General features: G+C 43.8%; 39 protein-coding genes and 1 tRNA gene. 25 read left to right on the forward strand and 15 right to left on the reverse strand.

Going from position 1 to position 46,780, the window contains the following annotated elements:
* Positions 1–830, reverse strand: an 830-nt coding sequence (argF, locus tag Q5866_RS16530; RefSeq protein ID WP_303181379.1) for an ornithine carbamoyltransferase, incomplete at its 3' end; no start/stop codon positions are given.
* Positions 831–948: 118 nt separating this feature from the next.
* Positions 949–1,917 (reverse strand): carbamate kinase, encoded by a 969-nt coding sequence (locus Q5866_RS16535; protein ID WP_186978356.1) that lies wholly within the window; start codon positions 1,915–1,917, stop codon positions 949–951.
* A gap of 251 nt (positions 1,918–2,168) precedes the next feature.
* On the opposite strand from Q5866_RS16535, the gene Q5866_RS16540 reads away from it, so the two are divergent.
* From Q5866_RS16540 to Q5866_RS16565, 6 genes are all read left to right on the forward strand, one after another.
* The gene (locus tag Q5866_RS16540; protein WP_227216794.1) at positions 2,169–2,480 is read left to right on the forward strand and encodes a septum formation initiator family protein; all 312 of its coding nucleotides are present in this window, start codon (positions 2,169–2,171) and stop codon (positions 2,478–2,480) included.
* Between the two features lie 4 nt (positions 2,481–2,484).
* Positions 2,485–2,910 (forward strand): Holliday junction resolvase RuvX, encoded by a 426-nt coding sequence (gene ruvX, locus Q5866_RS16545; RefSeq protein ID WP_099294367.1) that lies wholly within the window; start codon positions 2,485–2,487, stop codon positions 2,908–2,910.
* Position 2,911: 1 nt separating this feature from the next.
* On the forward strand, positions 2,912–3,466 hold the full coding sequence (gene def, locus Q5866_RS16550; RefSeq protein WP_099294369.1) for a peptide deformylase: 555 nt from the start codon (positions 2,912–2,914) through the stop codon (positions 3,464–3,466).
* A 14-nt stretch (positions 3,467–3,480) separates the two neighbouring features.
* Positions 3,481–5,424, forward strand: a complete 1,944-nt coding sequence (locus tag Q5866_RS16555) for a ComEC/Rec2 family competence protein (protein ID WP_186978357.1) — start codon at positions 3,481–3,483, stop codon at positions 5,422–5,424.
* Positions 5,425–5,496: 72 nt separating this feature from the next.
* Positions 5,497–6,840: a Trk system potassium transporter TrkA gene (gene trkA, locus Q5866_RS16560; RefSeq protein WP_099294373.1), complete on the forward strand. Its 1,344-nt coding sequence runs from the start codon at positions 5,497–5,499 to the stop codon at positions 6,838–6,840.
* 62 nt (positions 6,841–6,902) lie between these two features.
* Positions 6,903–8,285, forward strand: coding sequence for a TrkH family potassium uptake protein (locus tag Q5866_RS16565; protein WP_303181383.1), 1,383 nt, complete (start codon positions 6,903–6,905; stop codon positions 8,283–8,285).
* 36 nt (positions 8,286–8,321) lie between these two features.
* On the opposite strand, the gene Q5866_RS16570 is transcribed toward Q5866_RS16565, so the two are convergent.
* From Q5866_RS16570 to Q5866_RS16605, 8 genes are all read right to left on the reverse strand, one after another.
* A complete protein-coding gene (locus Q5866_RS16570; RefSeq protein WP_099294377.1) occupies positions 8,322–8,930 on the reverse strand; it encodes an L-threonylcarbamoyladenylate synthase in 609 nt (202 codons plus the stop codon).
* A gap of 10 nt (positions 8,931–8,940) precedes the next feature.
* Positions 8,941–9,597, reverse strand: coding sequence for a fructose-6-phosphate aldolase (fsa, locus tag Q5866_RS16575; protein ID WP_027201604.1), 657 nt, complete (start codon positions 9,595–9,597; stop codon positions 8,941–8,943).
* A 164-nt stretch (positions 9,598–9,761) separates the two neighbouring features.
* A complete protein-coding gene (locus Q5866_RS16580; RefSeq protein ID WP_099294378.1) occupies positions 9,762–11,009 on the reverse strand; it encodes a YeiH family protein in 1,248 nt (415 codons plus the stop codon).
* 90 nt (positions 11,010–11,099) lie between these two features.
* A complete protein-coding gene (locus Q5866_RS16585) occupies positions 11,100–11,480 on the reverse strand; it encodes an SRPBCC domain-containing protein (protein ID WP_186978359.1) in 381 nt (126 codons plus the stop codon).
* A gap of 64 nt (positions 11,481–11,544) precedes the next feature.
* Complete coding sequence (locus Q5866_RS16590; protein ID WP_186978360.1) at positions 11,545–12,138, reverse strand: OmpH family outer membrane protein; 594 nt, start codon at positions 12,136–12,138, stop codon at positions 11,545–11,547.
* A gap of 90 nt (positions 12,139–12,228) precedes the next feature.
* Positions 12,229–12,903 carry a hypothetical protein gene (locus Q5866_RS16595; protein WP_186978361.1) on the reverse strand — a complete coding sequence of 225 codons (675 nt, stop codon included), beginning with the start codon at positions 12,901–12,903 and terminating at the stop codon, positions 12,229–12,231.
* A complete protein-coding gene (locus Q5866_RS16600) occupies positions 12,890–13,510 on the reverse strand; it encodes an RNA polymerase sigma factor (RefSeq protein ID WP_099294385.1) in 621 nt (206 codons plus the stop codon). The genes Q5866_RS16595 and Q5866_RS16600 overlap by 14 nt, the downstream gene beginning before the upstream one ends.
* The gene (locus tag Q5866_RS16605; protein ID WP_303181386.1) at positions 13,501–14,631 is read right to left on the reverse strand and encodes a glycosyltransferase; all 1,131 of its coding nucleotides are present in this window, start codon (positions 14,629–14,631) and stop codon (positions 13,501–13,503) included. The genes Q5866_RS16600 and Q5866_RS16605 overlap by 10 nt, the downstream gene beginning before the upstream one ends.
* A 130-nt stretch (positions 14,632–14,761) precedes the next feature.
* On the opposite strand from Q5866_RS16605, the gene Q5866_RS16610 reads away from it, so the two are divergent.
* Positions 14,762–15,952: a 6-phosphofructokinase gene (locus Q5866_RS16610; protein WP_099294389.1), complete on the forward strand. Its 1,191-nt coding sequence runs from the start codon at positions 14,762–14,764 to the stop codon at positions 15,950–15,952.
* Positions 15,953–16,099: 147 nt separating this feature from the next.
* On the opposite strand, the gene Q5866_RS16615 is transcribed toward Q5866_RS16610, so the two are convergent.
* Positions 16,100–16,312, reverse strand: a complete 213-nt coding sequence (locus Q5866_RS16615; protein WP_186978663.1) for a hypothetical protein — start codon at positions 16,310–16,312, stop codon at positions 16,100–16,102.
* Positions 16,313–16,876: 564 nt separating this feature from the next.
* Here Q5866_RS16615 and Q5866_RS16620 point away from each other — a divergent pair.
* From Q5866_RS16620 to Q5866_RS16640, 5 genes are all read left to right on the forward strand, one after another.
* Entirely contained in the window at positions 16,877–18,238 is a 1,362-nt protein-coding gene (locus Q5866_RS16620) for a TrpB-like pyridoxal phosphate-dependent enzyme (protein WP_303181387.1), read from the forward strand.
* Between the two features lie 197 nt (positions 18,239–18,435).
* Positions 18,436–19,287: a 50S ribosomal protein L11 methyltransferase gene (prmA, locus tag Q5866_RS16625; RefSeq protein ID WP_303181388.1), complete on the forward strand. Its 852-nt coding sequence runs from the start codon at positions 18,436–18,438 to the stop codon at positions 19,285–19,287.
* 306 nt (positions 19,288–19,593) lie between these two features.
* Positions 19,594–20,907: an aspartate kinase gene (locus tag Q5866_RS16630; protein ID WP_303181390.1), complete on the forward strand. Its 1,314-nt coding sequence runs from the start codon at positions 19,594–19,596 to the stop codon at positions 20,905–20,907.
* 135 nt (positions 20,908–21,042) lie between these two features.
* Entirely contained in the window at positions 21,043–22,185 is a 1,143-nt protein-coding gene (gene lysA, locus Q5866_RS16635; protein WP_303181391.1) for a diaminopimelate decarboxylase, read from the forward strand.
* Between the two features lie 129 nt (positions 22,186–22,314).
* Positions 22,315–25,008, forward strand: coding sequence for a hypothetical protein (locus tag Q5866_RS16640; RefSeq protein ID WP_303181392.1), 2,694 nt, complete (start codon positions 22,315–22,317; stop codon positions 25,006–25,008).
* Positions 25,009–25,558: 550 nt separating this feature from the next.
* On the opposite strand, the gene Q5866_RS16645 is transcribed toward Q5866_RS16640, so the two are convergent.
* A complete protein-coding gene (locus tag Q5866_RS16645) occupies positions 25,559–26,551 on the reverse strand; it encodes a putative phage abortive infection protein (RefSeq protein ID WP_303181394.1) in 993 nt (330 codons plus the stop codon).
* Positions 26,552–26,669: 118 nt separating this feature from the next.
* Positions 26,670–27,659: a flotillin-like protein FloA gene (gene floA / locus Q5866_RS16650; RefSeq protein WP_099294405.1), complete on the reverse strand. Its 990-nt coding sequence runs from the start codon at positions 27,657–27,659 to the stop codon at positions 26,670–26,672.
* 963 nt (positions 27,660–28,622) lie between these two features.
* Between floA and folE the strand changes: the two genes are divergently transcribed.
* The 7 genes from folE (at position 28,623) to Q5866_RS16685 (ending at position 36,753) form a co-directional block, all read left to right on the forward strand.
* On the forward strand, positions 28,623–29,249 hold the full coding sequence (gene folE, locus Q5866_RS16655; protein WP_303181395.1) for a GTP cyclohydrolase I FolE: 627 nt from the start codon (positions 28,623–28,625) through the stop codon (positions 29,247–29,249).
* 18 nt (positions 29,250–29,267) lie between these two features.
* A complete protein-coding gene (gene fabD, locus Q5866_RS16660; RefSeq protein WP_186978658.1) occupies positions 29,268–30,143 on the forward strand; it encodes an ACP S-malonyltransferase in 876 nt (291 codons plus the stop codon).
* A 203-nt stretch (positions 30,144–30,346) separates the two neighbouring features.
* Entirely contained in the window at positions 30,347–32,407 is a 2,061-nt protein-coding gene (locus Q5866_RS16665) for an HD family phosphohydrolase (RefSeq protein ID WP_303181396.1), read from the forward strand.
* An 18-nt stretch (positions 32,408–32,425) separates the two neighbouring features.
* A complete protein-coding gene (locus Q5866_RS16670) occupies positions 32,426–33,457 on the forward strand; it encodes a LacI family DNA-binding transcriptional regulator (RefSeq protein ID WP_303181397.1) in 1,032 nt (343 codons plus the stop codon).
* Positions 33,458–33,590: 133 nt separating this feature from the next.
* Positions 33,591–34,517, forward strand: coding sequence for an ATP-binding cassette domain-containing protein (locus Q5866_RS16675; RefSeq protein ID WP_099294417.1), 927 nt, complete (start codon positions 33,591–33,593; stop codon positions 34,515–34,517).
* Between the two features lie 3 nt (positions 34,518–34,520).
* Entirely contained in the window at positions 34,521–35,243 is a 723-nt protein-coding gene (locus tag Q5866_RS16680; RefSeq protein WP_186978655.1) for an ABC transporter permease, read from the forward strand.
* 13 nt (positions 35,244–35,256) lie between these two features.
* Positions 35,257–36,753 (forward strand): GldG family protein, encoded by a 1,497-nt coding sequence (locus tag Q5866_RS16685; RefSeq protein ID WP_303181398.1) that lies wholly within the window; start codon positions 35,257–35,259, stop codon positions 36,751–36,753.
* Between the two features lie 15 nt (positions 36,754–36,768).
* Here the strand turns inward: Q5866_RS16685 and dapA are convergent, their stop codons facing one another.
* Positions 36,769–37,641 (reverse strand): 4-hydroxy-tetrahydrodipicolinate synthase, encoded by an 873-nt coding sequence (gene dapA, locus Q5866_RS16690; RefSeq protein WP_303181399.1) that lies wholly within the window; start codon positions 37,639–37,641, stop codon positions 36,769–36,771.
* 1 nt (position 37,642) lies between these two features.
* Positions 37,643–38,161: a hypothetical protein gene (locus Q5866_RS16695; RefSeq protein WP_099294425.1), complete on the reverse strand. Its 519-nt coding sequence runs from the start codon at positions 38,159–38,161 to the stop codon at positions 37,643–37,645.
* Between the two features lie 164 nt (positions 38,162–38,325).
* Here Q5866_RS16695 and Q5866_RS16700 point away from each other — a divergent pair.
* The 6 genes from Q5866_RS16700 to Q5866_RS16725 all read left to right on the forward strand — a co-directional run bounded on the left by Q5866_RS16700 (position 38,326) and on the right by Q5866_RS16725 (position 46,552).
* A tRNA-Arg gene (locus Q5866_RS16700) sits at positions 38,326–38,398 on the forward strand.
* Between the two features lie 114 nt (positions 38,399–38,512).
* Complete coding sequence (locus tag Q5866_RS16705; protein ID WP_292271455.1) at positions 38,513–39,097, forward strand: RNA polymerase sigma factor; 585 nt, start codon at positions 38,513–38,515, stop codon at positions 39,095–39,097.
* 69 nt (positions 39,098–39,166) lie between these two features.
* Complete coding sequence (locus tag Q5866_RS16710; protein ID WP_292271454.1) at positions 39,167–40,369, forward strand: FecR family protein; 1,203 nt, start codon at positions 39,167–39,169, stop codon at positions 40,367–40,369.
* A gap of 41 nt (positions 40,370–40,410) precedes the next feature.
* Positions 40,411–43,908 (forward strand): SusC/RagA family TonB-linked outer membrane protein, encoded by a 3,498-nt coding sequence (locus tag Q5866_RS16715; RefSeq protein ID WP_292271452.1) that lies wholly within the window; start codon positions 40,411–40,413, stop codon positions 43,906–43,908.
* A gap of 18 nt (positions 43,909–43,926) precedes the next feature.
* Positions 43,927–45,363, forward strand: coding sequence for a RagB/SusD family nutrient uptake outer membrane protein (locus Q5866_RS16720; protein WP_292271450.1), 1,437 nt, complete (start codon positions 43,927–43,929; stop codon positions 45,361–45,363).
* A 19-nt stretch (positions 45,364–45,382) separates the two neighbouring features.
* Positions 45,383–46,552, forward strand: coding sequence for a TlpA disulfide reductase family protein (locus tag Q5866_RS16725; RefSeq protein ID WP_303181402.1), 1,170 nt, complete (start codon positions 45,383–45,385; stop codon positions 46,550–46,552).
* The last annotated feature ends 228 nt before the right edge of the window (positions 46,553–46,780 follow it).

A 46,780-nucleotide genomic window follows, 5' to 3' on the forward strand; every position in this document is an offset into this window, starting at 1 on the left:
GCCGGCAAGCAGTGCATGAATTTGCAGTTCTTGTTTCCGGTCAATTCCATAACTTTAGCATTCACTTGATACGGGGTCAACAATTTGATACGTTCTGCCCATACCTCAGCAGGTTCACCCATAGATACCCATACGTCAGTGTACAGGAAGTCGCAACCTTTCACTCCTTCTTCCACGTTATCGGTAATGGTAACTGTAGCTCCGGTTTCTTCAGCGATAGCCTTGCAAGTAGCAACCAACTCGGCATCCGGTTGCAATTCTTTCGGGGCAACAATGCGTACATCCATACCCATCTTAGCACCACCAACCATCAAAGAGTTACCCATGTTGAAACGGGCATCACCAAGATAAGCGAAAGTCACTTTGTTTAAAGGCTTATCGGTATGTTCCATCATGGTCAGGAAGTCTGCCAGAATCTGAGTCGGGTGGAATTCGTTGGTCAAACCGTTCCATACAGGTACACCTGCATATTGAGCCAATTCCTCAACAATAGCTTGTCCGAAACCGCGGTACTCGATACCATCATACATACGTCCCAATACACGAGCCGTATCAGCCATGGATTCTTTCACGCCAATCTGAGATCCGGAAGGACCAAGATAGGTCACGTGAGCACCTTGATCATGAGCAGCTACTTCGAACGCGCAACGGGTACGGGTAGAAGTTTTCTCGAAAATCAAAGCAATATTTTTACCTTTCAAACGAGGTTGTTCAGTTCCGGCATATTTTGCTTTTTTCAAATCAGCAGCCAAATCCAACATGTATTTGATCTCTTTCGGAGTGAAGTCCAACAACTTCAAGAAATTTCTGTTTCTCAAATTAAAAGCCATAACTTTATTAATTTTAGATTTATAATTTTAAATTTCAGATTCATTATTTATGGACAAAAGTACAATATCCCATCGAGAATTAAAAACTCATTTCCAGTTTTCAACTCTCCATTTTCAATTATCTTCTATCGTCCTCGTATTCCATCGTGATTTTGGAACCGTAACGTCTGTCTTCCAACTTTGTGGCTTCGGTAATCACTGATTTTTTTCCACCATTCTTAACAAAACGCAAACAAGCACGAATTTTCGGTGCCATACTTCCCTCTGCAAACACTCCTTCTTCCATGTATTTCATCGTATCGGCATAATCCAAGAATTCCAATTTCTGTTGCGACGGTTTCTTGAAGTCCTTATAAATATAAGGAACATCCGTCAAGATATAGAACTCGTCCGCTTTCACTCTCGTACCTACCATAGCGGAAGCCAAATCCTTGTCGATAACACCTTCCAACGGCTGGATGTCACTCTTCTCGTCGATATACACGGGAATACCACCACCTCCGGTAGTGATCACGATATTGCCTTCGCGAGCCAAACGTTCCACCAAATCGGCATTCATAAAATCTTTCGGGTCCGGGGAAGGAACCACCCGACGCCATCCGCCTTCAACCTTGATCTCTTCCTTGAAAACCCATCCTTTCTCGGCTGCCAGTTTATCCGCCTCTTCTTTCGTGTATATCTTACCCACGCGCTTGGTCGGATTCTGCATCGCCGGATCATTCTTGTCCACGATCACTTGGGATACCATCGAGATCACGTTACGTTGCAGACCGTGCTCTTTCAAAATATTTCTCAAGTTACGTTCGATCATGTAGCCGATCTGTCCTTGCGTGAAAGCCACACAAGTGTCCAAAGGCATGGCAGCGTTACCGTACATCTCTACACCGGCAGCATTATCCATAAGCACGTTTCCTACCTGAGGACCGTTTCCGTGCGAAATAATCAAATTATACCCTTCCTTAATCAAGTATATTAAATTTTCCAACGTATCTACCGTGTTGGCATTTTGCTCCTCGATAGTTCCTTTCTGGTTTCCTCTCAAAAGAGCGTTTCCACCTAACGCAACAACCGCTAACTTCTTTTCCATTACTGATATTTTATTGTTATTCTTCTTTTTGTCTAAAAAAATTCCGAAAGCACAAAGCTAACGAAATTAGTTACACAAAAAATAGCCAATTTTCATTTTTATCAAATCACAAATCACTGTATATCAATTCGCTGTATAAATATTCTTCCCGTTTTTATAAATATGCAGCGCAAAAACCATGTTTTTGCCTGCTCGGAAAAAAAATAATGGATAATGGTTCTTAACCGCCTCTTTTTTTGTACCTTTGCACTATGCAAGACGAAAACAAACGATCATCGAGAAATTTGTTTCAGCGATTTGCCAACAAATACACTATCGTGGGGTTGCTATTTGTTATATGGATCGCGTTGTTCGATAAATACAGTTTTATCGATCAGTTACAGTTGCGCTCAAAAATCAGCCAGATGGAGAAAGAAAAAAATTACTACCGGAAAAAGGTTGAAGAAGATAAACGCAAAAAAGATGAATTGTTAGGGAATCGGGATAACCTCGAAAAGTTCGCCAGAGAACAGTACTTGATGAAAAAAGAGAACGAGGATATTTTTATTATCGTAAAGGAATAGGGTATTGGGAAGGATTGTTGCTATTGATTACGGGAAAAAAAGGGTTGGCATAGCGGTCACGGATCCATGCAAGATCATCGCCAACAGTCTAACGACAGTCAAATCACACGAGGTTTTACAATTTCTACAAGATTACTGCTCGAAAGAAAAGGTAGACCTTTTTGTCGTGGGACACCCCAAACAAATGAATAACACGGACTCTGAAAGCATGACTTACATCAAGCCGTTTCTCGTCGCACTCAAACGTAAACTCCCGGACATCCCCATCGTCATGTATGACGAACGCTTCACCTCAGTCTTGGCACACAAGGCGTTGCTAGAAGGAGGAGCCAAGAAAAAACAACGTCAGGATAAAGCAGTTATCGACGCCATCAGTGCCACGATCATATTGCAATCCTACATGGAATCACAAAGAAACATGAATATTTAATATGCTGTTACCTATTTACATTTACGGACATCCGAAACTTCGGAAAGTATCCGAGGACATTACCCCGGAATACGAGGGGTTAAGCAAACTGCTCGATGACATGTGGCAAACCATGTACGAGTCAGACGGGGTGGGATTAGCTGCCCCGCAAGTCGGGAAAAACATACGCATTTTCGTGATTGACGGAAGCCCATTTGAAGAAATTGACCCGGACTGTAAAGATTTCAAGAAAGCTTTTATCAACGCGCATATACTGGAACGTTCCGGGGAAGAGGTGCCTTTCAATGAAGGCTGCTTGAGTATTCCCGGCATTCACGAGGACGTGATGAGAAAAGATCATATAAAAATCGCCTATCGGGACGAGAACTGGGTAGAACACGTGGAAGAATTCACGGGCACCCGCGCACGCATCATCCAACACGAATATGATCACTTGGACGGAATCATGTTCACTGACCACTTGTCCGCTCTGAAAAAACGTTTATTAAAAGGGAAGTTGAGTAATATCAGTGCCGGGAAATTCAAACAAAACTACCGGGTAGTTTTGCCGAAATAGCCGAGGCTACGCCTATGCGTCCCATTCACTGGCATCGGTATCCATTCCTTTTCCTCGTGATTCCTTTAATCGCGGGAATTCTTGCCAGTGAATGGATGTTTGACATTCACTCCCGATTTATCCTTTACTCGATTATAGGCTCACTCCTTCTATTGACAGGAGTTGCCCGTACACGTTACGGAAAATTATTTTCTATTTTCTCGTTTCTGTTCATTTTCTTGACAGGCGTGTATTGCCATCGCCCGCAAAACCTGCCATTCGTGCCGGGTAATGTCTACACGCTGCAAGGACGCTGTGAACGGATCACTCCACCCGACAAAGCAATTATCTCCTCAAACGGGATTCGCATCTTCACGCGATACCGGGATTCTATCCGGTTTTCTGTCGGCGATTCGCTCCTGTTTGACGCCAGAGTCTATTTGCTGTCAGCCACGGGCAATCCACATGAATTTGATTACAACACGTACCTCCGTCACCAAAACATTCAAGCCCAAGCGATTCCGATTTCGACTCCGACACGAATAGGACACTCGGAAGATTTGTACTCTTTTTGTCATTCCCTGCAACAGCATTTGTTACATAAATTGTCAACTATCGTGCCGGACAGCACAACCTATAACCTGCTTGCAGCCCTCTGTCTTGGAGATCGCCAAAATCTGACTCCCGGCACGAAACAATTATTCCAAGACACGGGAACCATTCACCTGCTTGCCATTTCCGGATTACATATCGGGGCTATTTATCTTTTACTACTTTACGGGTTACGTCTTTTCAAACTACGCGATCGCAGATTCACCCTCGCACTGATTCCATTGTTATGGTTGATCACGGGTATTACCGGCTTATCACCTTCCGCCTGCAGGGCAGCAACTATATTGAGTTTCATTATTATAGGAGAAGCATTCCGTCTGGATTATGTACCTTTAAATGCTATCGCAGCAGCAGCATTCTTCACTTTGCTTATCCAACCGACATTACTGTATTCCGTGAGTTTTCAAATGTCGTATGCCGCCTACACTGGAATTATACTTGTCTATCCGTTAATAACCATTAAGCGTAAGGCGCTTCCCCGGCTCACACGGAAGATATACCCCCTCCTCGCCGTCAGCTTTTCCGCGCAAATTCTGACTCTCCCGATTACTGCATACTATTTCCACACGATCAGTTTAAATAGCATTCTATTCAATCTCGTCGCCGTACCGGTTGCCACACTATTACTCTATCTCGGGGCAATCCTACTCGTGTTACCCTCTCTTATCGGCAGTTATCTCGCATATCTTGTAACAGGTATCACTCAAATCCTGCTTTATTGCCTCCGAATATTTTCCGGTATCGCCATAAATCTGACAGAATTATACCCGACATCCTTCCATATCATCCTTATATATATTATAACTTTATCATTTATCTTATACGTGACCAGCCGACAACGCCGGATTGCCCACTTGTTTCTAGCCTCGACATGTTTGCTTGTTATTTTCATCTACGGTTACACGTTCCACAAGCAAAACCGACAAGAAATCGTTGTTTACAATAGATATCGTCATTCCGTGATACTCTTGAATCACAAGGGATACTATTCTCTACTGAAAAATACGGATACCATCCCAAGCCAGTTGACATACACGATAGCAAATGACCTGCAACCGCTTCCCGAGCATGACGGATTCATCGGGGACCAAATCATTTACACGAATAAGCAACTGCAAACTCGTAAACAAACAATTACAATTGCAGATGGTACATGTCCCACTATACCCGACCAAGGAATACTCATTATCACGGGAAATATTTTCCCTATCTCGGATACGACACAATCGTCATTTCCAAGTCAAATCATTATAGACCAATCCAATACCCCCCGATGTATCCGGGCATGGGACGAATTTTGCATTCAAAAGCAAATCCCTCTATTTAAAACAAATGAACTAGGCTCTATCGTGATTCCCTTAAAATAAAAATTGGTTCATTTTTCTATGTAATTCGGATTATAATTCTTTATTTTGCCAGTTAATTAACACCTAACGAAAATGGACATAGTAATAGCGGGAGCAGGAGAAGTGGGGACACATCTCGCGACGATGCTTAGTAAGCAGGAACATAATATCATGCTGATCGACAACGACGAAGAAAAGCTGGAATTACTTGGCAGCCAACTCGATGTCATGTCTATCGTGGGATCATGTACTTCTATCGGTGCGCTTAAAGATGCCGGAGTACACAAGTGTGACCTGTTCATCGCGGTAAATCATCAGGAAGATCAAAATATCAACTCTGCCATTTTAGCCAAAAAGTTAGGAGCGAAACAAACTATCGCGCGGGTTAACAATAGCGAATATCTGGAGAGCGAAAATACGGAATACTTGAAGATGATCGGTATCGATTCCTTAATCTACCCGGAACGTCTGGCCGCGGAAGAAATCGTTGCTTCCTTGAAGCAAAGCGGTTCCCGCCAGTTACATGAATTTTCCGACGGTCGATTGCAATTACTCGGTATCAAATTATGGGAAAATGCCCCGGTACTCAACCTCACGTTGATCAAAATGGCAGAAAGATACGGGGCACAACATTTCCGTGTCGTTGCCATCAAACGTGCCGAGCGCACTATCATCCCGAGGGGAAATGATTCTTTCCGGTACGGCGATCTTGTTTTCATCGTGACGAAACCTTTCTATGTACCGAATGTATTCGCCCTTTGCGGCAAATCACAATACGAGGTTAAGAATGTCGTTATCGTGGGAGGTTCCCGAATCGGAATAAAGACAGCCTCTTTGCTTGAAAAAAACTACAATGTCAAGATTATAGAAAAAGACCGTGAGAAATGTATCCTTATCGCCGATAAATTAAAATCGACACTGGTAATCAACGGTGACGGTCGCGACCTCGCCTTGCTCCGGGAAGAAGGTATCAAAAATACCGATGCTTTTATCAGCGTCACGCATTCGTCAGAGACAAACATTCTCTCTTGTCTATTAGCCAAAAAGTTAGGAGTTAAAAAAAGTGTTGCCGAAGTTGAGAATATCGACTACATCGACCTTGCCGAAAACATCGGGATCGGAACGCTGGTAAACACTAAATTGATAGCCGCTTCACACATATACCGTTACACCATGAATGTAGACGTGAAACACTTGAAATTCCTCACGTTCTCGGAAGCTGAGGTATTTGAAGTCACGGCAGAAGCGGGTTCCAAAATTACCCGGAAAACATTGGCCGATATGAATTTTCCGGAAAATGCTACTGTCGGGGGAGTCATCCGTAACGGGGATGCCATCATTGCCAAAGGCGACGTGCAGATCGAGGCTGACGACAAAGTTGTCATCTTCGCTCTACCCAGTGCGGTGAAGAAAGTAATCAAATTATTTCAACGATGATCAACTTCAGGTTTATAACCAACATTATAGGAAAACTTTTGCTCGTCGAAAGTGCTTTTCTGATGATCTGTATCATTGTCGCCTTGATATACGGGGAAAATGATATGATGGCATTTACATATTCTACCGCCATCACTCTTGCCGCCGGAAGCCTTATGGCTTTCACGGTCAAGGTAAAAGATCGGGTTCTTGCCAAGAAAGACGGGTATTTTATTGTCACTACCACTTGGGTAATGTTCACCATATTCGGTTGTTTGCCTTTTTTGTTGGGAGGTACGATTCCTTCCATTCCGGATGCTATATTCGAAACCATGTCCGGATTCACGACTACCGGTTCGAGCGTTGTAAATGACATCGAGGCTTTACCACATGCCACGTTATTCTGGCGTTCGCTAACCCAATGGATGGGAGGTATGGGTATTATCGTGCTATTGCTGGCAATACTACCCGGACTCGGTATTGAAGGCCGCGACCTGTTTGTCGCCGAAGTTCCCGGTCCCACGCATGACAAATTCACCGCGACATTCACCTCCACCGCCCGCCGTATGTGGTATCTTTACATATCACTCACTGTAGCCCAGACCTTGTTGTTACTTCTCGGTAAAATGGATTTGTTTGATGCCATCTGCCATTCATTCACGACGATGGCTACCGGGGGATATTCCACGAAACAAGATAGCCTTGCTTATTGGAACTCGGCTTATATACAGTATGTTGTCATCATTTTCATGTTTATCGCGGGAACTAACTTTGGTCTGATGTATATTGCCATTCACGGGAAAATCAAAAAATTATTCCGTGATGAAGAATTTAAACTTTACTTCTTCATCATTCTCATAGCAAGTGCTATGATAGCATGTGTACTATATTTCAAGGGGTATGATGATTTGGAATTAAGCATTCGGGAAGCCCTCTTCCAAGTTGTTTCGATTCTCACGACGACAGGATTTGCCACGGCGGACTATTTGTTATGGCCTCCTTTACTAGGTGTGATTATTTTCGTACTTCTATTTATAGGAGCCTGCGCGGGCTCTACATCCGGCGGTTTAAAATGTATCCGACTGAATCTGCTGTTCAAGAATTCATTTATTGAAATGAAACGCATCATTCACCCGAACGCAATCATTAACGTGAAATACAACGGGAAGAGCATACATCCCAATATAATGACGGGAGTCATGGGTTTCTTTATCCTTTATATCTTCATCTTCGGGATATCCAGTGTTATCATGTCCTTGTTCACGGAAGATATTGCCACGGCTTGTAGTGCTGTTATAACAAGTATGAGTAACGTAGGTCCCGGATTCGGCGAGATTGGCCCCATGAGCAATTTTGCGCACTTGAATGACTTCGCGAAAATATTCTTGTCCATACTGATGATGGTTGGGCGTTTGGAAGTATTCACCGTACTGGTATTATTCAGTAGAGCTTTCTGGAAGAAATAAATAAAAAAGGACTTCCGCTCGAAGTCCTTTTTTATTTTATAATTCACCTAATCCCTGTCGGGTGACAACAATCTCATCGCCCGTGCAGTCGATAACGGTGGAAGGGATATTATTTCCATAACCGCCGTCGATAACCAAATCGACCAAGCGACCGTATTTCTCGTGGATTAACTCGGGATCAGTGATATATTCTTCAACTTCTCCCTCCTCCGCCTTCACGGATGTTGTCAACAACGGTCCACCTAGCTCGTCCACGATAGCTTGTACGATAAAATTTTTCGGAATACGGATACCGATAGTCTTACGTTTATTCATCAACGCGTTAGGCAATTTGCTCGTGGCAGGCAACACGAAAGTGAAAGGTCCGGGCAAACATTGCTTCATCAACCGGAATTCCTCGTTTGTTACCTTAGCGTATGCCGCAATATTTCCCAAATCCTTGCATATCATCGAGAAATTAGCTTTCTCCGGCTTCACTTTACGTATAGCCGATACTCGCTGCACAGCCTTCACACTATTAATATCACACCCTATCGCGTAAATAGTATCGGTCGGGTAGATGATAATACCACCATCACGTAAGAGCTCAACGATCTTCCGAATTTCCCTATCATTAGGATTATCCTCGAATAAGCGTACAAGCATTATCGCGAATTTATGAATTTACTTTCTTGTGATCTGCCAGAAATGTTGCCAAACCGGAATCTGTCAACGGGTGTTTCAACAATCCTTTGATTGCACTCAACGGACAAGTTGCCACATCAGCACCAGCCTCGATACATTGTATAATATGTTGCGTGTGGCGGATAGAAGCAGCCAAAACCTGCGTATTAAACCCGTAGTAAGCATACATATCCACGATCTTCTCCACCAACTCGATACCGTCGCTACTGATATCATCCAAACGTCCCACGAAAGGCGAAACATACGTGGCACCGGCCTTAGCAGCCAACAATGCCTGTCCCGGAGAGAACACCAACGTGCAATTCGTACGGATACCTTTATTCGTGAAATACTTGATAGCCTTGATTCCGTCAGCAATACAAGGAACTTTTACAACAATATTCGGATGCAAAGCGGCCAGTTCCTCCCCTTCTTTAATCATTCCCTCGTAATCCGTGGCGATTACTTCAGCACTTACATCACCATCCACGATATTGCAAATCTCAACGTAATGCTTTCTACAATTCTCGTCACCTTTAATACCTTCTTTTGCCATTAATGACGGGTTGGTAGTCACTCCATCCAATACTCCCAAATCATTGGCTTCCCGAATCTGATCAAGATTTGCCGTATCAATAAAAAATTTCATCTTCTATTATTTTTTGCGTTTAACTTCAAAAATTACGGACAAAATTACAAACAATATCGGTAATACAATCATATTTAGTTTATAAAGTTCATAAGGTTCATAAAGTTCATAAAGTTTTTGCTCTTCAACTTTATCAACTTTACAAACCTTATGAACTTTACGAACTATGCTATTAGTCCGAAAAGTATCCAAGCCACTAACAACGTGAACACCACGTTAAAGGCTTGCGCTCCCAAGAAAGCATAAGTAGAACGACGATTTTCTGACGTGATCAGACTCTTGAAATCGGTTTCCAGACCGATAGACATGAAAGCAAGAGCAAACCACATTCCCTGAATATTTTTTAATATAGGCTTTGCTTCAGACACGATCTCCGGGGCCACGAAGAACGAAAAGACAACGGAAGCGGCAACAAATCCCAATACAAATTTGGGAAACCGCAGCCAGATAACCTTTAATGTAGGTTTCTCTTCCGCCACCTCTTTCTTCGAGTACGACCAATATATACTGATCAGAAAAGCGGCAACACCCAAAAGCACATTTTGCGAGAACTTCACGATAGTACTCGTTTGTAACGCCACCTCCCCGTATATGGCTCCCGTGGCAGCCACGGCTCCTGTCGTGTCGATTGTTCCCCCGATCCAAGCACCTGCCATATCTTCCGGCAAACCCATCAGCTTCGCCAGCCCCGGCATAATTAAAATCATCGGGACAGCCACCACCAATACCAGAGATACCACGTAAGACAATTTCTTCTTATCTCCTTTAATCGCACCGGCTGTCGCCACAGCCGCCGAAACACCACAAATAGAAACGGCACTGGAAAGCATCAATGACATCTCTTTATCAATCTTCATCTTTCGACACAACCAGAAACAGAAGTTCCAAACAGTAAAAACAACCACGCAAGACTGTATCAAACCTAACGAACCGGCTTTCAACAAATCACCGAAAAGTACGGAAGTTCCCAACAACACCAACCCGATTTTGACGAACAATTCTGAAGAAAGTGATTCTTTCAACCACTTGGGAATAGAAAACACGTTACTAATAAAAAGCCCGATCAAAAGACTGAATATCACGGTTTCGAAACCCCAATCTTTCAAAAATTTATTTCCCCCGACAACCATAGCCAAAAGAGTCAGAAAGAATACCACGGGAAAACTGGCCGCGATCATCTTAAACTTTTTCCCTGCCAACATTCCAGCCAGCAACGCCATGAAAAACATGAAGCAGAATACAATCAAAGCATGCCCCACGTTATCCAGAGTAAATACTTTATTCATTAATGCATCGGCATCAGGCCAACTGAACGAAGGCCAATGTGGTTTCAATTGAAATACAATCAAAAGGATGATAAACCACCCGACGATAGTAGAAGTCCAATCTTCCGAAATCTTTAACTTGCTCATGCAAAATAATCTATTAGTTAGTGAATAATTTACAAGACAAAATTACTATCCGGATTCGGATGTATAATCCGTATTTTTACTGATTTACGATTAGTACATTTCCAACATACCTTTTATAGAGCCCAAGTAATACTCTTTCCATCCCTCCACGATTTCCTCGAACACGTCATCAGGAATATTCGTGTGTTCCAGTTCTACCTGAGTCTGTTCTCCGACTTTCTTTAGTTTCAACGTCACGATGGAACGTTCTGCCGTATCACCGAAGAACCACTCTTGTACAAGCAGACGATTCGGTTTCACTTCCAGATTTACCCCGCATATATCACCTTCCCACAATGAAAACACAAATCCTTCTTCCGCTTTCATCTCGGCAGGATAACCACTCCATATCTCTATCTGGAAAGGATTTGTCAACGCCGTGAACACCTCTTCCGAGTCTGCCGCAATATCAACCGTATATTTAAAATTCATTTTCTTTCTATTAGATAAAAGAAAAGGCTGATTTCTCAGCCTTCCCCCGTATATTATTAAACGCTTATTTCTTTTGATATTGGGTATTCAACAAGCTTACCACCTCGTTGGTAATATTAAAACCATCTTGGGCAAACAAAACGTTTCCACCTAAAGTAGTACTTAATATCAACTGATAGCCTCTTGATTTATTATAATCCGTCAAGAAATTTGTAATGGCATCGTACAACTTACGATTGATTTCCATTTGTTCCCGTTGAGCGTTCTCGCTCATTTCCTGTTGCAGTTTTTGCAGATTCTGCTGTTTAATCAACAACTCCGTTTGAGCCTGTTCGGCTCTTTCGCGAGTAAGGAATCCGCCATTCTCTGCTTTATGTTGAAACTCGGCAATTTCGCGATCAAGATTTTTTGCTTTCACGTTCAATTCCGTGCGATTTGCTTCGAGCTTTTTCAAAAATGCCTCATTTAACTCCCTTGATTGAGTATACTTATTAAGCAATGTATCCATGTTAATGTAGACTATTTTTGCATCCGCATTTACAGTTGCAACCCCGTCTTGACTGCTCGTACTCTTACTACTCCCGGAGAAATGTAATATGTATAAAACAATTACGGCAATCAACAATAACACATTTAATCCTATCGACAAATTCTTCATAAAAACGTAACTTTGATATTAATAAATTGCTTCACTGGAAACTCTGCCCACACGTGGCTTGTTTCAAATACAAAGATAATCTTTCTTCCTTTAGTTATCCGTTTTTTCTCTTTTTTCTATATAAAAAATTTTCTTTAACAAGTCTATTTCCTGTGCTCTTATCACTTTCCCTTTATCCGCCATACGCCGTGACCGCATTAAACCTTTCAACGCCGTGTAAGACTGCGTTCCTATCCCCAGCTTAACATCAACCATACCTTTCATCTCCACTTTTCGGGCTAAATCGGAGATAACCATCTTCTGGTTCATCTCCCGATCCATCTCTTTCACTGGGCGGGATGCCGCGTTAACAGCACCTTTCATATTATTATGGGCAGTGATCAGATCGGAATCCATCTTGAAATCTTCCATGAAGAAACGGGGCAACACAACGACTTCAGCCAATTGAATAGTATCCCGTACCATGAAAATGCCTAAAAGATAATCATCCTTTTTCAAAGTATCGGAAACAACGATTCGCACGGGTTCAAAACCAACGTGCGAAAAATATAACGTGTCGCCGACCTTTACATGCACGGAAAATCGTCCTTGGTTATCCACGCCCCGAACCTCCTGCCCGAAACGATAAATAGCGTCAGGCAGAGGCTGTACGCTATCCCGGTCACAAATCACCCCCGTAACAAATATATCCCGGTCATTCGTGTCTTGCCCCCGTAAACCAAGGCATAAAAAAATCAGAAGGATAAAAAGGCTATGCCCTCTCATTTTCTCTGGCTATTTCCGTGTTCTGCAAAATATTCAGCAACAACTCCCTAGCCCGAAATAATTGAGCTTTCACGGTCCCTAGCGGGATTGCCAGTTCCTGTGCAATTTCTTCGTAAGAATACTCCTCAAAATAACGTAATTCTATCAATTGACGGTAACGGCCTTTCAGCATAGCGACTTTTTCCCGCATGAACTCAGCCCGTTGCTTGCGTATCGTTTCCTCTTCCGGGGTCAGTACGTCAGCCGGCACACTATTAATATACCCGCGATCGTCAGGATTAATATCATCCTTATCCAAGGAAACAATTTTCGCTTTCTTCTTCCGAATAAAATCAATCGTGTTATTAGAAGCGATTTTAAACAACCAAGTACTGAATGCAAACTGAGGCGAATAGTAATTCAAACTCGCAAAAGCCTTCTCGAATGCCTCGAACATCAAGTCCTCCGCATCCGTTCTGTTATTCACCATCTTCAGTATCATAAAGTACACTGAGTCCTTATACCGCTTAAATAATTCGGCATAGGCTTTTTCATCTCCCGTTATTGCTCTTTTCACGACTTTGTAATCGTAGAGAGCTTTCTCTGACAAGTTGTTATTTAGCTCCATTTCTTTTTGTTAAAAAATGAATATCCATTCCAGTACCATCGATAAACAAAACCGACGGTACTAATAATAAACGAAGTTAGGAATAATTTTTTTTGTTTCAGACAAATAGCGCAAATATTTAGCAAAACAAAATCTGTTAAAAATGCTATAATCATTATCGCAAACAAATATACCGGATACACGCCCGTGAAAATCAAACAAATAGAGAGCGTGTAAAAAATTAAACGCACTATCATACCTTTATCTATTCCTAATCTCTCCGTCATTGTCAATCTCATCTTACTAGCATAATAATACGATATTTCGTTTACCTCTCCTTTTTTGTCACTTTTATCAATTATCACGTACGTATCCGGACACTTTATTGTTCTAACCGTTCCGAACTTCGATAATTCATTAACCATATCATTATCATATCCCAAATACGATTGTGAGTTCTTCGCGAATCCGCGGTTTTTAATGTAATACGATTTTCGGTAAGCCATGTTACATCCATCACCGAAAATATATTTTTTATTTTTTACCAAGACTAACATTTCTAAAAAACGGAGAAAGCGGAAAGCCCGCCATGTAGTGATATTATGCTCACCCGGGGCGTAATTTGCGTAACCGACAACTACCGCCGTGTTTTCATCAAAATAAGATTGCATAGTCTCCACCCAATGCATCGTGGCAGGGCGACAGTGTATCTCGGAGAACAACAGAATATCATATTTTGCCGCGAGTACACCTATATTTATGGCTAATTTTTTCGTGAAACGAAATTTCGTGTCGGGAAAAATACGCGTACACCGCAACTCCGGATAATCTTTCTGAATCTCCGCCAACACATCCTGCGTGTCATCCTCCGAACATTCATCCACCACAATAACCTCGTATTTACCATAGGCTTGCATCAAGAAACTAGGCAAATTTTTCCTTAAAGCCTCCGCGTTATTATGAGCGGTAATAATAACGGATACCCCCTCCCCTTCCGGCTTACCAAACGGTTTATCCTTCCGGGACACAATTATCACCCGTCGAATAATCAAGTACATATATATACATAACAACACGAGCAATGCGATTGCCCCGTACTTCAATATACCCGACTCTTCCCAAAAAACAAGCAAACTCTCCATTTTTCAAATAATATATGTTTTCTCGATAAAAAACGGACAAATATACTGACTTTAATAAGGAAATTAACGTATTAATTAAATTAATTCATGTATATTAGTTCGATTTTACTAACATAAAGCTACTACAATTATGGTACTACAAAAAACAAGAGGAATCATAGGAATACTCACCGGAGGAGGCGATGTTCCCGGCTTGAACCCCGCTATACGGGCGGTAACCATCAGAGCCTTGCGCGAAGGATATAAAGTAATCGGAATACGAAGAGGTTGGGGTGGTCTGATAGACATCGTGCGGGACCCGGAATACGATAACTCCAACAATTTCTTCGAGTTAACCGAAGAAATCGTGAACAAAGCAGGGCGCACGGGAGGTACATTTCTTCACACGTCACGCACGCGGGCTTCACACGTTCCGAGGGCTAACGTGCCGAAACACCTGCAAGAACAATACTCGGACGATATCAATGATTTAACCCCGGAGGTTCTGAAAAATCTCGAATTTATGGGGATAGATTACCTGATACCGATCGGGGGTGACGACACACTGAGTTACGCCGTCCGTCTGAGCAAAGAAAGTGTCAAGGTGGTCGCCATTCCCAAGACAATGGACAATGACGTACCGGGAACCGATTATTGCATCGGTTTCAGCACCTGTATCACCAGAACGATTTCACTCACGCATGACTTGCGCACTTCTGCCGGATCACACGAACGTATTCTCGTGCTGGAAGTATTCGGACGTTATGCCGGTTTCACCGCCATGCTGCCCACACTGGCAGGTGCGGCCAATCGTTGCGTGATCCCGGAATACGAATTCAATATCGAGCGACTAACCGAATTACTTTGTGAAGACCGTTTCACGAACCCAAGCAAATACTCGGTAGTCCTCGTGTCGGAAGGGGCTACTTTCTGCGGCGGGAACATGATATTCCAAAGCGAAGAAACAGATATGTTCGGGCACAAGAAGCTGGGAGGCATCGGGAACATGATTTCCGAACAACTCAAGGAACTTACCCCGCAATTCAATCACGGGCAAGTGATCAACACGATAACCCAAAAACTGGGTTATCTTGTACGCTGCGGAGATCCGGACGCGCTTGATTCCATCGTTCCCATGGCATACGGTAACCTTGCACTTGACTTGATAAATAAAGGATTGCACGGGCGACTGGTTATCCTGCGTAACGGACGCTATGACAACGCTCCCATCGAAATCGTGACCAGCAGCAAGAAACTCGTGGATGTCCAGAAATTCTACAACACGGACAGACTACGTCCCAAATACAACAGTTTCGAATTTATGCCACAAATGATACTATAAAGGAGGTGTGTTTTGACACACCTCCAGTCTGTAAAGTCCATGATTTATAACATAATGATATAAATCAATTCTTTCGATACATTTGACCTTACGACATTATGGACTTTCAGACCTTATGGACGAGAGGGGGTGTTTCGCCCCCCTCCTTTACTTTTTCACTTTCACCGCGGTAGAATCAGGTGCAATACTATCCACCTCCACGACTACCTCCGACTCCTCGATGACAGCGCCTGCCGGTTGCTGGGCTTGATTACCCGATTGTACCTTACTCTTCTGGCTATTCCCGCAAGAAGCCAATGCCAATCCGGCAACAATAGTCACCATGCAAATCCATCCAATTCTTCCAAAAGTTCTCATCATAATTAATTTTAGTTTAGCTAGAATACAATAATAAATACTACGAGCATAATTGACAATATGTTACAAAAATAAGGTGGGTAACCATCACGGCCCCACCTTGACAAATTTAGAATTTTCAAAAATTGTTACGGAAAACATAACAATATCTTACTTGCATCGTTTAAACTAACAAAAGAAATGCCTCCGGCTTCTTATTAAACTAAGATCCCACTCCGAATTTAATAAAACGTGCATAGCACACCGGAGGCAATCTCTTCTGTGCAATACACGTTCATTTATCTTAATTCGAGTGGGATGCTGCAAATGTAAGCAATTAATTCCACATTTTTTACTTTGAATTTGGAAAAAAGAAAATCAATGCCTAGTTTTGCACCGAACAAAGAGAAAGAAAGATTATGATATACAATCAACACATAGCCCTTACTTGGTGGTGGCACCTCTTTAAACTTCATAGTAAACAATGAGGTTATGTGATTGTATTGCATAATTGAAGATATAGAGAGAGCCTATTGTTTACTAGCAATAGGCTCTCTTCTTTTTTATTCACTATTAAAATCAGAAAACATGAAACAGATCAAGAAAATCCTGCTCACGGAGCAAGAAATGCCGACAACATGGTATAACATCGCGGCCGACATGCCGAACAAGCCTCTCCCCCCGCTTCACCCGGGCACGAAACAACCGTTGAAGCCGGAAGACCTTTACCCGCTGTTTGCCGAAGAACTGGCAAAACAAGAATTTTCCACGGAACGGTATATCGAGATCCCCGACGAAGTACAAGACTTGTACAAAATCTGGAGATCAACCCCTCTCGTGCGGGCTTACGCGTTGGAAAAAGCTCTCGACACCCCGGCAAAAATCTATTTCAAAAACGAGGGAACGAGTCCTGCCGGTTCACACAAACCGAACACGGCAATCGCTCAAGCCTATTACAATTATAAACAGGGAATCAAACGAATCACCACGGAAACCGGTGGCGGACAATGGGGTACGGCACTCAGTTTTGCCTGCCAGCATTTCGGTCTGGATCTGAAAGTCTTCATGGTCAAGGTCAGCTACAACCAGAAACCCTACCGCAAACTCATGATGAACACGTGGGGTTCCGACGTGATCCCCTCCCCGAGCGAACTGACGGCAGCCGGAAGAAAGATATTGAGTGAATTTCCTGATTCCCCCGGCAGCTTGGGAATAGCCATTTCCGAAGCCGTTGAATTAGCCGCGCAAGACCCGCTGACGAATTACTCCCTCGGAAGCGTGTTGAACCACGTGTTGTTACACCAGACAATCATCGGAGAGGAAGCACTGTTACAAATGGAGAAAGCGGGAGATGAACCGGATATCGTGATCAGTTGCTTTGGCGGCGGCTCTAACTTCGCCGGAATCAGTTTTCCCTTTATCCGTCGCAACTTGAAAGAAGGCAAACACACCCGGGTTATCGCCGTGGAACCTCAATCCTGCCCGAAACTCACTCGCGGAGAATTCCAGTATGACTTCGGCGACACGGTCGGTCTCACGCCATTACTCCCCATGTACACGCTGGGACATGACTTCCAGCCGGCAAGTATTCACGCGGGTGGCCTGCGTTATCACGGCGCGGGAGTTCTGGTCAGTCAATTATTGAAAGATCAACTCATGGAAGCCGTCGCGATACCCCAACTGGAAACATTCGAGGCAGGAATCCTGTTCGCTAAAACCGAAGGCATCATTCCCGCACCGGAATCCACCCATGCCATCGCCCAAGCTATTCGCGAAGCAAAAATCGCCAAGGAAGAAGGGAAAGCTAAAACAATCCTTTTCAACCTATCCGGACACGGAATGATCGATTTATTCGCTTACGAGCAATACCTTGGAGGTAACTTGCAAAATTTCGAACTTTCAGATCAGGAGATCGCTCAATCGTTGAATAAACTGGAGAAACTCATGTGAAGAGCAAATAAGTCCGTAAAGCCTATAAGGTCCATAAGGTCAAAAGTCCATTGCCCCCACGGGGCGTTTTGTTCACGATAGCAGAGCTGTCGGTGAAATCGTCCGGAGGGCACCATGACTTTGCAGACCTTATAGACTTTATGGACCTCACGGACTTTTGACTATTTTTTGCTACATTTGCAAAAAAATCAGATAGCATGTTTTATACAGAACTTACTTTCCATATCACTCCCCACGTGGAGGACATTGCCGATGCACTCATCGCCGAATTAGGCAACCTCGGTTACGACAGTTTCTCGTACACGGACGACGGTTTCAAAGCCTACATCCCATCAAAAGATTTCAAGCCGGAACAAGTTGAAGAAATGGAAATCCTCTCTTTCTTCCGCTCTCTGTACACCATTACATGGGAGAAAGCCGAAATCGAGAACCAAGACTGGAACAAAATATGGGAAGAAAACTTCACCCCCATACTCGTTCAAGATCGTATTCTGGTGCGGGCGGGTTTCCACCCCTCGATTGATAACATCGAACACGAAATCATCATCGACCCGAAAATGAGTTTCGGTACCGGACACCACGCCACCACGGCACTGATGCTGGAAAACATACTTGACATGAAACCCGAATTCAAGGGGAAAAAAGTACTCGACATGGGGTGCGGCACGGGAATCCTGTCTATTATGGCGGCACAAGCCGGGGCGACCACCCTCACCGGAATCGACATCGACGAGTGGGCTTATAACAATGCCATGGAGAACATCGCCACCAACAACGTGCAAAACATCCGTGTACTGATCGGTGACGCCGCTCTATTGGACGGCAAAGAACATTACGACATCATCCTTGCCAACATCAACCGCAACATCCTGCTCAACGACATGCACGCCTACGTGAATGTATTGAACCCGAACGGTTACCTCATCATGAGCGGATTCTACACGGAAGATATCCCCATGATCCGGGACAAAGCTGAAAGTCTGGGACTCAAATATCAATCCCACAAGATAAAAGACAACTGGACGGCTGTTATCTTCCATAACCTGTAACTCTGCAACGTGACAAAACCACTTGAGGATACGGCGTTAAAAAAATGAATGCCGTTTCCCCAATCGTTAATATTTTAACAAGGTCTTGTTTTTTCAAATTCTATATGCAATATTTGCATCGTGAAAACTCAAAAGTAGTATGATGACTCAAAATACAAACAAATATAAACATATGATGATGTGCATGCAAAGGCTCTTTGCAGGCTAACGTACTGTTGTGAAAAAAAACTGACGAAGAAGCCTGTGTGATTACACGGGCTTTTTTCATGCGAAAAAAATGAACGGATAAAACAAAAATAAAACATTATGAATGTACTGAAATTTGGAGGCACCTCTGTCGGTAGCGCTCCGCGAATCAAAGAAGTGGCACAACTCATCTCGGACGAGCAACCCAAAATCGTGGTACTCTCCGCCATGTCGGGAACCACCAACACGCTGGTTGACATCACGAACAACCTCTACCGGAACGATCGTCAGGAAGCCCTGACCGCGATACAGAATCTGGAACTCGATTACCTGATGACCATTAGCGAACTCTACGACACGGAAGATTACAAGCACAAGGGACAGGAATTCGTGCAAACCATCTTCACCTATCTCCGTTCCTTTATTAATAAAGACTTTTATCCCCTGCAAGAGAAAGCCGTCGTGGCACAGGGAGAAATCATCTCCACCACCCTCATGCACTACTATCTGCAAGAACAAGGCATCCCCTCGACATTACTCTCCGCCCTCGACTTCATGCGTATCGACAAGGATTGCGAGCCGGATTATTTCTACATCGAACAAAACTTGAAGCGCCTGCTTTCCAACCCGACCACCGAACGCATCATCATCACCCAAGGATTCATCTGTCGCAACGCCTACGGGGAAATCGATAATTTAAAAAGAGGAGGCAGTGACTACTCCGCCGCCTTGATCGGGGCTGCCGTCAATGCCGGCGAGATACAGATATGGACAGACATCGACGGTGTACACAACAACGATCCCCGTTACGTGCAAAACACCCAACCACTCCGGAGCCTCTCTTTCGACGAAGCGGCGGAACTAGCGTACTTCGGGGCAAAAATCCTGCACCCGTCAAGTATACAACCGGCAAAAAGGGCAAACATCCCCGTCCGCATGAAAAACACCATGAACCCCGGTGACGAGGGAACCCTGATCACCAAAGAGAGTCCGGTACAAAACTTCAAGGCTGTCGCCGCCAAAGACGGGATTACCGCTATCAAGGTAAAATCCAGCAACATGCTTCTGGCATACGGCTTCGTTCGCAAAGTATTCGAGATATTCGAGTCATGGAAAACACCGATTGACATGATAGCTACCTCCGAAGTAGCCATCTCGCTAACCATCGATAACACCTGCCATCTGGAAGATATCAAAAAAGATTTGACCAAATACGGGACAATCGAGGTAGAAGAAAACCTGTCCATCATCTGCATCGTCGGCGACTGCTCCATCAACAACAACGGCCTCGCCGCCCAAGCCCTCACCGCTCTGCAAGACATCCCGTTACACATGATCTCCTACGGGGCAAGCGAACACAGCATCTCCCTGCTCGTTAAACAGGAAGACAAACAACGTGCTTTACAAGACCTTAGCGAGAGATTATTTAATTGAGTTCATAAAGTTTATAAAGTTCGTAAGGTTCATAAAGTATAATATATGACAACAAAATAAACCTTATAAACTTTATAAACCTTATAAACTTTATAAACCTTATAAACTTTACAAACCTTATAAACCTAATTGAAAATGAATATAGAAACCGTCAAAACATTTCAATCTTTAAAAACACCATTCTATTATTACGACACCGCACTTTTGCGGGCAACCCTCCAATCCGCGACACAAGAGGCCAACCGCCACGGTTTCCATTTACACTATGCCGTGAAAGCCAATGCCAACCCTAGAATACTTGAAATCATCCAAGATTATGGAATAGGAGCCGATTGTGTCAGCGGCAACGAAGTTGCCCGAGCCGTCGAATACGGCTTCCACCCCGACCGGATCGTGTATGCCGGAGTAGGCAAAAGTGATGACGAAATCCGACTCGCGCTGGGAAAAGACATATTCTGCTTTAACTGCGAATCACTGCCGGAAATAGAGGTAATCAACACGCTCGCCGGGGAACTCGGCAAAAAAGCATCTATCGCCCTTCGCGTCAACCCGAACGTGGACGCCCACACGCACCATTACATCACCACGGGAATAGAAGAAAACAAATTCGGCTTCTACCTTTATGACTTGGAGCACGCCATCGCCGTCTGCCGGGAATTGGAAAACATCCGTCTTATCGGGTTACATTTCCATATCGGTTCCCAAATCACCGATCTCACCGTGTTCCGAGGACTTTGCCTGCGGGTAAACGAAATACAGGCTCGTCTGAAAGAACAGGGTATTATCCTCCCCCACGTCAATTTCGGAGGCGGCTTGGGTATCAATTACGACTGCCCCTCCTGCGGGTTAATCCCGGACTTCGCTTCTTATTTCCAGACATTCGCCGATTTCTTCGAAGCCCAACCCGGACAGCAACTGCATTTCGAGTTGGGACGCTCTCTCGTGGGACAATGCGGCTCACTCGTTTCCCGCGTACTCTACGTGAAAGAAGGCAAGCACAAAAAATTCGTGATACTCGACGCCGGAATGAACGACCTCCTGCGTCCCGCCCTTTACCAAGCATTCCATCGCATCGAAAACCTCACCTCCATACAACCGTACGAAAAATACGATATCGTGGGCCCGATATGCGAATCCTCCGACTGCTTCGGCAAAGACCGGGAACTCCCCGCCACCCGACGAGGCGACCTCATCGCCATCCGCTCCTGCGGAGCCTACGGCGAAGTCATGGCCTCCCGGTACAACTTACGGGATTTACCCGGCTCTTTCTTTTTGTAAATGAAAATGTCCCTAAAAGTTTTTTTGTCAAACTTTTAAGGACATTTTTTACAACTGCATCATACTTTTCCTTGTACAATCTCAAATATTTTTTTTTAAATTAGCCATTAATGTCAAAAAGGATTAGCCATGAAAGGAATTATATTACTTATCGCATCGTGCATGCTTCTTTATTGGTGTGGCGATGAGAATCTACATGCTCAAACACGTAAAGAGAAAAAGAAAGTGGTACGCAAACAAGCGGAAGAGTTGTTGATAAAAGAACGACAAGTGGCAGAGGAACGAGCGGCATTGAAAGAGTTGTACTGGTGTTTGGACGGGGACAACTGGACGAACAACAATAATTGGCTGAGCGACAAACCCGTGGAAGATTGGGCTGGCGTGAAGCGAAATTATGACACGGGGAAATTAAGCATATATCTAGCTTCCAACGGATTAAAAGGAAATTTACCAACAGGCATTTTTAACCTGAAAACAGTGGAAGTTTTGAATTTATGCCATAACAACATCACGGGAAACATCCCGCCCTCCGTGGGCAAGTGCTTGTCGCTAACCCAATTATCACTAAATCACAACCGATTAACAGGGAACATCCCTAACGAAATCGTGAATCTGACAGGATTAACTTCTTTGGATTTATCCAACAATCAATTATCTGGTAATTTACCTGATCGATTAGGAAATTTGAACAAATTGCAATACCTCCGGATAGAAAATAACAAATTATCCGGGGTGATTCCCGAGAGTATCGGCAACTTGACAAATCTAGAATGCCTGCAAGCATCCGATAACCTATTAACCGGAAAGCTTCCCGATAGACTGGGACTGTTGGAAAATTTACGGATTATACACATGGTAAACAATCGTCTGGAAGGACCTCTACCCCCGGAGTGGAGCAAGGCAACGAAATTAACATCTATCATACTCAGCAACAACCGAATCAGTGGAGAAATTCCGACATCATTGGGAAACGCAAAGGAATTATACGAGTTGATATTATTCAACAACCGATTGACCGGCGGCATCCCGGGGGAACTATTCTTGTTACCTCAATTAAGGTATCTTTCCTTGTCGGAGAATGAATTGACTGGGACATTGCCACCCGAGATAGGGAAAGCAGTCGGTTTGACAAGTATTCAATTTGCCGATAACCGCTTGAGTGGAGAATTACCCGAGGAGTTATGGGAATTAGTATCATTGAAAGACATCTATTTGGAAAAAAACCGAATATCAGGGAAATTATCCGAAAACATAGGAAAATTATACAACTTAGAAACTTTATACTTGAATGGTAATAATTTTTCCGGGAAATTACCCAACGCCATAGGAGAACTACACAAATTAACATTTGCAGACCTCAGTTTCAACCGTTTCTCGGGAGCGATTCCTAAAGAAATTGGAAAGTTGACCGATATAGTTCACTTGTCATTAGGTACCAACCAATTAAGCGGAAACATCCCGGCTTCTATCGGCAAATTACAAAAGCTACGTTTTCTATCCCTAAGAAACAACCGATTGTCAGGTGAAATTCCCGCGGAAATCGGACAACTGGAAAATCTGACAAGATTATTTTTAGACGAGAATAATCTCACCGGAGGTATCCCAAGCGCATTCGGTAAACTAAAGAATTTAAATGCCCTAGAACTAACCGATAACCGATTGACAGGAAATATTCCTAATGAATTGACGGAAATGGAGATGCTAGAATACCTGAGTCTAGGTAACAATTTATTGACAGGAACATTACCAGATTCCATTGGCAAGCTGAAGCAATTGAAGACTTTGAACGTGAACACGAATAAAATGAGCGGGGAATTGCCACCGAGTATCGGGGAACTGGAGAAACTGGAATGGTTGATATTACTAAATAATCAATTTAACGGGGAGATACCGGAAGAAATCGGTAATTTACAGGAACTAAAAGGGCTTACACTCACGAACAACAAATTCTCGCTATTCCCCGAAGCGATAGGTCAATTAACAGCATTAGAATCTTTACACGCCGCCAACGCTTTTGCCGGGGGACACTTGCCGGCAAATATCGGTAACTTGAAAAAATTAACATTGGCATTATTAGGACAAAACAATCTTGGCGGGGAAATCCCAACAGGAATCGGAGAATTAAACAAGTTGGAAAGATTGGCATTGGAGAAAAACCAATTATCAGGTACAATCCCTGCAGAAATAGGGAATTTGAGAGATTTGACAATTCTTGCACTGGGTGAAAACCAGTTGACCGGTTCTATTCCCCGGGAGATCGGGAACTTGAATCGCTTGACCATCTTGGACCTAGACAGGAATAAATTGACGGGCGAAATTCCTGCCGAGCTAGGAGAGTTAAGGCGACTGAATAGACTTTATTTAGGATACAATCAACTGGAAGGTATTATCCCGCCGGAAATAGGGAACTTGCAAGATATAAGACAACTTTGGCTTGCCTATAATCAATTGTCCGGGGCCCTACCCGCAGAATTAGGACAATTGACCCAAATGACATGGTTTGACGCATCACATAACAACTTAAGCGGGAAGCTACCTCCTGAATTGGGCAATTTACGAAACGTGCAAACATTGATTTTAGCAGAGAATAAATTTACCGGAAGTATTCCATCCGAATGGGAGAGCATGGAAAATATCACAAAAATCATATTAAGTAACAACGAACTAAGAGGAGAAACCCCGAATTTTTTGTTCTATTTGCCTCAATTAGTCCAATTAACACTACTCTACAATCATCTAGAATTTACCCCAGAACAAAAAGAACTAGATAGACAAGGAAACAAATATTTTTTGTTACCGCAAAAAACTGAAAAAGAAAAATGAATCTTTATTCTTTCAACAGTAGATGCAATAAAATCAAAAATGCACAATCTCGTGATCTTGATTGTGCATTTTTTGACGATACAACATATTATGCTAGTTGGTTATCAATCGTTTATTGCTCAAAAGATAAATAGTAATATTTTGAATAGAAAAGCGCATTTGACATGTTTTAGTGTTCAAAAAATAGCTATATATTGCAATATGAACAATCCATTACAACGATTAAGTAATATTCCTGTACGGCTTCAACCTTGGAATCCCTCTTTCCTCATATCAAAAGGGGTAACCAAAAAATCAGGTTGCTTGAGCGAGATAAGCACATTATCCGCCTCAAGAGGGAGCTCTATGCATGTAACCTAGAAATAACTGAATATCACCAATTTGCAATGAATTAATATCCCAAATTAAACTACCGAGAATTTCTCGGTAGTTACTGACACTAGAAAAATATCACATACCCGATTTCGACAAATTTAATACATTCAATCCTGACGAACCCATTATCCCACTTTTCCAGTTTTATCATAAATCAATTTAGAACCACTCCCTCTCAGGACACGAATTTCTCATCCTCAACATCCATCGTACGTGATTTTATATAGCCCTTTAATACTTCTTCAAAAAACCAACACAAAACAGAATTATCATGACATTTAAAATCAACATGTTCTCCATCTCCATACAAATATATAGTTCTCAACAAAGCAATTTCATGTTCCGTGAATTGTGAACAAAGAATATTCATATAAAAACGTTGATATTCTTTGACCTTTTCATTTTCCGCCTCCATTTCCTTTATACCTTTCCCGATATACTGCACAATCATGCATACCGTTCTATAATAGGGTATTAATCTTAACCTATGCCCATCAAATAACAGTATCGATTTCCCCGTATAATCTTTTAAGTATCTTGGCTTCTCCCCATTTTCTAAAAAAGCCTTTTGCATCCCCAGTAAATTCCTGTTCAAACTTTCCAATTTTTCTTTTTTAACGTTTAAACAGCACTCCGATAATCTTGCAATGGAAGACTCGCTCACACCATTCATAAAAAGGTAAAAAGTTTGTTCAAGTTCACACTTTCGTCTATTCTCTACATTATCAAATATTTTTGAAGAAAGTATAATCCAATACAAAGCTTTGAATTCATAAAACATATAATGAAATGCCTGCTTTGCTTCGCCCACACCATCAATTCTGGACATTACCACTTGTTTATGCAACAATTCTAGGAATTGGAAAAAATTATTCTCGAATCTTTCTTTTGCTATATCGGCTCGTTGTTGCTCATTCGTATCCTTTTGATAATTATTAGCTTGATATTGAACCCAAAAAGCTTTAAAAGTAATCCAAATAGCAATTAAAGAAATAAATGGAGCTGTAATACCTCCAATAGTAGGACCTATTGTTTCAAGATCCCCCAAATTAATAATACACCAAGGAAATTTCAGTAAGATAATAGGGGATAATAAAGCTATTAAAGCCAATACTACATACCAGAAAGTATACTCCTTTCTTTTTTTATTTTCATTATCAACATCCATTTTGCCATCATTTTTATATAACTATCCACATTTACCCGTAACACCAAAACAACAAAATGCACAACCTGAATTTGATTGTGCATTCATAATCACGTAGAAACTTTCCAGATTATTCCGTCTACTTCTGCGTATTCTTCTTATCGTTCGGCTTAGCGATCGACTCCCGCATACTCGTGTCCGCCTCGATATTCTTCATTTTATAGTAATCCATGATACCGAGATTACCGTTACGGAAAGCTTCTGCCATAGCGCGCGGCACTTCGGCTTCCGCCTCGATCACCCGGGCGCGCATCTCTTGTGCCAGAGCCTTCATCTCGTGTTCGGTGGCAACTGCCATGGCGCGACGTTCCTCTGCCTTCGCTTGGGCAATCTTCAAATCTGCCTCTGCTTGGTCTGTCTGCAACTCGGCACCGATATTCTTACCGATGTCGATATCGGCGATATCAATAGACAAGATTTCAAAAGCGGTACCGGAATCCAATCCCTTGCTCAACACCACTTTCGATATAGAATCCGGGTTCTCCAATACTTCCTTGTGCGAACCGGCAGAACCGATAGACGACACGATACCCTCGCCGACACGTGCCAGAATAGTTTCTTCCCCGGCACCACCGACCAATTGACGGATATTAGCCCGCACGGTAACTCTCGCTTTGGCGATCAACTGGATACCATCCTTTGCCACCGCGGCAACGGGAGGAGTATTAATCACCTTCGGGTTTACACTCATCTGAACGGCCTCGAACACGTCACGCCCTGCCAAATCTACCGCCGTGGCAATCTGGAATGTCAAATCGATATTCGCCTTGGACGCCGAAACCAAAGCGTGTACCACTTGAGCCACGTGCCCACCTGCCAGATAATGTGCTTCCAGAAGATCGCGGTAAAGTTCCAATCCGGCTTTCTTGCCCTCGATCATGGCACGCACGATGATAGTAGGCGGCACTTTTCTCCAACGCATCAACACCAGTTGCAACAATGACACCTTTACATCGGACACCAACGCCTGAAACCACAACCCGATCGGAATGAAGTAGAGAATCATCCAAAGCAAGAACAATCCACCCGCGATGACCGCTACCAGAAAAAACAAACTGCTATTATCCATCCTTGAAGCTGTTTTTAGTTTAACAATTATCTTATTTTTATACACCTTCAATACCACAACATCCCGGTTTTCATCTACAAAACCCGAACGGGATTCCGCTTCTACCACGCTGTCACCAACCCGCACTTTGCCCATGGGAGCCAAACGCCCTTGGGTAATCCCGACATCCCCTTCCCGTATCGTTTCATCGACACCTTCCACGGTACTGTCAATCTGCGTGTTCAATTGCATTCGCCGCCATGTCTTCGCCCGAAGCGCATACCACGTCACCCCGAACCCGCAAACAGCCGTCCCGAGCAGCGTGAAATGCCCCACGGTAGTACCCATGGTAGAATAAGCCAGCCAAATAGCCCCGGCAACACAAGCAAAACCAAGAATCCCGGCAACATTCACCCCGGAAATACTAGAAATTCAAGAATCAACAGGACAAAGCCTATTGCGACGAGCATGAATAACACAAACCACTCCATATTCAATGTTTTTAATCTGCTAAAGATAGTTTATTTTTAATATATGACAAAAATCTACTTCATTTTTATATCGACTTCAAGTAAATACACGAATACCCCCACTTACCCTATCCCAAAACTAAGGAATAAACTATACCGATAAACGGGTTTTAGGCGAGTTTTGAGTGGGTAATAGGCGACATCGCCTACTGTTCGCCTGCACTTCGCCCACTCATAGCCTACGTTTTAATAAGAAATATGCTTTTTTAACGTGTGCGCAAAACACGCTTCCCGTTACCTTTCCCTACCAAATCTCTCCCAAACTTCATGCATCGCGAGAGGTTAACCCTCGTGTAACGGCTACGTATCCCACTCGCAGCGGAACAGCATCCCCTCCCCATTTCTTGTCATTTTTCATCCTCGATTTTCAATTCTCGATTATTATATTTTACTTTGCATCGAATTTTCCATCACTGACGCGAGTGATGAATCAAGCACCTAAAAGAGAGTTTGAATGAAATACACGGAATTGGATGACGAAGAAGAATTTTACCGCAAGGTAGAATATTACAATAAAACAAAAACGGAACAATTAAGTTACCATTATAAAGAAATACTGAAACTGCTGGGTGAGGATGCCGACAGGGAAGGATTGATAAAAACCCCCTACCGCATGGCGAAAGCCATGCAATTCATGACAAGGGGATATCATGAAAATCCGGAAGAAATCCTGCGTTCCGCCCTCTTCAAAGAAGACTACCGCCAAATGGTGATCGTGAAAGACATCGAGATATATTCCCTTTGCGAACATCACATGCTGCCCTTCATCGGGCGGGCGCACGTGGCGTATATCCCGAACGGGTACATCACGGGACTAAGTAAAATAGCACGGGTAGTGGAAGCCTTCTCCAGAAGATTACAGGTACAGGAAAGACTGACGAACGACATAAAAAATTGTATTCAAAATACCCTCAATCCCTTGGGCGTTGCCGTGGTGATCGAGGCGCAGCACATGTGTATGATGATGCGGGGTGTACAAAAACAAAACTCGGTAACAACAACCTCCGACTTTAGCGGCGCGTTCGAGAAACTTGCCACGCGGGAGGAGTTTATCCGATTAATTAGTAACAAATTTCATTAGGAAATAAACAAAACGAGTATGAAAAAAGCATTTGTTTTTCCGGGCCAAGGCGCTCAATTCGTGGGAATGGGTAAAGACTTGTATGAAAACTCTCCCGAGGCGAAAGAATTATTCGAGAAAGCGAACGAAATACTGGGATTCCGCATCACGGATCTGATGTTCAACGGAACTGACGAAGACCTGAAACAAACCAAAGTAACCCAGCCGGCAATATTTCTTCACTCCGTGATACTGGCCAAATCGTTGACCGAGAAACCGGACATGGTTGCAGGTCACTCGCTGGGAGAATTTTCCGCGCTTGTGGCTAACGGCGCCCTCTCGTTTGAAGACGGATTACGTCTGGTACACGCCCGGGCACTTGCCATGCAAAAGGCATGCGAGGCACGCCCGTCAACAATGGCGGCAATCCTAGGTTTGCCGGATGAAACCGTGGAAAAAGCACTAGAGGAAATTGATGACGTGGTGGTACCCGCCAATTACAACAGCCCGGGACAAATCGTAATCTCCGGAACCATAGAAGGCGTCACCGCGGCTTGCGAGAAATTAAAAGCGGCAGGAGCAAAACGGGCTCTCCCGTTGAAAGTAGGCGGCGCATTCCACTCCCCTTTGATGGAACCCGCCCGTCAAGAATTGGCGGATGCGATTAAAAACACGCACTTCTCCAAACCGATCTGCCCGGTTTACCAGAACGTGAATGCAAAACCCGTATCGGATCCGGAAGAAATCAAACAAAACTTGATAGACCAATTGACAGCATCCGTGCGTTGGACTCAAACCGTGCAAAATATGCTGGCTGACGGAGCTTCCTCCTTCCTTGAAATCGGTCCCGGATCAGTTCTCCAAGGCTTGATCAAGAAAGTTAGCACCGAAGTGGAAACCGCGGGAATGCAATAGGTGTTTGCCGACGGCAAACGTTACAGGTTGCAGGTTGAGCCTTTGGCTCTGCAAGTTACAGGTTAAAAAGAACTCATTCAAAAACTTGTAACTTGCAGAACCGAAGGCTCAACTTGTAACTTGCAACAATTTTAAAGCCTCCCCGTAGGAGGCTTTAAAATTTTATTATATCTTTGAACAAAGATAATTCTATAAAGTCGAACATGCTAAGTAATAAAAATAGAAAACATCGTACGATTCAACACGTGTTCAAAATCAGTACGATCATTATTATCTGCGGTATAATAGTTTTGCTACTTCCCAAGATAGAGGGATTCAAATACTCTTACCAGAAAGGAATGCCGTGGAAATACGAAACGTTAATTGCCCCGATTGATTTCCCCTTGCACAAAAGTTCCGAGGAAATTACAGCCGAAATTGAAAAGATCCGGGAAGAACAGCCTCCCATTTTCAATTACACGGAAGCAAGTTCGGATGTACAGATCAACAAATTCGCTGAAAAATTAGGCGAGTACAAAACTTTGTTCAACGGGAACGACATCAACAAGATCGTGACAAAGTTACGAGAGATATACTCTCGCGGAATACTTCTAATGCCGGAAAAGTTCAATACAGACAAAATCAAAAACATTCTGGTCGTTAAGGACGGTATTGCCCAAGAGGAAAAATTCTCCAATGTCTACACGCTGAAACAAGCATACGAAACACTGGTAGAATACGTACAAAGTCTGCATCTCGCGAAAACAACCGAGGAAAAGATCCTCAGCATGGGATTGAACAACTACATTAACCCGAATCTGGAATACGACCTTACCAAAACAGGACTGGCGGTAGAAACCAGCATGAAAAATATCACGCCGACACAAGGCATGATAAACAAAGGGGATATTATCATCTCCCGAAATGATCTGGTCACCCCCGAAACATACAAGGTACTGGAATCTTTCCGTATAGAACACGAGCAAAGTCTAGGTTCTACAGTCGACCGAATCAGAATCACTGCCGCCCAAACCATCCTGACACTGATTGCCATACTCAGCTTTTCCATGTTTCTTTACATATCAAGAAAAAGGCTCTTCTACAACACGAAAGACTTCTTTTTCCTGTATAGCATGTTCCTGCTGACCATTGCCGTGGGCAGTATCAGTTATTTCCAGAATATAAATATTCTCGCGATACCCGTGCTGTTCTTCCCGCTCATCGTGAACATACTGTTCGGCACGCGTCCGGCACTTTACCTGCTGTTGGGCACGACCATGCTGATCTCGTACTACGCCCCGAACAACTACATGTATTTCTTCATGCAGATAGCGGCGGGAATCGTGGCCATGTTCAGCCTCTCCCATTTGCAGCGCAGATCACAATTATTCATCGCGCTGGCTTTGATATTCTTGACTTACGTGCTTGTTTACGGGGCTTTCACGCTTATACAGGAAGGTTCATTTGCCCCCAAACACTTGTTTGCCATCCTTCTGTTGCTTATCAACACGGCATTACTAAGTTTGATTTACCCGGCACTCTACCTCGTGGAAAAACTTTTCGGGTACACCTCGGAAATCAGTCTACTGGAATTCTCGAACCCGAACCACCCGGCATTGCGTAACCTCACGAAGAAAGCACCGGGAACCTTTCAACACTCCCTCATGGTTGCCAACCTCGCGGAAGAGGCGATTTACCATATCGGCGGCAGTCCCCTGCTGGCACGTACCGGGGCATTATACCATGACATCGGTAAATCCTACAACCCGATCATGTTCATCGAGAACCAGACCGGTGGGTTGAACCCGCACAGTAATCTGGATTTTGACGAGAGCGCCCAACTTATCATCGCACACGTCACGCAAGGACTTGAACTGGCGAACAAGTACAAACTGCCGGAAGCCATCAAGAACTTTATCCGCACACACCACGGCAAAAGTAAGGTGAAATATTTTTACTACTCGTTCAAGAACAAATACCCGGATAAAGAAATAGACGAAGCGCTATTTACCTATCCCGGTCCCGATCCTGTGAAAAAAGAATGTGCGGTGGTCATGATGGCGGATGCCGTGGAAGCCGCTTCCCGAGCTCTGGAAGTAAAGGATGAGGAAAACTTGACAAATCTTGTAAATAATATTATAGACGGTATGCTTCAAGAAGGAAGATTCGCCAACGCGGACTTGACATTCAGGGACATCTCCACCGTGAAGCGAGTATTCACGGAAATGTTGATCAACGTGTATCACGCCCGTATAGCCTACCCGAAATTAGAAAAAAAGTCGTGACCCAAACATATTAAGTATATGACAACACAGAAGCCTGTAACAATCAAGGACATCGCGGAGAAACTGAAAATATCGGTATCAACGGTTTCCCGTGCTTTGAAAGACAATCATGAAATCAGCGCTAAAACCCGCAAAAAAGTGCAAGACTTGGCCAAGCAACTCGGGTACAAGCCCAATCCCCTTGCCGTCGCGCTGAAAACGCACAAGAGCCACTCGATCGGGGTTATCGTACCCCAGATCGTGAGCACGTTTTACGCTACCGTGGTAAAAACAATCGAGGAAGTAGCTGACGGTCACGGGTACAACGTGTTGGTTATCTCCTCAAACGAAAACTTCGAGAAAGAGAAAAAAAGCGTGGACGTCCTATTGGCAAACCGGGCGGACGGAATCATCATGGCTCTATCGCACGAGACAAAAGAATTTGACCACGTGAAACAAATCCAAGAATCCGGAATCCCCGTGGTATTATTCGACCGCACAACGGGTTCCGTGGAAGGAGTATCGAGAGTCGTGACTGACGGTGTTACCGCTGCCTTCCAAGCGATACAACATCTCGTGTCGGTCGGATGCAAAAAGATCGCCATATTAACCGGACCGGAACAAATAGCCATCGGCGGCAAACGCATGGAAGGTTACCGGAAAGCGCTGGAAGCAAATCATATACCTATAAAGGAAAATTATATCCGTCACTGTTCGGACTTAACCGTTGAATCCGGCAAGCAGGCCACGCTACAATTACTCGAAACGCGGGAAAGACCGGATGCCATATTCGGTATCACGGATGATCTGGCTATCGGTGCGATTGAGGCGATAAAAGAGAAAAAACTCAATATCCCGCAGGACATTGCCGTGGTAGGGTTCTCCAACACGAAACGCTCCCGGTACATGAACCCCACGGTTAGTTCGATAAATCAATTCCCGGAAAAAATAGGAAAAACCGCAGCTGAATTATTGTTCGAACAAATCACAAACAGCAGACACGCAAGGATAAGAAAAGAGATCGTCAATTGCGAGTTAATCGTGCGTGAATCATCCGATAAACACAAGTAAACGATTGTCGCTAGAAATGTAAAAACTTAACACTATTGATTAAAACCTTGTTAATTACTCGGTTAAAGATTATTAAAGCCGTAAATCATCAATTTGAATGACTATTTTTGTAGAAAACAAATAACAGCTGCCCATGGATGTCATTGTGGATAAATTAACGAAGTCTTTCGAAGGACACAAAGCCGTGGATTCCATCTCTTTTAAAGCCAAAAGAGGGGAAGTACTTGGTTTATTGGGACCGAACGGAGCCGGAAAAACAACCACGATGAAAATATTGTCAGGCTATCTCTTGCCCGAACGCGGGAATATCAATTTCGGCGATTACTCCATCTGGAAGCAGGCAGGAAAAATCAAAAAGGTCATCGGCTACCTCCCGGAACACAACCCGCTGTACCCGGAAATGAACGTGATCGACTTCCTGTTTTTTATCGGTAAACTTCAAGACATCCCGAAATACAAAATCACGGCACGGGTACTCGATATGATCCGGTTGTGCGGACTTGATAACGAGAAACATAAAAAGATTCACGAGCTATCCAAAGGTTATCGGCAACGTGTCGGAATCGCTCAAGCCCTTATTCATGATCCGGAAGTTGTTATTTTGGACGAACCGACTACCGGACTCGACCCGAACCAGATCTTTGCTATCCGCAAAATCATCAAGACCATCGGGGAAGACAAAACGGTGATTCTAAGCTCTCATATTTTATCCGAGATTGAAACGACTTGTGATCAGGTAATGATCATGAGTAATGGCAAGATCGTGGCAAACGGGACGACATCCGAACTCCGTCGGAAATCCGACGCGGGTTACAGTTTCAAACTGGGCATCAAAGGGGACGACATACCGGTCATCCACGATGCCTTATGCACGCTCCCGGAGATTTTGCACATGGAGATTACCCAAGAGCAAAACTTCGAGATCCAGTGCAAACCCGACGTGGAAATCGGACGAACCATATTTGACCTCTGCCGGGAACATGATTGGTATATCAGTGAACTCACTCCCGTGCAGACCAGACTGGAAGATATATTTCGAAAAGTCACTCAAAACGAATAATTCATGGGCGCAGTAAAAGTTATCATAGATAAAGAATTAAAAGTCGCGTTCAACTCGCTCGCGATATACATTATTTACACGGTTTTCTTTTGCATAACGGGATTCATCTGCTGGTTCTCGTGGAAAAACGTATTTTACACCGGACAAGCCTCTTTGAGTTACTTGTTCAACGTGTTCTACTGGACGCTTTTTTTCATGGTTCCCGTGCTCACGATGAAAAGCATATCGGACGAACGAAAGGACGGCACGTTCGAACTCCTGTTCACGAAACCGATAAAACCGTGGCAATTCCTTTGCGGTAAATTTTTCGCAATACTCCTGCAAGTCATTCTATGCCTGTTACTGACTCTGCCCTATTACATTACGCTGACATCACTCGGGCATGTGGACTATGCTGCCGGGATTTGCGGCTACCTCGGACTAATACTGGTTAGCGGTTGCTATATCAGCATGGGCATATTCGCGTCGTCATTGACGTCAAACACGATTGTTGCTTTTTTCGTCACCTTTGCCATCGGGATATGGTTCCAATTCCTGTTCGAGTTTATCGCGGGACTGTTCGGCTCCGGTTTCATCGCTGCCCTGTTTACTTATTTATCCATGGGCGAACATTTCGATGCCATTCCCCGCGGAGTCATCGACACGAAAGACTTTGTATATTTCGTCAGTATTGTAACCTTGTTCCTCGCGCTAGCGAGATACTATATCAGTCGAACCAGAGCCTAATATATACCTAGTGATGAAAAACAAATTCATATATAACCCCACCTTCCTGATTTTATCACTGATAGCGGTAAATATTGTCTCCTATTTCGTTTTTGCCAGAATAGACCTCACGAGCAACAAGAAATACTCGTTGAGCCCCGTGAGCAAAAATATGATTAAAAAAGTCGATAAAGACGTTTCCGTAACCCTTTTCATGTCTGAAGGACTTTCGCAGGATAAAATGAAAATGGGACGGGAATTTAAACACTTGCTCAAAGAATACAAAACCCTTAGCAACAAATCGTTCACGATCACCACCATCACGCCGGACAACGACTCGAGAGAAATACTTGCCTTGGAAGCCGGCATACATCCCTTCTCCCAAGAAAGCATGGAAAGAGATATGGTGAAGATCCAAAAAATCTACTTCGGGGCAGTCATACAAATCGGGAACAAAAAATCGGTCATCCCCCTTATCAGCCAGCATACCCCGCTGGAATACGAAGTGACTCGCATGTTAAAAGAAGCATGCGACACGACAAAACCGAATATCGGCTTCTTGCTGGGACACAACGAAATGCTCCGCGACAAGATCACCCAAATCAGGCATGAACTTTTCCGAAACGCACGTTTGGAATCATTATACATCGACCAATTCACAGACTTGAACCGTTACAAAGTGATTTGTATCATGGGTCCCAGAGACAGTTTCAGCAAGGAAGAGATTAAACGACTCCAAGAATACTTGAAGCAAGGCGGAAGACTGTATATCGCGCTGAATCACGCGGTCGGACAAATCACAGCAAGTCAAAATAACGGTTTTATCAATCGTGTCGGTCTTGAAGATATGCTGGAAAACTTCGGACTGAAGATCAACTATGACTTCGTGATCGATAGCTATTGCGGACGAATCCGGGTATCTCAAGGACCTTTTTTCCTATATCAAAGTAAGGTCAGTTTTCCGTATATGCCAACCATACAGAAATTCAGTTCTCATGTTATCACAAACGGATTGAATGCCATATCACTACTCTTCGCGAGTAGTATGACAAACGTGAAAACCACTTCCGCCTACACGTTCACCCCGTTGGCAAAAACTTCCCCGACATCGGGAGTACAGGAAGTTCCAGTGTTCTTCGACATACAGAAGACGTGGACCCGCCATGACTTCAACCGCCCGAACAACGTCGTGGCTGCCTTATTGAATAATGAAGACGACAAAAGTGCTATCATCGTCATCTCGAATGCCAGCTTCATGGAAGACAATGACTACGATGCCCTTCGCCTAGACAACATCAGGTTTGCCATAAACTCTATCGAATGGTTGGCTGACGATTCCGGGTTGATAAAATTGAGGAACAAATATATAGTGAATCAGACATTAGAACCGGTAAGTAATTCATACCGGACATTCTTGAAATATTTCAACTTTTTCTTGCCTATCGTCATTATACTATTAATCGGCCTGTTCCAGTACAGGCAATACAAATTAAAAAGACTGAGACGTTCCCAGTCCGGATATATAGATTAAAATGGAAGGTGTGTTTTACACACCTCGTTTCAATTTCTGGTACAAAGAATCACTCACCTCGCACAAGGGCGAACGTAGTTTTTGACTGGCAATAATCCCTTTGGCATGCAAGGCTGCTTTCACCCCGGCAGGATTTCCCTCCTCGAAAAGAGCCTTGAACATCTCACCCAAGCGCAAGTGAATATCTTTCGCTTCCCCAAATTCTCCTTCCAAAGCCAAATGCACCATAGTAGAAAAGTCATACGGCAACACGTTCGCGATCACAGAGATAACCCCACTCCCGCCAATAGAAATCAAGGGCAGGGCAATGCCGTCGTCACCCGACAGGAAAATAAAATTCTCCGGCATCCCGGCAATAATGGAAGTCGCCTGTTCAAAATTACCGGCAGCCTCTTTTATCGCGATAATATTTTCAAAATCAAGAGCCAGTCGCAACGTGGTTGCAGCCGTCATATTCACGGAAGTACGCCCCGGAACATTGTACAAGATTACCGGAAGAGGCGAATGTTCCGCGATAGCTTTAAAATGATTATATAATCCCTGCTGTGAAGGCTTATTATAATAAGGTGTAACACTCAATATTGCATCTCCCTGCCTTAAATAAGGTAACGTGGCAAGTTCCTCCACGACATGAGCCGTGTTATTTCCTCCAACACCCAAGACAATCGGCAACCGCCCGGCATTTTCCTCCGTGATCACATTCACCACGTAAGCCCTCTCCTCTACCGTCATTGTCGCGGCCTCCGAAGTAGTACCCAAAGCCACCAGATAATCGACACCACCGTCTATCACGTAATTCACGAGGTTTCTTAAAGAACTTTCGTCGATATTTCCCATTTCGTCAAACGGAGTAACCAAAGCAACCCCTACTCCCGAAAACTTTTTCATCTCAATACGTATTAATCTTTGTGAATAACTTAAACAAACGATCTACAAAAACGTCCGTATTCCGGACATTGGCAAACATAATATCATGCTCCACTCCCTCTCTGGATATACCGACCTTGCACGGCGATTTGGCATATCGTACAATGTAATCCCCCAAAACATCGGGCTGCATAGAAATGTCTATGAACACCCCTTCCGTCTTCTCCAACACCTCCCGCAACTTGGCATCCCGGATTTTCCCACCATACGTAATAGAAGACTCATCCGCGTACAACGCGTCTCCCGATCGTTCAAATACCGATTTGGACTGCCGGATAAAAGAAAGCAAATGCACTTCCATATACTTTGCCAGAGATTTTCTGATTTTATCTACCTCTGTCCAAGAAATATCATCAGCCACCCAGAACAACACACATTCCTTCGCCGCCTCTAAATTTTGAAATGCCAAAACCCGCTCGTCCTTGACTGCCACATCCTTTAAATGATATCTCTTGAATTTCTCGACTATAAATTTAAGCATATTCTTCTATTTGTACTTGAACAACCTAACGCAAAAGTAGTAATAAAAACTATACGCACCCCGCTTTGTTATTTTTCAAACATAAAAAAAAGTATCTGAAAAAAAACACGAAACTCTTGCATAAACAAAGAACATTCCATACCTTTGCCACGCAAAATAAACAAGGACTCGTAGCTTAATGGATAGAGCACTTGGTTACGGCCCAAGAGGTTGTGGGTTCGACTCCCGCCGAGTTCACGAAATCCCCTGAAAGACATCTTTCGGGGGATTTTTGCTTCCGGTAATGTCATCCCCTTTGCATTTTACCGGATTAATACTAACTTTACCACTCCACGAAAAGGAATACCGACAGTGACAGATAAAACCGAATCAACGATTATTCGCCTGCTGGCAGCCGGAGATGAACGGTGCATGAAAATAATGTTTGACATCTACTATCAACCGTTATGCACTTATGTCATGCGCTACCTTCTTTCCGTCGAGGACGCTAAAGACATCGTTCAATCCGTCTTCATCTCTTTCTGGGACAACAAAAAGGGACATCCGTTTTCAGGCTCTATCCGTTCCTATTTATTCGGCGCTGCAAGTAAAGCCTCTTTACAATTCATGAGAAACAAAGGCAAAACCTATTTCGTGGACATTGAACTGCATATTGATGACTTTCTGGATGAAATGCTTCATGACGACGAGGCAGAACTCGAAAAAATCAAAGAACAACTATACGCTGCGATAGAAAATCTCCCCACCAATCCTCAAAAAGTATTAAAAGCCATTATTTTCAATAACACGCCTTATAAAACCGTGGCGGAAGAAATGCAGATATCCGTTAATACCGTGAAAACCTACTACGCCCGTGCGCTAGAAGCTTTGCGCAAGTCAATAGACACCAAAACATTCTCCCTCCTCTTTCTCTCTTTCCTGCATTCTGAAAAATAATTTCAAAATTTTATTCTATTCGTGTCACCCATTCTAATTTTTTGGGAATATCATATAAAACAGTGACACATGGAGCATAAAACAATATACGAACTGATAGCGGAATACAGCAACGGCACCCTCTCCCCGGCGGCGCGGGAGCAACTCCGCCATCTCATAGACAATGACAAGGAAGCCCGGAAACTATTTCGGGATATCCGGGAAGCAGAGAAACTACTAAAAACAATACAGGTACAAGAAAAACTTTCACCGCGAGAAGCTTGGGAAAACTTCTCCAAAACATTAACACACACTCGCCGGAAGAACAGACGCCTGCACCGGATTATCGGAACTGCTATTGCAGCCTCTGTCGCTTTAATCCTGCTCTTTATATTCCCGGATACACGATCGACGTATGCCCCGGAGCAACAAGTTGCTCAAACTCAAATCGAACCCGGCAGCGTGAAAGCTGTACTCAGCTACGCCAACGGCGAAACTGTCAACCTAACCTCCTCGACATCTTCCCGCATCGTGGCTCCCGACGGTTCGACTATTGTAAACGACTCTCTGGAAGGATTACAATATAACAAGGATAACCGGGAAACAGGGCAAACCGCCCCGCTTCACATGATTACCGTTCCCCCGGGTGGTGAATACCGTTTCACGCTGTCAGACGGCACACGTGTATGGATAAACTCGTCCTCCGAAATACAATTCCCCAGTCAATTTTCCGGGAATACAAGGGAAATTTACATGAAAGGAGAAATATACTTGGAAGTGGCGCCGGATAAATCCCGCCCGTTCATCGTGCATTCGGGCAACGACCGGATTCGGGTACTAGGCACGAAATTCAACATAACAGCCTATCCCGAAGAACAAAAAACAATTACCACACTCGTCTCCGGAAGTGTCGAGTTCGAACACAATAACTCGAAAATTCGCCTCTCGCCGGGAGAACAATCCATCATGGACCACACGACCGACAAACTGGAAAAACAAAAAGTCGATGTATCAATCTATACCTCATGGATTAGCGGAGCCTTCGAGTACGAGAATATGCCCTTATCATACATCGCCCGACAACTGTCCCGCTGGTACGACGTGCAATTCACCTTTGAAGCGGCGGAGTTCCGGGAGCACCCCTTTACAGGCATCGTGAAGCGAAACCAAACCTTGGAAGAAGTCCTCACGATTATCGGCAAGACAACAAATATCAAATTCGAAATATCCGGAAGAAATATTATTATAAAGAAAGCGGAAGATGCTGCAAACATCTCCCGTTTAAACAATTAATTCCATTCTCTAGGTGGAAAAAACAATTAAAGTACAATGTTATGAAAAAAAATCCATTTAAGAAACAGCATTTGAGTTTATTACTCATTTTCCTATTCGTATTCGGCATGGGGAGTTACGCTGACACTCCCGTGAAAAAAGTGACTCTGGACGTGAAGAATATGCCTCTTCGCGAAGTATTCAAACAAATCAAAGAACAGACCGAAGTAAAATTCATTTACAGCGAAGTCGAAATTCAGAAAGCCTCAAACGTCACCTTGAAATTCGAGAACCAACCGTTAAAAACGGCATTGGATCTTATTTTCAAAAACCAGCCTTACACCTATGAAATCGAAAACGACATTGTCATCGTGAAACCGAAACCGGCGACCGACACCCCGGAAAAGAAAAAAACACGCACGATCAAAGGTCAGGTACTGGACGAAAACAACCAGCCCATCGCCGGAGCCAACATCTGGCTGAAAGGAACCACCACCGGAGTACCTTCCGACGTCAACGGAAACTATGTTCTTACATTTGACGAGAAATATAACACCGTCATGGTATCCTTCATCGGTTACAAAACCATTGAAATGCCCTTGGGTAAACAGGAAGTAATCAACTTCAAACTGGAACCCGACAAGGAAACCTTAGACGAAGTGGTGGTAACCGGATACCAAACCATTTCCAAGGAACGCTCTACCGGAGCTTTTGCCAAAGTAAGCGCCACCACTCTCGAAACCCGTCGTTTGGACAACTTGTCCTCCGTACTGGAAGGACAGGTCGCCGGGTATTCCGACGGAATCATCCGGGGAGTATCAACCATGAATGCCATGCAAACCCCGCTTTACGTGATTGACGGCTTTCCCGTGGAAAACACGACTATCGACGCCTACGGCAATGTCACGGAAAACATACCCGATCTCAACATGGAAGACATCGAAAGCATCACCATATTAAAAGATGCCGCCGCCACCTCTATCTACGGGGCACGCGCTGCCAATGGTGTTGTTGTCATCGTGACCAAAAAAGCCAAACAAGGCAAGACTCAAGTACAACTTTCCGGCTCGTTTACCATTCATCCCTATTCCTACTACACGGGTAACTTGACCAATTCGGCCGATATCATCGAACTGGAAAAATACTGGGCAACACAAAACGCCGAATTAAACAATGGCATAGACCGGGCGATTGCCGAGGCTGAAAACCTCCGGAACAACTATTCCACCCTACCCAGCGCAGGGACCAATATCTTACTCGACCTTTACACGAACAAGATTTCTCAAGCAGAAGCGGACGCGAAACTGGCAGAATTGAGCTCTCGGGGATTCGGCTTTTACAAGGATGTAGAGAAATACGCCAAACGCAATCCTTTCTACCAGCAATACAACCTGAGCGTAGGCAAAGCCACAGACCGGAATAACTTCAACCTCTCCGTCAGTTACCGGAACAACAAAGAAGAAGACCGATACACGAAAAACGATCAAGTCGGGGTAAATATCACAAATTCACTTCAACTGACTTCTTGGTTGAAAGCAGATGTCGGCGTTTACATCAGTTTCAAGAATAAAACGGAACAAACATACGACTTATTCAGTTCTTACAGCGCAGGCTTCACCGCGAGTCCCTACGACCGGTTAAAAGAAAACGGCACGCCCGTCACCATTGCCGCCCAGCAAACAAAGACCGTGAGAGATAATATAGCCAATTACGGACTATACAGTCTGGATATCGTACCGCTTGACGAACTCGACAGACGTTTGAACAAAACCAGAGAATTTAACAACCGCCTGTACGGGAAACTGGATATCAAAATCCTTCCATGGTTATCCTACAATACCATGTTCCAATACGAATACGGGGTAAGCCGCTTGAAACGTCTGGAAGAAATGGAATCTTTGAATACCCGCCAAACGGTCAATAAATTTGCCACGAACAATAACGGAGAAGCCTTGTATAACCTGCCCGCGGGGGATATATTCTACACGCAGGAACATCATTCCAACGCGTATAATTTCCGCCAGCAAATCAATGTTGACAAAACATTCAACGACTTGCACAACGTAACATGGATCATCGGGCAGGAAATCAGAAACACCAAGCTGGAATATAACAGTCTTACCCGCTACGGCTACGACAGCGGATTATTGTCATCACAATATATCGATGAAACCAAACTGACGGCAGGTTTCTCCGGTCTGATGAACTCGTGGGCATCGCTCACCTCTCCCCGGTCACAATCGGAATTGGTAAACCGTTTCGTGTCATTCTATTCCAACATAGCCTATTCATTCGACAACCGTTACACCCTCTCCGGCAGTATCCGTTGGGATCGTTCCAACCTATGGGGTACAAACTCCAAATACCAGAACAAACCGTTATGGTCTGTCGGGGCAAACTGGAATATCAACCGGGAAAGCTTCTTTAACGTAAACTGGATAGATTTACTAAAACTTCGGGCATCATACGGTATTGGCGGTAATATCGCAAAAGACGCCGCACCCTATCTCACGGCCAATTACTACGCAAGCACCTTAGTCGGAGGCTTATATGGAAATATCTCTTCACCTCCTAATCCAAACCTGCGTTGGGAAAAAACAACGACCATAAATGTCGGTATAGACTTTTCAGTGCTCACGGGACGCTTGTCCGGAACATTTGAAGTGTACAACAAAAAAAGTGTTGACCTGCTTGCCAACCAAATGGGAGTACCCACGGAAGGTTTCGGGTACAGAACCCTCTCCTTCAACAACGGGGCTATGCGTAACCGGGGATTTGAATTGACTCTCCAAGGTGACATCCTCCGCGAAACCGAAGTCAAATGGAACGCAGGATTCCTTTTCGGGTACAACAAAAACAAAGTAACCAAGATTAATGTAACTGCACCCGTGTATTATCTTCAAATGGATTATCCTATGGCATACCCCAGAGAAGGAAAACCCTATAATGCTATTTACGCTTACAAATGGGCAGGATTGAGTGAAAAAGGAGAACCTCAAATGTACGATTTGAACGGAGAAATCACGACAACGAAATACACGGATCTCGAAGCGATCCATTATGCCGGGACAAGTGTTCCCGTTTACAGCGGTTCCTTCACGAACACATTGAACTACAAAAACTTTGAATTTTCATTCATGCTGCTTTACGCGGGCGGTCATAAAATACGCAACACCAATATTCCCACGATCAGCATGGGCAGGACGGTCAGTATGACGAACAAAGACATCCGTAAACGCTGGCAAGAAGCAGGTGACGAGGAAAAAACCAATGTTCCCCGCCTCTTGTTCAGCACATCCCCGGAATTTAATTACGCGCGGGAAAGCATATACGGGAAAGCAGACATTCACGTGTTGGATGCATCCTATATTAAAATCAACAATCTCTCGCTCTCGTACAGAGTTCCGGTTGAATGGGTGAAGAAAATCGGTCTTGGTGCAGCCCGTGTACAATTCAATATCGAGAATTTAGCCACCCTTGCATTTAACAGCAAAGCCGGAGTTCTTCTGGGAAGTAAGAACAAACCGAATTACGTTTGTGGACTCTACCTGAACTTTTAATTCTAAAATCGAAAGACCATGAAAAAGAAAATACAATATATACTCGTAAGTATCAGTCTTCTGATAACAGGAGCTCTTTTTTCCTCCTGCAACGACTTTTTAGACATTCTCCCCAAAGGAGAAAAAATCCCGACAACCCTCGCCGACTTCGACGCTTTTATCCGGAATGAATCAAATCATCTTAACGATGCCACACAAGCCATAAACCTATTAAACGACGTGTACATGAAACCGAGTTCCCTTACTTCTGTAACACTAAATTCTATCAACTACAACTGGCAGGAGAACGAAGATCGCATCGAACAAAACAATTCCGATGAAGCCCTCTATTACTATTCCTATTCTGCCATCGCGAATTGGAATCTCATTATCAGCAGCGTACCCGATGCCACGGAATGTACCCAAGCAGAACGGGATGAATTGATCGCTCAAGCAAAAGTACTCCGGGCAATGAATTATTTCTATCTGACAAACTATTACGCGGAAGCCTACAACAGCACAACTGCCGCCACGAAGCTATCCGTTCCCCAGATACTCAGTATGGATATGGGGGCTCCCTCTACCCAGATCACGATCGAAAAAATGTATGGATTCATTTTACAAGACCTTACCGAGGCTCTTCCGGCTCTCCCCGAAGAAGGTACTACCGTCCTGCACCCGACTCTGGGAACCGCATACGCCATGTTGGCACGGGTATATCTCACCATGGGCGATTACACGAATGCCTTAACATACGCGGAAGAAGCCTTGAAACAAAACGATGAACTATATGACTGGCGTACCTATTACGAGCAAAACAAAGAACAAATAGAAAAACCGGACGATTGGTCAACCAGTTATCCCGCTATCGGCTTGAATAACCCGGAAAACTATATTTTCCGCTACGGGACCAACACACAAAAGAACTTCGGACAAAGCGGAGTCAACGGAGCTTTAACCATCACGCGTGCCGCCCTTTTTGAAGAAGGCGATGCCCGTTTTGCCTCTAAATGGAAAGCGAAATACGAAGCACCCGATGATATATTCTATGGTATCCGTAATGATAAATTTAACGGTGGTGGAATCTCCACGCCCGAAATGTATTACATAAAAGCCGAATGTCTTGCACGCAAAGGAGGACAGGAGAACATCGACGAAGCCATGAATGTTCTGAACGCCGTACGTGTAACCCGTATCTTCGCGGATAAATACGCTCCACTCTCTGCCGCCACGACAGAGCAAGCCGTGAAATACATCATTTCGGAAAAAGCGAACGAATACGTGCAAACCGCCATCCCTTTTTGGGATATGCGTCGCTTAAATCAAGATGCCCTGTATGCCCGGACACTCACGAAAGAGTTTAATGAAAGTACACTCACCCTATCCCCGACTTCACACCTGTGGATAATGCCCTTCCCGTTGGGAGCTACAAGCAATCCGGGGAACGGAACCATAAAACAAAATGTAGAACGATAAGCTTTAAAACGACACGATAATGAAAACAATAATAATCATGATGCTAGCCATCATCACGCTAGCCACCACTGCTTGTGCTTCAAAAGATTCATTTACAATCAACGGAACAATCACCGGCTTAACCGACGGAACAGAAATTTGCCTCGTGCCGGGTTCTACTCACAAACAAGAAAAACCCATTGCAACGACAACTCTTTCTAACGGCAAATTTACCTTTTCCGGTCAAGTTGAATCACCCAGGATGTTCTACATACAATTGAAAGAAAATTCGGGCGTAATACAAGTAATGGTAGAGAACGGGGTAAATGCCACTGTTACAAGCAAGGTAGAAACCCGGGATAACAATGGTCAAGAATGGACCTCTTTTAGTGATACAAAAGTATCCGGCTCCCCCATCCACGAGGAATTTCTCAAAAAAATGGCATTTAAAGAAGAATTAGAACAGATGTTTATGAGCAAAAATGAAAAACACAAGGTAATCAGCGCCCAAATAGGTGAAGCCAGAATGAATAAAAACAAAATTCTCATGGACTCTCTTGCCAAAACAAAAGAATATCAGGAAATGGCTGCAGACGAAAATCTTTTTTTCAAAGCTGCGGGGGAAAAGACAAAACAAGCCGTCATGGATAACAAGAATTCTTGGTGGGGACCTTTCCTTATGTTGCAATCCATGAGTTGGTTCGAGGAAGAGCAAAAAGAATGGTTCGCGAACTTCTCACCGGAAGCGCAGAAAAGTTATTACGGTCAAATTGTTTATGAAGAACTATATCCGGAAACCCTCGAAGGCAAACAAGCCCCTGACTTTACCGTAACTGACTCTCAAGGTAAAACACTCACTTTACAAGAACTAATAAAAGGCAAAAAATACACACTCATCGACTTTTGGGCATCTTGGTGTGGACCATGCCGTCGGGAAATTCCCAACCTGAAAGCCTTGTATAAAGAATTTGCAACCAAAGGTCTTGAAATAATCAGCATATCCATAGACAAAGACAATGCTGCATGGCAAAAAGCACTTCAAGAAGAACAATTTCCTTGGCCTAATTTCTTGGATAAATCAAATATCGCCGATGCATACGAAGTAAAACTTATCCCCGCTATCTTCCTTGTAGATTCAACAGGAAAAGTCTTATCCATCAAACTACGAGGCAAAGCATTGGAAGAAAAAATAAAAGAGCTTCTCAAGTAAGCATATATCATTTCACACAGCGGAAAAGAGTAGGTATTCCTACTCTTTTTTTCATTATCTAAAAGCAAATAAATTAAATACAGTCTACAACGCAAGAAAAGCAACCTGCAACTTGCCGAAGGCAAATATAACTTGCAACTCGCCGGAGGCGACTAAAACAGAGGAGGAGCTAGAATACCATTTACACCATAAAAAAAGAGCGACTCTTTTCAGAATCGCTCTTCTCTA

It is taken from the genome of uncultured Butyricimonas sp. (assembly GCF_959596855.1).
Lineage (GTDB): Bacteria > Bacteroidota > Bacteroidia > Bacteroidales > Marinifilaceae > Butyricimonas > Butyricimonas muris.

Bases quoted from the DNA above. Each gene is read 5' to 3' on its own strand.
- Q5866_RS16685 (WP_303181398.1), top strand. From the start codon at position 35,257: ATGAAAAACAAATTCATATATAACCCCACCTTCCTGATTTTATCACTG.
- Q5866_RS16580 (WP_099294378.1), bottom strand. From the start codon at position 11,009: ATGAGCAAGTTAAAGATTTCGGAAGATTGGACTTCTACTATCGTCGGG.
- Q5866_RS16630 (WP_303181390.1), top strand. From the start codon at position 19,594: ATGAATGTACTGAAATTTGGAGGCACCTCTGTCGGTAGCGCTCCGCGA.
- folE (WP_303181395.1), top strand. From the start codon at position 28,623: ATGAAATACACGGAATTGGATGACGAAGAAGAATTTTACCGCAAGGTA.
- Q5866_RS16715 (WP_292271452.1), top strand. From the start codon at position 40,411: ATGAAAAAAAATCCATTTAAGAAACAGCATTTGAGTTTATTACTCATT.
- Q5866_RS16620 (WP_303181387.1), top strand. From the start codon at position 16,877: ATGAAACAGATCAAGAAAATCCTGCTCACGGAGCAAGAAATGCCGACA.
- Q5866_RS16555 (WP_186978357.1), top strand. From the start codon at position 3,481: ATGCGTCCCATTCACTGGCATCGGTATCCATTCCTTTTCCTCGTGATT.
- Q5866_RS16670 (WP_303181397.1), top strand. From the start codon at position 32,426: ATGACAACACAGAAGCCTGTAACAATCAAGGACATCGCGGAGAAACTG.
- Q5866_RS16680 (WP_186978655.1), top strand. From the start codon at position 34,521: ATGGGCGCAGTAAAAGTTATCATAGATAAAGAATTAAAAGTCGCGTTC.
- dapA (WP_303181399.1), bottom strand. From the start codon at position 37,641: ATGAAAAAGTTTTCGGGAGTAGGGGTTGCTTTGGTTACTCCGTTTGAC.
- Q5866_RS16570 (WP_099294377.1), bottom strand. From the start codon at position 8,930: ATGCTTGTACGCTTATTCGAGGATAATCCTAATGATAGGGAAATTCGG.
- def (WP_099294369.1), top strand. From the start codon at position 2,912: ATGCTGTTACCTATTTACATTTACGGACATCCGAAACTTCGGAAAGTA.
- Q5866_RS16640 (WP_303181392.1), top strand. From the start codon at position 22,315: ATGAAAGGAATTATATTACTTATCGCATCGTGCATGCTTCTTTATTGG.
- Q5866_RS16675 (WP_099294417.1), top strand. From the start codon at position 33,591: ATGGATGTCATTGTGGATAAATTAACGAAGTCTTTCGAAGGACACAAA.
- Q5866_RS16720 (WP_292271450.1), top strand. From the start codon at position 43,927: ATGAAAAAGAAAATACAATATATACTCGTAAGTATCAGTCTTCTGATA.
- prmA (WP_303181388.1), top strand. From the start codon at position 18,436: ATGTTTTATACAGAACTTACTTTCCATATCACTCCCCACGTGGAGGAC.
- Q5866_RS16585 (WP_186978359.1), bottom strand. From the start codon at position 11,480: ATGAATTTTAAATATACGGTTGATATTGCGGCAGACTCGGAAGAGGTG.
- Q5866_RS16710 (WP_292271454.1), top strand. From the start codon at position 39,167: ATGGAGCATAAAACAATATACGAACTGATAGCGGAATACAGCAACGGC.
- trkA (WP_099294373.1), top strand. From the start codon at position 5,497: ATGGACATAGTAATAGCGGGAGCAGGAGAAGTGGGGACACATCTCGCG.
- Q5866_RS16665 (WP_303181396.1), top strand. From the start codon at position 30,347: ATGCTAAGTAATAAAAATAGAAAACATCGTACGATTCAACACGTGTTC.
- Q5866_RS16615 (WP_186978663.1), bottom strand. From the start codon at position 16,312: ATGATGAGAACTTTTGGAAGAATTGGATGGATTTGCATGGTGACTATT.
- Q5866_RS16595 (WP_186978361.1), bottom strand. From the start codon at position 12,903: ATGAGAGGGCATAGCCTTTTTATCCTTCTGATTTTTTTATGCCTTGGT.
- Q5866_RS16610 (WP_099294389.1), top strand. From the start codon at position 14,762: ATGGTACTACAAAAAACAAGAGGAATCATAGGAATACTCACCGGAGGA.
- fabD (WP_186978658.1), top strand. From the start codon at position 29,268: ATGAAAAAAGCATTTGTTTTTCCGGGCCAAGGCGCTCAATTCGTGGGA.
- Q5866_RS16695 (WP_099294425.1), bottom strand. From the start codon at position 38,161: ATGCTTAAATTTATAGTCGAGAAATTCAAGAGATATCATTTAAAGGAT.
- Q5866_RS16605 (WP_303181386.1), bottom strand. From the start codon at position 14,631: ATGGAGAGTTTGCTTGTTTTTTGGGAAGAGTCGGGTATATTGAAGTAC.
- Q5866_RS16540 (WP_227216794.1), top strand. From the start codon at position 2,169: ATGCAAGACGAAAACAAACGATCATCGAGAAATTTGTTTCAGCGATTT.
- Q5866_RS16565 (WP_303181383.1), top strand. From the start codon at position 6,903: ATGATCTGTATCATTGTCGCCTTGATATACGGGGAAAATGATATGATG.
- lysA (WP_303181391.1), top strand. From the start codon at position 21,043: ATGAATATAGAAACCGTCAAAACATTTCAATCTTTAAAAACACCATTC.
- Q5866_RS16600 (WP_099294385.1), bottom strand. From the start codon at position 13,510: ATGGAGCTAAATAACAACTTGTCAGAGAAAGCTCTCTACGATTACAAA.
- Q5866_RS16725 (WP_303181402.1), top strand. From the start codon at position 45,383: ATGAAAACAATAATAATCATGATGCTAGCCATCATCACGCTAGCCACC.
- Q5866_RS16535 (WP_186978356.1), bottom strand. From the start codon at position 1,917: ATGGAAAAGAAGTTAGCGGTTGTTGCGTTAGGTGGAAACGCTCTTTTG.
- fsa (WP_027201604.1), bottom strand. From the start codon at position 9,597: ATGAAATTTTTTATTGATACGGCAAATCTTGATCAGATTCGGGAAGCC.
- Q5866_RS16645 (WP_303181394.1), bottom strand. From the start codon at position 26,551: ATGGATGTTGATAATGAAAATAAAAAAAGAAAGGAGTATACTTTCTGG.
- floA (WP_099294405.1), bottom strand. From the start codon at position 27,659: ATGGATAATAGCAGTTTGTTTTTTCTGGTAGCGGTCATCGCGGGTGGA.
- Q5866_RS16590 (WP_186978360.1), bottom strand. From the start codon at position 12,138: ATGAAGAATTTGTCGATAGGATTAAATGTGTTATTGTTGATTGCCGTA.